Here is a 51,251-nt window from a genome sequence, read left to right on the forward strand (position 1 = left end):
TGGAGTTTTTGAGAAGCGAGTTATGTCCGAAGCTAGAGGCGAGGAAGGTTGTGATTATGGACAATTTAAATATTCATCGGAGTCAGGAGGTTGAGGAATTGATTAGGGGGACAGGAGCGCGAATTCTATACCTGTGCGCCGGAAGTGAATCCCATTGAGATGATGGGGTCGGTGTTGAAGCATTTTATTCGGCAGTTTTCCAGGATTGGGAAGTATAGCGTGGAGCAGATAGTGCAGACTTGTTTACTCCTGATCAATCCATCCTGCTTCCGGAGTTGGTTTGCTAAGTGTTGCTACTGTACCCCTTGATTCTTTAACAGGCTGTATTACCCAGCAGATAGTAGATAAAGACTTTGGGGTTCAGATGGGATCAATTGGTAGGGATCCGCTTGGTTAAGCTCCCGAGAGAGGTGAGCAAAAGACTGGAGACTTTCAAGGCGCTCCGCGAGCTCGCTGAGGGTGTCTAGATATTCAGCTAAAGCCACTTGGGAAAGGTACCAAGACTTGTCCAGCTCTTGGAAGTAGGTCATCTGAAACTCGACAGAAAGATTCTTTTCCCTAAGGAAGCGCTGCTCCGGTGTAAGCGCTCGATCAAATGGGGAAAGACGAGCAATGCGCTGGATGCGTTCGCTAGAGATGCGGCCAGCAAAGCCGGGAGCTTTGTACGTATAGGCGGTCCGGAGCTGAGGTCGATCCGCTGGCAAGAGAGCTGCACACCACCTTTCGCTTAGTTCCCGGAAACGAGGAACCTCAAAGTCCAGGGCATCGACGGCATCTTGCAGGTACCCATGCTTAAGCAGAAGCTGGGATTCCGCCGCTAGGGAAACTGCCCAACCCTTGAGGGCAATATCGCCAAGCAGTAGGCAGTGGGCCTGGCGCTCAACAGGGATCTGATGGGCTTGGTCGGAGAAAAAAATGCGGGCTTCCGCCAGCGCCTTAAGGGCATCGCGAGGAGAAGCCTCCGGGAATCGGTGCAAACTAACCAGCTCCGCCTGCAGCTTGGCAAGACTTTGGATGAAAAGGGCACGCTGCAAATTGGAGATAGCCAATAGGATTTCGGCTCTACTCTGAACGGCCAAAGCTTGCAAATAGGCCAGTTGGTCGGAAAGTGTATCTAGCTTTTGCTGAATGTCTTGGATCCCTTCCCTAACAATCTTTTCTAGGCGGGCAATAGAGTCTTGCAACTGATTCAGGCGGAAATGCATGTAGGTAAAGCCAATAGCGCTAACCCCCAGGTTTAAAACACTAGCGCCAGCAGCTACCTGAGAAAGCCCCAAAATCTTGGTGGCAGTCTGCTGCAAAACCTCAAGCTTTCGATGAGTGGCTTGGTGACCAAGGGCATTAATCACGGATTCAGGAGATACCGGCGCATTCATCAGCAAGCTGGTCAGGCCAGGAGCTTCGGCCAAATGCTTGACGATGCGACCCGTGGCAGCTTCTCGAACAACGCCACCGTAGCGAACCAGGGATCCATCCAAAAGCCCGCTGACAATCGAAGGAGAAGCAAAAAGGAGAGTTGGAATGAGCATGACTTACGCTCCCAAAGCTCCGGTCACACAAGGTAGAAATCCTTGTTGGCAAAGGAGTTTAAATGCAATGGGGGGGAGATCCAGACAATCTTTGCTTTACTGGCTAGAGCCAGAAACGCATCCCTTCGCTCAAGAGGACTCGCATCTTTGCGAAGTCCAGGAAGCTCCTCGTCAGCTTCGAGAGCCACTAGATAAAAAGCACTTTCATCATTGAGATTTTTAGCCGGAAACTTCTCGACTTCCTCTTTCAGAACCTCAAACTCTTTCTGTGTGCCTCTCCAGATATACTTTGAGTTTTTATACAGAAGCTCACACGCATTCTTCTCTGTTATTTTTTGTCCGGGAGAAAGGTGAGAAAAGTATTCGCGAAACTGGCTAGCCCTCGAGGCTAGCACGACCCAACTTTCGCGTTCGGAAGGCTTGGGTTCGGGCAAATTTTCTGCAAGCCTAAGTTCTGCAAGCCCAAGTCCAGCAGCTGCTCCAACAGCAGCCCCTATTGGTCCTCCAATAGCACCACCAACGATAGCTCCAAGTCCTACAGCAGCTAATTTAGCAAGAAGCTCTCCCTGCTCTTTGTCGTTCTCACTCATCATTCCCACTCCCTAAGCAAGACAAAGATTGAACAAAACTTTCAATTGCATTCTTCCTATTCTCCAGATCTTCGGCTATAGCTACTGCTTGGTTAAAGTTCTCTTCAATCCGCCTTCTTTGCTCATCTAGCTCGCTCATAGAAAGGTCAAGTGCTTTTCTAACCAATTTTTGAGTAGCCTCTCTTAGTTCTTCCATGTAACCTATGATCCATTCTTTTAGAACTTGCCACAATTTTTGCTTACCAGCATCTGCTCCTCTTGACCACTCCTCAGCCATCCTATCAAAGCTAGGCACAGTTAGCTGTTGATAGAACTCCGTCCCAACTTTAGCTATCTTGTACTCCTTGCCTCCAAAGCAAGATCTAGGCTCCTCGACTATTGTAGTTTTGTCCTTCTTTGTAGTCTCTATCTTTGCTCTTTTATTAAAGAGAAAGACATCTTGCGTAAGGCGCAAGGGCTCGCTTCTCAGCCTAACGCCAGTTTGAATCAATTCCTGGATCCCTAGCTTATCTTCCTCAGAGACTGTGAGGATTTCTTCAACGGCTCCAATAAGGTTTGCAATAAGCTGAGAGATCAATGAGTTCGCAAATTTCTCAAAAGTTTGAGCCTTCGCCTGTAACAGAAACTCGGCCCTATGTTCGAGAGCGTCCCTAACCGATTGGTAGAGAGCTAAAACAGCGCGCTCAGCTCTTTCTATCTTCTCATGAGGCTTTTCGGTTTTCTCCTCAACAGGTACTCTCAGAATCAGGCTGTCTCCCTGACACTCACAATCCCTCAACGTTCTGAGTGTCATGTCGCAAGATCTAGCAACGAGGTTGGCAATGTGAGCAGGGATCACTTCTTTCAGAGAATCTTCTAGCGGATAAACACCAATTTCTTGCTTGAGTGTATCTCGAACTGGAGCAATGATTTTATTAATCAAATCTTTAACTTGCTCATCCACAAAGTCAATAAAATCGGGAAACCCCTGCCAGCCCTTCTTTCTGGCTTCCTCCTCAATCTTTGACAGGGACTCAGGAGTGCCACTAGCACTGGCAACTTGGTTGAGTAAGTCTGTAATGTCATCGATAAACGATTGGGCAACTTGATTGATTGCTTCCTTGCATTGCTCTTGTTTCTCTTGAATATATTTTCTTTGCCTATCTACTTCCTCTAGCGTCTGAATTTGTCTTGTATTGATTATGACATCTAGGGCACTGCTAATCTCTCTAGCTGAGTTGATCACTTGTAGCACTGCCGGGAGAATAACAACTCTTGCAGTGTCTGCTTGAATCCTTTCTCGCAATGCCCTCCATAGCAAGTTGCCGCCGCTCCACTCTCGGATGTAGCCAAGCAAGAGCCTAGTGTCATTGTCAGATATTGCCTGCCCTTCCTCGACTTTGTTTTCAAGGTCTGCTATCCAAGACTTCAGCTCCCTATCACCTCTTGTAGAAGCCTTGATGAGATTAGCACAGTCTTCAAAAAGAGCGCTGAGCATCCATTGTCTAGTACTGGGATCCACATCCGATCCTTCGGAAGAGTTGGCTCCCCAGGCACATTGGGCATAGAAGAACGCCTTAGCAGAGAGCGGAATGATAAAAGGCAGCTCTGGAAGATCCAGAATCTCCTTAATTTCCTCTCTCAGCTCCTCGACCTTTTGCTCTAGAGGGTTGTCGGTTTGATTTCGCATGTCAACCCTATTGAGCAAGAAAATCATCAAGCTAGTTTGACCTCGGAGAAACTCCACAACATCTTTTAGCTCTCTCAAGAGGGCTTCTCGTCTTTGCCAATCTGTCTGAGAGTAATCCAGTGCAACAAGGCTAAAACACTTGCTGACATGCTCTTGGATGATCCTGAGGCTTGTTCTATCTTGGATTGAGTTCAGGCCAGGCAAGTCATAAATCTCAACCTGTAAGCCCTCAGGCAGGTTTAACAGAGAAGAAGCCCTGACAGGAAGGAGCGGACACTCAACGTCTATCTGAGGGATGCCCACGTCGGCTTCATCCTCCTTCTTCCTCTTCTTTCGCCGCTCTTGGTGGTAGGCCTCCATTGTCAGCTTGAGCCTGCTGTAGATCTCTTCGTCCCTCAGGTCTTCCCACGTGCTGCATTCCCAGGTGGCTCCTTCTGTATTGTGGATAACTAACTTGCTCCGCTCGCCGTGCCTAATCCGCAGGATCCCGGCGCTCATCTCCTGCGCCTCGATAGGCGCGATTTTCCGACCAATGAGAGCGTTGACAATGGTGGACTTACCTGAAGAGGTGGTGCCAATGGTGGCAATCCGGAAGGAGGGCTTCCGTAGGCGGGCAACGGCCTCTTCGTAGACAACCCGAAAGTCCTCCAGCTTCTCCAGCAGCACGGAGTTGCTGACTACGTCGTGGTATTCGTTAACGATCCCAGCGGTGAGGTTGCCGAGGTCAAATAGTGAGTCTCTCGCGGTCTGCAAAGCTACCGAGGGATCCATAGAATCAAGCCGGTGATGCGCTCCATCAGATAGGGTTGAAGATGACATGCCAACAGTTCTCAAGCCGCTTCGCTGGCATTATATCCATCTTGCTGATACCGTCGTTCGTTTCCTTCGCATTGTTTTCAGCGTTCTTCTTGCCAGCAATGCTCATTCAGTAGCATAAAAAACAGTTCTAAAAGGCACAGAGCTGCCGGCACTTCTGGGATCAGCGAGAGCTGGTTTGGCAGATGGAGTCGCAAGCCTATCTCCTCCCGGCTAGAGCCAGCAAGCAGTTGAGAGGATTGCCAGATTGCTTAAGATGAGACTGCTGAGTCCGAACTCCTTCTCCCTGTAAATGATGGATGGATCCTTGCAATCTTTCTTCGCCTCTGCCACCCAGGTGGGGCTGGGGGTGGCGGGTCTGCTGGCTCTGCTTACCCTGCTGGCCTGGATCCGCAACTGGCCTTGGAAGTTTTCGCTGGTGGGCTACACGGCCTTCACCCTGGTTTTGACGGCGGGCTGTTTTGCCCTCAGTTTAGGGCCGATCTTTCGCTCCCGCATCCCCGGCGCTGCCCCCTACACCACGGTCTATGACCAAGGGGCAGAGCGGGCGGTCATCGCCGTCAGCCCGGACATTACCCCAGAGCATCTGATCCTCACGCTGAAGCAGGCGGCCAGCGATTTGGCGTCCTCCGGTCGCTTCTCCACCGGCTCGCCGGTATTTACCCTGCAGGCCCGCACCGTCATCCACCCTGAGCCGGGAGTCTCCGAGCCCCTACTTTTGGGCACGCTGCAACAGCCGCTGGGGAAACGCCTGCGCACCCCGGAAGAACAGCAGCAGCAGCAGCAGATCCGGCTGGAGGAAGAGGCCTTTGCCCGGCTGCGCAAGCTGGTCCAAGTTCAAGCTGCGGCTTCCCCCGCTGAGGGTGGGTTAGAAGAGCTCCCTTTGTCCCAGTCCTGAGCGCTAAGCCAGCGACGCAGATCCCGTCCTACCTGTTCAGGGATCTCCCACGGGAAGAGGTGGGCCACATCGGGATAGACAATGCAGGTGCACTGGGGTAGAAGGCGGGCGGTGGCCAAGCTGCTAGCGGCGGTGATGTGGCGATCCCGCTCACCGGCCAGGAGCAACACAGGTAGGCGCAGCTGCTGCAGTTCCCCCTCGCGGTTGTAGCCCTGCTGCAGGGCGGTGCGCAAAGCGCGGCGGGCTTGGGGAGAGGTGTGCAGATAAGCAGGCAAAGCCACCTGGGCCAAGTAGCGATAGGCGGTTGAGGTGTGTTGCTGGATGAGGTAGCGGTAGAGAGAGCGGCGGCCAAAGGTGTCGATGTTCCAACTCCAGCCGGGCCAAAGCCAGTTGAGCAGCGAAGCAATGCCGGTGTTAAGCTGATCCCAAACGGTGATGGGGGGATGGTTGCTACGAGGACAGGCGGCGCTGGCTACCAAAACCAAGCCCTTGACCTGCTGCGGCAGGCGCAAGGCCAACTCCAGGGCCAGGATCCCACCCAACGACCAGCCCAACACCAGACACTCCTGCCAGCCCAGGCAATCCAGCAGCTCCTGCAAGTCCTCTAGGTGAGTTGCCATCTCAAAGGGATCCCCTACCTGCGAACGCCCATAGCCACGCAGATCCGGCGCCACACAGGGGTGCATCCCCGCCACCGCCTCAGCAAAAACTTCCATGCAGTCAGCATTGCCCGGATGGCCGTGGAGCAGTAGGATGGGCAGGGAAGGGATCCCTTTGCCCCAGGCACGGTAGTAGAGCTGCAGGCCCATAGCTTAGGCGCTAGCCGCCTTTTTTGGCACGGACTGCAGCTTCACCCCGTTGGGAAGGCAAATTAAGTTTTGATCCAGCACCTGCACAAACCCTTTCGAGCGCAGGGATCCCAGCAAGCGAGTAACCGTTACACGGGTCGCCCCAATGGCGTCCCCAATCTGGGCGTGGGTGAGTGTCCAAGGGAGGTACATCCCCTGTTCACAGGGCTGCCCGTACTCTTCAATCAACAGCGTTAGGAAGCCCTTCAGGCGGTCAATGGCACGCCGTTGGCCCAGGTTGCCTAACCAAAGCAACTTGCGTTGCAGTTGCTGACGGAAGCTTTCTTGAACTTTCTGGTGCAGATAGGGCCACTGCTCCAGATCCTGCCAGTAAAACCACATTACCGTGGTGCGATCGACATGGGTGCAAGCTTTTAGCTCAAAGCGCTCCGGGTTGCTCAGCTCAAAGGGCACGCCGGGTGTGATAAACCCGACAAAAACCTCCCGCCGCTCCGGCGTTTGGCTAACTAGGCGCACCACGCCTTCTTGGGGGATGTAGACCAGGCCCGGACGGGTGGGGATGCGCACGTCCTTGGGAAAAGTGCGACAGCGGTAGTGCTCTTCGGCCCACTGGCAGAGTTCCCGCCATTCCTGAGCCTCCGCTGCCGATGTGATGGAAACTAGGGACATGGGATAGGCTTCCTGTCAATTGAGTAACTAGATGAACTTTGCCGCCTCTTCCGCTCCATCGAGCCATCAAAAGAGTTTGAAAGAAAAGGCCAGACCCTAGCGGAAGGATAAACCAGGAGGAAGGGAACTTCGGCAGTGGCTTTACCTTAGCTTCATAATGACACTTAAGATTCATAGAACAACACCGTGGTTATACGGATGTTGTTCACAGGGCTACGCTCAATAATAACATGCGGAAGCCGCACTCTTCGTTTTTTCCTGGCTCCTGGCCGGCTGTAGGCTTGGCAGCAGATAGCATGATGAGGGCAGCCGGGTTGCTTGGAGGCGGTGAGGAGGGGCACCGATGAACATTCTCGTGAGCAACGATGACGGCATCCAAGCGGCGGGAGTGCGGTGTTTAGCGGCAGCGCTGGCTCAGATAGGCGGGCACCAGGTGACGGTAGTCTGCCCGGATCGGGAGCGCTCGGCCACTGGCCACGCCTTGACGCTGCACAAACCGCTGCGGGTGGATCCGGTGCGGGAGGGGTTTCCGCCAGAGGTGCAAGCCTGGGCCTGTTCCGGCACGCCTTCGGACTGTGTCAAGCTGGGTTTGGATGGGCTACTAGACCGCCCCCCCGATTGGGTGATTTCCGGCATCAATCAGGGAGCCAATTTGGGCACCGATGTGCTCTACTCCGGCACCGTCTCAGCGGCCATGGAAGGGCTATTGGAAGGGATCCCCAGCCTAGCGGTGAGCCTGGCCAGCTTTACCCACCAGGATTTTCAGCCGGCGGCCCAGGTGGTGCTGATGCTGCTGGAGAAGCTGAGCCTGAAGCCTTTAGAGAAGCCGATGCTGTTGAACGTCAACGTGCCCCCGCTAGAGCTGGCTGAAATACGCGGCATGGTCTTGGCCCGCCTGGCCTGGCGCAAGTACACGGATCTCTACGAGAAACGAGTAGATCCCCGTGGCAAGGCCTACTACTGGCTGGCAGGAGAGGTGGTGGAAGAGGAGGTGGATCCCTGCTCCGATGTGCGGGCGGTTGCCGAGGGCTATGTGTCGATTACGCCCTTGCAGCCGGATTTAACGGCCTACGCCGCTTTCGAGAGCTTGCAGCGCTGGGGCCTCTCAGCCTTTGGCTTTTGAAGGTTTTGGCAAGGATAGGGAGTCCCGGCTGGCTTGCTCCAACCTGGTAGAGCTAGGGAGAAGAGGTCGCCAAGGCCAGCAGCCGCTCTGCAACAGCTTGGGAAACGGGCATCACCGATAGGCGTGTACCTCGCCGCACCACCTCCAACTCTGCAGGGGTAAAAGTGGCCCGCAACTCGGCCAAAGGGATCAAGCGCTCAAAGGCGGCGACGAATTCCACCCGCACCGTGTGCCAGCGGGGCGCTGCAGGAGTTGACTTGGGATCGTAGTAGGGGCTGGTGGGATCAAATTGGCTGGGATCCACCACCTGGGTTTCTCGGATCTCCATCAGGCCGGCAATACCGGGGGGGTTGGCGTTGGAGTGGTAGAAAAAGGCGCGATCCCCCACCTGCATGGCTTTTAGGTAGTTGCGGGCTTGGTAGTTGCGCACGCCGTCCCAAAGGGTTTGGCCCTCCCGCTGCAGATCCCAGATGCTGTAGACGCTGGGCTCCGATTTCATCAACCAGTAGTTCATAGAACGCTAAGCTCGGGCAGCAGGCAAGCGACGGGCAACAAACTCGACAAAGTTTTGCAATATCTTCAAGCCTACAGGGCCAGACTTTTCGGGGTGAAATTGGGTGGCAAACAAGGCGCCGCGGGCAAGGGCGGCCACACAGGTTTGGCTGCCGTGTTGGGTAGTGGCGGCCACCCAGCTGGGATCCTCGGGCACGGCGTGATAGGAGTGGACAAAGTAAACCCAGCTTTGGTCAGGGATCCCTGCCCAAAGAGGAGACAGGGGCTGGGTGAGGTGCAACTGGTTCCAGCCCATGTGGGGGATGCGCAGGCCTGGCTCCGGTTGAAAGCGTCGCACTTGTCCGGGTACAAGGCCCAGCCCTGGCTCCACCCCCTCTTCGCTCCCCTCAAACAAAACCTGCAGTCCAAGGCAGATGCCCAGAAAGGGCTGCTGCCGCTCGATTGCTTCTTGGATAGCCTCCACAAAGCCCCGCGCCCGCAACTGCTGCATGGCTGGGTCAAAGGCCCCATCTCCCGGCAGAACGAGGCCATCAAAAGCCGCCAGCCCAGCCGGCTCTGTGACCAGCTGCACTTCGGCTCCAGCCCGCTCTAGCCCTTTGCAAGCCGAATGCAGGTTGCCGGCCTCGTAGTCAATCACCGCCAGGCGCACAGCGTTCATGGGATCCCTTAGAAGCCTACCAGTATAGTGGTTTTAGCAAGGTAGGGAGCTATGGTGGTTGCAGCCTCCGCAGAAGACTTTGCCCTCTCCACTCAGCTTGGCTGGCCAGAGGCCGCCTATCTGCACATCCCCTTCTGCCGGCAGCGCTGCCATTACTGCGATTTTGCCACCGGCCTAGGCACGCGCGAGCTAATAGAAACCTATGTGCAGGTGCTCTGCCAAGAGATCGGGGGGGCCTACCGCTACCGCCATTTGGCTGGGGATCCCCAACCCTTGACCAGCATTTTCTTTGGCGGCGGCACCCCTTCCCTGCTGACGGTGGAGCAATTGGGCCGGATCTTGGCTCAACTCAGGGAGAGGATCCCCTTACATCCTGACTGCGAGATTTCGCTCGAGGCCAACCCCGGCACCCTGACGCGGGAGCAGTTGGCGGGCTACCGGGATCTGGGGGTTAGCCGCATTAGCCTGGGGGTACAGGCCTTTCAAGCGGAGCTGCTGGCCGCCTGCGGTCGCCTGCATGGAGTGGAAGAAGTTTACGAAGCTGTGGCCGACTTGCAGGCAGTGGGCTTTGCGAATTTCAACCTGGACTTGATCTTTGGACTGCCCTACCAGACGTTGGCGCACTGGCAGCAATCGCTGCAGGCTGTTCTTGAGATCAACCCCACCCATGTCTCCATCTATGATTTAACGATTGAGCCGGGAACCCGCTTTGGCCGGATGTACCGACCGGGGGATGCCCCTTTGCCCCCTGAGGAAATCACAGTTGCAATGTACTTGATGGCGCGGGAGCTGCTCACCCAAGCCGGCTACATCCACTACGAGATCTCCAATTTTGCCCGCCCTGGGTATGCCTGTCGCCACAACCGGGTGTACTGGGAAAATCGCCCTTACTTTGGCTTTGGCATGGGATCGGTCGGCTACGAAGGGGGGCGGCGCATTCAACAGCCGAAAACTCTCCATAAGTATTTTGAACAGGTCAAAGCCCAAGTTCACCCTCTCCCGCCACCGGCCTCTGCAGAAGAAATCTGGATGGACACGGTGATGTTGGGGCTGCGTTTGCAGGAAGGGCTGGATTTGGCAACTTTACGGCAGCGCTTTGGCCCTGCGAGGGTGGAGCAGGCTTTGCGGCGTCTAGATCCCTATTTTGAAAAAGGTTGGGCCAGTTGCGAAGGAGGGCGACTGCGACTGATCCCGCCCGAGGGCTGGCTGTTTTCCAACGAAGTCATTGCAGAGCTTTTTCCTTAGTTTGGCGGGCAAATAGTGCAAACAACTAGGCATGCATCCGCTCCCTTTCTTACTGACCGGGGGGATGTTGTTGCAAAGCCTGCTTTAGGTAGCGCCCCGTGTGGGATCCGGGCTGCTCGGCCACTTCCTCAGGGGTGCCGACGGCAACAATCTGGCCGCCCTGGTCGCCCCCTTCCGGCCCCAGGTCAATAATCCAGTCGGCACAGCGGAGGATGTCCAGGTTGTGCTCGATCACCAGCACGGTGTTGCCCGCATCCACCAACCGCTGCAGAACATTCAAGAGCTTGTGAACGTCGTAGAAGGACAGGCCGGTGGAGGGTTCATCGAGCAGGTAGAGGGTTTTGCCGGTGGAGCGGCGGGCCAGTTCTGCCGCCAGCTTCACCCGCTGCGCTTCCCCCCCGGAAAGCGTCGGAGCGGGCTGCCCCAGCTTGATGTAATCAAGGCCCACATCGGCCAAGGTCTGTAGAATCTTGGCGGCAGGGGGTAGGGCGGCAAAAAACTCCAGCGCCTCCCCCACCGTCATGTCTAGAACTTCGGCGATGTTTTTGCCCTTGTACCTGACCTGGAGGGTCTCGCGGCTGTAGCGGCTGCCCCCACACACTTCGCAGGTAACATACACATCCGGCAGGAAGTTCATTTCAATCACGTTCACCCCCTGCCCTTTGCAGGCTTCACAGCGCCCCCCCTTGACGTTGAAGGAAAAGTGGCCAGAGTGATAGCCCCTGGCCTTGGCCTCTAGAGTCTGGGCAAAGGCCTGGCGGATGGGATCAAAGAGGCCCGTGTAGGTGGCGGGGTTGGAGCGGGGGGTGCGGCCAATGGGGGATTGGTCGATGACAATGACCTTGTCGATGTGTTCAATGCCGTGTAGCTCCCCCATTTCCGTTGGCTTAGGCACCTTCTGGCCGAGGTAGTGTTGCAGGGCAGGGTAGAGCAACTCGTTGACCAGGGTGGACTTGCCGGAGCCGGAGACGCCGGTGACGCAGACCAGCTTGCCCAGGGGGATCTCCACATCGATGTGCTTGAGGTTGTTTTTGTGGGCATCGGTGAGCTTGAGGGAGACGGCTTTGCCAGGTCGCCGCTGAGCTGGGGTTGGGATCCGCCGCCGCCCCGATAGATAGGCGCCGGTGAGGGAGCGCTCGCAGGCTAGGATGTCGGCTAGAGATCCTTGGGCCACCACTTCTCCGCCGTGGATGCCAGCGCCAGGGCCAATGTCCACGATGTGGTCGGCGGCGCGAATGGTCTCTTCATCGTGTTCCACCACAATTAAGGTGTTGCCCAGATCCCGTAGGCGGAATAGGGTTTGCAAGAGGCGTTGGTTATCCCGCTGGTGCAGGCCAATGGAGGGTTCGTCCAGCACGTAGAGCACCCCCGTCAGGCCGGAGCCAATCTGGCTGGCCAGTCGGATCCGCTGCGCCTCGCCCCCCGAAAGGGTCATGGCCGGTCGGGCCAGGGTGAGGTAGTCAAGGCCCACGTCAATTAAAAACTGCAGGCGGGTTTTGATCTCCCGCAGCACTAGCTCGGCAATCTGCGCTTGGCGGGGGGTAAGCTGGAGCTGCTCCAGGCGCTGCAGGCAGTCGCGGATGGAGATCTCGGTGAGATCTGTGATGCGGTAGCCACCGACGCGCACGGCCAGGGCCTCTGGCCGCAGCCGGGATCCGCCACAGGCAGCACAGGGGCGGTAGGTGAGGTAGGTCTCCAGCTTTTGCCGGTAGGTTTCGGCGGTGGTCTCTTGGTAGTGCCGCTGCAACTGCGGGATTACCCCTTCAAAGCGGCGGTAGTAGCCCCGGCTCCCCTGGGGGGATTCCGCCTCAACGTAGATCTCCTGGTCGCTGCCGTAGAGGAGGAGCTGCTGCTGCTCGGGGGTAAGGTCGCACCAGCGGCTGCTGAGCTCAAAGCCAAAGGCCTTAGCAGCCCCCGCCAGTAGGGCCAGATAGTAGGGGTTCTCCCGCTCCGCCCAGGGGGCAATGGCCGCATAGAGGGGGAGCTTGGGATCCGGCACGATCCGGTCGGGGTCGAAGATGGGTTCAAAGCCCAGGCCGTGACAGACGGGACAGGCGCCGATGGGGGAGTTAAAGGAAAATAGCCGCGGCGACAGCTCGCCCAGCACGGAGCCGTGTTCGGGGCAGGCAAATTGTTCCGAAAAGATCAGCTCCGTTGGCTTGCCGTTGAGGTACTGCCCCGCCACCTCGGCTACTTTTTGCAGCAGGTGTTCCCGTTCGTCTTCACGGGGCAAGAGCTCCACCACCGCCAGTCCCCCCGACTGGCGCAGACAGGTGGTCAGGGAATCGGCCAGCCGCTCTGCCATGTTGGGGCCCTTAACCAGCCGATCCACCACCACCTCAATGGTGTGGGCCTTGGTTTTGGCCAACTCAATTTCCTCGCTGAGATCCCGCACCTGGCCGTCGATGCGCACCCGCACAAACCCCTGCTGGCTCAGGCTTTGCAAGAGCGCTGCGTGGGTGCCCTTTTTTCCCCTCACCACGGGCGCAAGCAACTGAAAGCGCGTCCGCTCCGGCAGGGCCAGGATCTGGTCCACCATTTGATCCACCGTCTGGGGGGCAATCACCCGGTCACAATGGGGGCAGTGGGGGATCCCGGCCCGCCCGTAGAGAAGCCGCAGGTAGTCGTAGATTTCGGTAACGGTGCCAACCGTGGAGCGGGGGTTGTGGCTGGTGGACTTTTGGTCGATGGCAATGGCCGGGCTCAAGCCCTCGATGCGATCCACATCCGGCTTATCCAGTTGCCCCAGAAATTGCCGCGCATAGGCGCTAAGGGACTCCACGTAGCGCCGCTGCCCCTCGGCAAAGATGGTGTCGAAGGCCAGAGAAGATTTTCCAGACCCGGAGACGCCGGTAAACACCACCAGGCGATTGCGCGGGATCCGCAGCTCGAGGTTTTTGAGGTTGTGCTGCCGCGCCCCCACCACATGGATTTCGTTTTGGCCGGACATCTCATCCCCTCTGTGTGCAGCGTGGGTGGAGACTCTGCCCAAAATTGGCGAGTCGAAAAACAACAAAAGTTAATGAACATTAACGATTCTAGTGCTGCAGCAGAAGTCTGTCTTCTCCCCATCGCAAGGGGTGCCGGCAATAGGGGGCAGGAGAAGAGGAAAGACTTGGCTATCTTGGAAGGGCCACTTGAGGGATCCCGAAGCAACCTAGCCCATGACCTGGCCACTGCTTGCCGTCCAAAAGCTCTTCATCTACCTGCTGGTGGGGATCGCCTTTGCCGCCCTTTGTCTGGGAGATCAGGCCCTGTCGCCGGCGGTTATCGCCCTCTGCTTGGCGGCGGGGGCTGCCAGTTGGCTTTGGGAGCCGCCCCGCATTAGCTTTGCCCGCTATGCGCCCCTGTGGATGCCCCTGACGGTGAGCGTGCTGGTCAGCCTGGCGGCCCTGGTGCTTGCGGGCGTGCTGCCGCTTTCGGATGGGGCCATAGGCCTGGTGCTCTACCTTACGGGGGCCAAGTTGTTTCAGCGGGAGCGGGCAGCCGACCACATTCAGTTGACGGTGTTGTCTTTGCTTTTGATGGCCATCGCCACCCTCTTTAACGAGGACATCAGCTTTGGGTTTTTATTCCTGCTGTATGTGGGGGTGGGGCTGGTTAACCTCACCCTCTATCACCTGCGCCTGCAGGCGGAGCAGCACCCCCAGGCGGCCAGCCAAGTCCGCGGGATCGACCTCAACTTTCTGGGGTTGCTTGGATCCCTGGCTTTGCTGGCAACCCTTCTCGCGGTGGTTTTGTTTTTCCTCTTTCCGCGCCTTAGCTTGGGGCTCCTAGGCCGGCAGGCCCGCTCGCCGGTGATGACCACTGGCTTTGCCGAGGAAGTCAGCCTGGGGGAGTTCGGCACCCTCAAGACCGACAGCACTGTTGTTATGCGGGTGGAGTTCCCGGCGGGGGTGCCCCCTCAGGTGGAGTCCCTCTACTGGCGGGGGATCAGCTTTGATCGCTACGACGGGCGGGCTTGGTCGCGGACGCTGGACCGCGCGATCCCGATTTTCCCCAATGCAGCAGGGGTCTTTGCCCTCTCGGCTTCCCCCTTGATCCCCACCGCTAGCGAGCTCCAGTTCTTTCCCCTGGAGCAGCTTATCTACCTAGAGCCGCTGGCCACCAACACCGTCTTTGGGGTGGCGCCGCTGCTGGAGGTGGAGTGGTTGGATCGGGGGGGGGCGATGACCCCTCAGCAGGCATGGCAACGGCAAACTCGCCGCCTCCTCCTGCACGAGAGCGGGGATGTCAGCCATTCCCTGCCCCCCCGGCTGCCCTATCTCTACCGCGCCGTGAGCTGGATCCCCCGCGATCTGGAGCCCCGCCTGCGCCAGCTCGGCCAGGCGGAGTTGCTGAGGGCTCTTGACCCAGCCCAGCAGGCAGCCTACCTGCAGTTGCCGGCAGATCTAGATCCGCGCATTCCCGCCTTGGCAGAGGAGATCACGGCTGGGATCCCCGATGTCTTTGGCAAGGTAGCGGCTCTGCAGAACTATCTGCTGGAGAACTACGCCTACACCACGGATCTGCCGGATCCCGGGGCTGAGCCGCCTTTGGAGGCCTTTTTGTTTACCCACCGCCGCGGCCACTGCGAATACTTTGCCACCGCCCTGACGGTGCTGGCCCGCAGCCTTGGCATCCCGGCCCGCGTGGTCAATGGCTTTTTGGGCGGGCGCTGGGTGGCGCAGGAAAAGTACCTGGCGGTGCGCAACGCCGATGCCCATTCTTGGACGGAGATCCCCTTTGGCCCCTATGGATGGATCCGCTTCGACGCCACGCCGCCAGAGGCCAATGTCAGCCAGCGGCAAAGCTGGTGGGATCCCCTGCAGGATTTTTACGACAGCCTGCGCTTCCGTTGGTTTAAGTACGTCATCCAGTACGACCTATCCACCCAGCGGCAGATCTGGCGGCAGATTCAGGAGCTGGCCAGCCGCGTGACCGCTCCCCAAAAGCAGGAGGATGTCGTTGCCGCCCTCCGCCGCAGCTTGGTGGGCTGGGGGCAAAGCCTGCAGCAAAACAGCCTGCCGCTGGTGGGGGTGATGGTCATCACTGGCTTCACGGCCTACTGGGGCCGCCGCCGCCGCTACCAGGCTTTGCACTGGCGCGATGGGGGATGGATCCTCTTGGCCACACTTGGCAATGGGGTGGTGATGGGATCCCTGTGGCAGCCGCCCCCAGAATGGCCCACCTGGATGATCGGGATCCTGCTGCCAAGTCTGGCCTTTGCCGGCATGCGCTGGATCCCGACGGCCCTGCCCAAATCGCAGCGGCGCCGCCAGGCAATCTCCAGACTTTACCTCCAACTGCGGGAGCTGGCGACGGCAGTGGGGATCCCAGCCCACCTGGGGCCAGAAGCCTGCCTAGAACACTTGCGCCAGTCCAACTTGCCCCAAGCCGAGCTCGCCATCCAGTTCTTGCAGCGCTACCTGGAGGTGCGCTTTGGCGGGATCCCGCTGGCAGCCGGGGAACTGCAGCGTTGGCAACGACAACTCCGACAGCTTAGGCAGGCCTGGCAGGCCAAAAGTTCGACGCTTACTTCTAAAAGAGCCGCTTGACCTGAAGCCGGCTGGGCCCTGGAGCTCTACGAGCAGCCTTGACGTTATGAGGTGGTTAAGAGATAGTTAACTCTAGGTATAGACATAAGCGGTAGGCCATTGTTGCAAGTGGGCTCTGCCGCTGGTTTTGCCTGTGACCTTGCTAAGGAATCCAAGGCTGTGTTACTTTCCTTGACGTTCAGCCTTGAACAAGCAAGGGCAGGTTTACTATGCGTAACCATTCTCTGAGGGCAGCTCTGGCCGCAACGCTGTGCCTACTGTCCTCTTCCCTTTTTTCTAGCCTGGCCCAGGCGGCGCCGAAGCCGACCGGCAACGGGGCGATCTTTTTCCACCCCGATGGCACTTCGGCCTCCCACTGGGACATCACGCGCATTCTCCACTACGGCCCGGATGGCTTCTTGAACTGGGATCGTCTGCCTGTCATCACCACCTATCGTGGCCATCACCTTGACCTATTGGGTGGAACCTCCAACGCCGGGGCGGTGACGCATGCCACAGGCACTCGTGTGCATGGCGCATCTTTTGGCTTGGATCCGGACGGCAAGGAGTATCCCTCGGCCAACGGCACCCTGAACACGATCATGGAAGATGCTGTGGCGGCGGGTTTGGGTACGGCCCTGGTGCAGTCGGGATCCATCATCGAGCCGGGGACGGCTGCTTTTGTTGCTGAAGCTCCCAAGCGCAGCGACTACGAAGAGATCGCCCTGGAAGTGGTGGAGTCGGGGGTAGACATCATCCTGGGGGCCGGTGAGGAATGGCTGTTGCCGGAAGGTGTCCAGGGGCGCTTTGGCCAAGGGAAGCGCAAGGATGGCCGCAACCTCATCGAGGAAGCCAAGAAAAAAGGGTATGCCGTCGTCTACACCCGCGATGAGCTGCTGAAGCTGCCGGCGGATGCCGCCAAGGTTTTGGGGGTGTTCAACGTAGAGGACACCTTCTACGACAAACCTGAAGAAGAGCTGCGCAAAGAAAACTTGCCCAACTACATCGCCAGCGCGCCCACCATTGCCGAGATGACGCAGTTTGCCCTGGAGCGGATCTCCCGCAATCCCAAGGGCTTCTTCGCCGTCATTGAGGAAGAGGGCACCGACAACATGTGCAACAACCTCAATGCTTCCGGCTGCCTGGAGGCCATGAAGCGGGCTGACGATGCCATTGGGGTAATTCTCGACTTCATCGAGAAGAATCCCAAAACCTTCATGATCACCACCAGCGACAGCAACGCCGGCGGGATGCAGTTGGTGGATGTGGAGTCTGCCGATGAGCCGCTGCCCCCCACTGACCCCGAAGAAAGCGGCGCCCCCATCGATGGCGTCGAGGGCACGGGTACGAAGCCATTTGTTTCAGCACCCGACAAGAACGGCAACCGCCGCCCCTTTGCGGTGGCGTGGGCCACTGGAGACGACGCCGGCAGTGGAGTTATCGCCCGCGCGGCGGGCCTGAACGCCCAAGAGCTGGTGCCCACCACCGGGATCCTGAACACCGACATCTACCGCATTCTCTACACAGTTCTCTTCGGGGAGCGCATCCCCAGCGAGCTGAAGCCGTAGTCTCAGGCAACCCGGCATTGGCTCCGAACTTCTGAAGACCGAGGGGATCCAGGCGATCCCCTTTTCATTTCCATAAGTCATTAACGCAACGCTGTCGCGAACGCGCTGCTCTAACTCCCCTCTCCCTCAGGGAGAGGGGTTGGGGGTGAGGGAGTCCCTGAGGGAGAGGGGTTGGGGGTGAGGGAAGTCCTTGCCACGTCTTGTCCAGAGCTAGGAAAGAGTGGATAGTCTGCCCTGGGCCGGCTGAGAGTGCCTCTGCTGCACCGCCTGGTAGCGCCGCTTGAACTCCTGCTGCTGCACCTTGTGATCCACGATGGGATCCGGGTAGCCGCAGCGCCGCCGCTCCTGCAGGGCCCAGGATCCCTTGGGATCCTCCCCCACCCACAGCAAAGCCGGGGTATCTAGCCCCGCTAGCTCCGGCAGGTAGCGACGGATGTACTCCCCCTCCGGGTCGTAGCGGGCTGCCTGGGTGGCCGGGTTGAAGATGCGCAGTGGCCTGGGATCCGTACCCACACCGGCGCTCCACTGCCAGCCGCCGTTGTTGGCGGCCAGATCCCCGTCGACCAGCTTCTGCATAAAGTAGCGCTCTCCCCAGCGCCAGTCGATGAGCAGATCTTTGGTTAGAAAGCTGGCCACGATCATGCGGCAGCGGTTGTGCATCCAGCCGGTCTCGTTGAGCTGGCGCATGGCCGCATCTACGATGGGGTAGCCCGTCTCTCCGGCGCACCAGGCCTGAAACCAGTCCTGCCGGTTGTCCCACTCCAGCGCATCAAAAGCTCGCCGGTAGGCGCCGCTCTCCACGTAGGGCCAGTGGGCTAAGACATGCTTGTAAAACTCGCGCCAGCACAGCTCCTGCCGCCAAGTTTGCAGGCTGCTCTCGGCCTCTTCACTGCGCACCTCTGCTTCCACCTCCCGCGTAGCCTGCCACACCTGGCGAATGCCGATGGTTCCCCAGCACAGGTGGGGGCTGAGGAGAGAGGTGCCCTGTTCAGCCGGGAAATTGCGGGCCCGCTCATAGTCGAAAATGCGCAGGCCCTGACAAAAATCCTCCAGCAGCGCTTGGGCTGCCCTCTCGCCTGATGTCGGGATCCGCTGGTTGCAGACAAAGCCCAGATCCGCCAAGGTGGGCAGAGGTTGAGCTTTCAGGTTTGGCAGCCGCTGGAGCTCCTTGGGAATGGGGAAGGGATCCGGCTTGGGCAAGCTGGACCAGCGGCGCCAGAAAGGGGTAAAAACCGAGTAGGGCTCCCCCGCCTGGGTCAATACTTCCCCCGGCCCGTGCAGCAGCATATCTTGGTAAGAAAAAGACAGGATCCCGGCTGCCGTCAAGCTGGCCCGCACCTGACTCTCCTGCTGCCGGGCCAAGGGATCCAGATCCTCGTTCCAAAACACGGCCTGCGCCCCCAGCTCGGTGGCCAACTGCCGCAGCTCCACCGCCGGATCCCCCCGCCGCCAGAGGAGCGGGATCCCCATCTGGGCGTAGCGCTCCTGCAGCTCCTGTAACGCCTGAAGGAGAAACGCCACCCTGGCTGGGGCCATATCCGCCCGCTGCAAAACCTGCGGGTCGAAAACGAAAACCGGCACCACCTGGGAGCTGCGCTGCGCCGCCGCATGGAGGGCTGTGTTGTCCGCCAGCCGCAGATCGCGGCGATGCCAAATCAAAACCGGGGAAGTCATAGGCTACTGAGGAACGGGATCCCATCTTGGCCGGTTCCCACCACCCCTTTCAACTCATTCCCCCCTCCTGGACAGCCAGGAGCTAGACTATGAAGAACCTTAAAGGGCTCTGTCAAAGCTCTGGACGGTCGAGCAGCCGGCTGGGACAATAGCGGCAGCGTTCATCTGGCTTTTGTTGGCCATCGCTGTACCCCATTGCATACGCTGTATCCCCCAACATCACCACCAATTGAGTTAGCTTCAGGGAGAGCAAGGGGTCAAGCGGCTCTGTGACATTCAGCATAAACTGCTCAATGGAGCGCCGCAGGGCCTCTGGCGTCTTGATCATCACGTCTCCATCCATCCATCGATGGCTTTAGGTATTCATACTCAAGGCAAGGTGGACATGGATTCAAGATAAAGGTAGAAGAGAGAGATGCTCGTAGCATCGGCTACTGTTCTGGGGATCGAGCCGACGCGGACTCTGCTCCACACCGGCCAGAGCCGGTTTGCGGATGAGCGGTAACCTAGGTATCCAAAAATGGCGACAGCGCGACGGGTGGCACGGGTAGCCGAGCTGATCAAACGGGAGGTCAGCCAAATCCTGCTCTCGGAGATCAAAGATGACCGCGTGGGGGCGGGCATGGTCAGCATTGTGGATGTCGAGGTTTCCAATGACTTGCAAAATGCCCGCATCTTCGTCAGCATCTATGGCGATGAAGCGGCCCAGCAGCAGACCATGGAGGGGCTGGCCTCTGCCACTTCCTTCGTGCGGCGGGAAATCGGTCAGCGCCTCGGCCTGCGACGGGTGCCGACGGTGGTGTTTTTGCAGGATCGCTCTTTGGAGCGGGGATCCCGGGTTCTGGCCCTGCTTAACCAACTGAAACGGGACGCCGAAACTAAGCAGGAGGGATCCTCATCTAAGAACCAGGAAACGGTTGAAGAGGGCAGTGAGGGCGAAGCAGAGGAGTTGGGTAACCAATAGCTACACCGTTTTGTTAGCAGGCACTACCCGTCTCTCAGCTCTACAGGCCACAAACGGGCGGAAGCTTTGGTTTCCTGCCTAAACGGGCAACCCCTGCTGCCCCCCGACTCTGGCCATCTGCTTTTGCACTGCAAAGACTCTGCTCTAGTCCCCTTGCCTATGGCAGCACCCCAACGGCTCCAGAAACTTTTGGCTCAGCAGGGCTTGGCCTCCCGCCGCCAGGTGGAAGCTTGGATCCTAGCCGGACGCATTCGAGTCAATGGGAAGGTGGTCACCGAGCTGGGCTTTAAAGCCGATCCGGAACGGGATCGCGTCGAGGTGGATGGACGGGTGATCCTCTTCAGGGATCCGGCCCGCCACGTTTTGCTTCTGCACAAGCCCCTGGGAGTCTTGTCCACCTGTAGGGATCCCCTAGGACGCAAGACGGTGCTGGATTTGCTTCCCCCACCCTGGAACCGGCAGATCCGTCTTTACCCGGTGGGCCGATTGGACGCCGACAGCAGTGGGGCCCTGCTTCTGACTAACGACGGCGACCTGACGCTGAAGCTGACCCACCCGCGCTACCATCTGCCCAAGGCCTATCTTGTGCAGGTGCAGGGGCGCCCTAGCCAAGCCACTCTGCAACGGTGGCGGGAGGGCGTCGACTTGGATGGGTCTACCACTTTGCCGGCAGAGGTGGAGTTTTGTGATCCGCCCCCTTTTGGAAGAACCTCCCACTCCTCTTGGCTGAGGGTAGTCCTATTTGAAGGCCGCAACCGGCAAATTCGGCGGGTGGCCGAGCAGCTGGGCCATCCTGTGCTCAGCTTACACCGGGAGGCGATTGGCCCGCTGCGTCTAGGCAACCTAAAGCCAGGTCAGTTTCGCCTGTTGCAGCCGCAGGAGGTTCAGGCTTTGCTAGCCCCGTTTGCGGTCACTAACGGCTCAGCTCTGTCCAGAAGCGCCTCTTTTCACTCCTCCTCTCCCTCTTCATAATCTTTAGCGGGGGGAACTTTGTGCCCATCCTCTCTTTTGCAGGTAGCCAAACGATGCAAGAGTCGGAACGCTCTAAGGACTCTGTCCCGCCAACGGGATTGGAAGCCCTGGGATCCCTGTTGCGGCAAACACGGGAGGCACGGGGGCTGACGTTGACAGATGTAGCCAACGATACCTTCATCCGCTCCCAATATCTGCAGGCCCTGGAGGAAGCCGACTTGAGCCGGTTGCCGGAGCCGGTCTATGTGCAAGGCTTCCTCAAGCGCTATGCCAACTATCTGGGGCTGGATGGCGAGGCTTTATCTCGGCAAGCTTTGCCACTCCTATCTGCCAAAACGCCCCATGCGCTCCCTCCTCTTACTGCTGTTGGCGAACAGCTGGGCTTTGCCCTGCGCCCCTTTCACCTTTGGGCCGCCTATGTGGTGCTGGTCGTGCTGGCGGTGGGAGGGCTGTCGGCTCTTTTGGACGGCACCGGCAACCCCTTTGGGCATTGGCTGGCCAGCAGGTCAAGCGGCGAGGGATCCCAGTCGCAGCCGCAAGCAGCTAACTCCCCTGGGCGCAGCCCAGAACCGACCCTTCGCCAGATGTTTCCCACGCTGGATCAGTGGACGCGCATCCAGGGGGTTTTCCCTGACGTGTTGGAGGCCCATACGGAGGGGACGCGGCGCAAGCCGGTGCGCCTTGATATTCGCGTGGTAGAGCGTCCCTCCTGGCTACGAGTCATCGCCGATGGAAAAACCGTTTTTGAGGCCACCCTGCAGCCGGGGGCAGAGCTGAACTGGGAAGCCGAGCGATCAATTGTGCTGCGTACCGGCAATGCCGGCGGGGTGTTGGTGACCTTCAACGACCGCCATCTGGGGGTGATGGGAAGGTTTGGAGAGGTGAAAGAGCTGATGTTTGAGCCGGGGCTAGATATTCAATCCTTCCAATCCTTGCAATAGGGATCCGGCTCCGCCGGAGGGGCTAAAGGCCTTGATTGGGTTGAGGTAGGGCAGAAGCGATTTGCCACCCTTGGGATCCCAACTGCTGCAGCAGACGCCGGACTTTGTCCAGATCTTTGTCGCCCGGTTGGTGCTCGACGCCGCTGGAGAGATCAATGCCGCTAGGCTGGAGGTAGCTGAGGGCCTGCAGAACATTGTCTGGGGTGAGGCCACCGGCCAGCAGCCAGGGCAGGGGCAGGGAGCGGTGGGCCAACTCTGGCCAGTTGAGGGTTTGCCCAGTGCCACCTGCCCGCTGTGGGTGATAGGCGTCCAGAAGCAGAGCCTCCACACAGTCGCCGTAGAGGTGGGCTGCCTCCAGATCTGCCGGCTGGCGAATGCGCAGGGCCTTGATGCGGCGAATGCCGGGGAGCCATTCTCCCAGTTGCCGGCACTCTTCTGGCGATTCCTGGCCGTGGAGCTGAACAGCCGTGAGGCCGCCCACTTCCACCCAGGTGGCAATCGTACGGGGATCCTGATCCACAAAGACCCCCACCTTTTCCACATGTCCGGGCAGGGATCCCAGCCAGCGCGCTGCCGAGAGAGGCAAATAGCGCGGCGTGTTGGGCACTGCGATAAACCCAAGAGCGCTCACCCCCAGCGCAGCGATAGCCTCCGCTTGATCCTGGCGAGTGATGCCGCAGATTTTGACAAACAACCGGCCCATTGGGACGACAATCCCCTACTTTTGGTCGGGGCGCATTTGCAGACGATCCGGCTGTGCTGGATGAAGCGTGTTGATCCGGCGCACCATTTGCCACAGCCGCCCAAAGTTGCGTTGGTTAAAATGCATCACCAGCCTTGGCAAATGGGCAATCTCTTCCTCTGCTTCTTCCGGCAAAGCCTCAGTTTGCTCGATTCGGCCCGAGTCGAGAATGTCGGCAAACTCTTCGTTTAAGATATCCAGAGCCTGGGGCGAGAGCTTGGCATTCAAGCGCAAAACCAGCAGTTCCCGCACATAGCGATTGCTGTGAAAGATGCGATAAAAATCGACGATCTGCTGGCAGGCATCCCCTACATCGTCAGTTAAGGTGTATAAGAAGAGATCTTCTGGGCTGATCAGGCCGCGGCTGAGTAGATGCTCCCGCACATATTCATCCCATTCTTTCCAGTAGCAACCGCCCTTCTTGTCCACCAGCACCAAGGGCATGAGCTTGGTTTTACCGGTTTGCATCAAGGTCAGACATTCAAAAGCCTCATCCTGCGTACCAAAGCCACCGGGGAAAAGCACCAGCGCATCGGTTTCTTTGACAAAAAAGAGCTTGCGTGAAAAGAAATACTTAAAGTTAATGACCCGATCGCTGGCAGCAATCACAGGATTGGCCATCTGCTCGAAGGGAAGCTGGATATTCAGCCCAAACGAGTTTTCCAGCCCTGCCCCCCGATTGCCGGCTTCCATGATTCCACTGCCGCCCCCCGTCAGCACCATGAACCCTCGCTGGCTGATGCAGTGGGCGAACAACTGTGCCTGTCGGTATTCCGGGCTGTCCGGCCCTACCCGTGCCGACCCAAAAACTGTTACCTTGCGCTGATGGACATAGTTCTGGAAGGCCGCAAACCCCTGCTCTAGATCCTCAAGCGTGGCCGCCAGGATCTTGGCGTCCAGGCGGCTGAGATTCAGAGATCCCATCCGCTGCAGTGACTGCAAAATGCGCAGCCAAGCCGTCCGGTTGGGGTGATACTCCAACTGCTTCAGACGAGTCTCAGCGTTGGAGAAAATCTCCTGGAGAAGAGAAGAAAGGGAATCAGCCAAGCCAGGATCCAGAGTTCTCTGTTATTACTTTACTGCAATAGACTATCGACGGTAAACGAACCCCGGCACTCATCTTCGTTGAGTCAACGCAAAATGGCTTACACCACGCTGCGCGAGCCGATAGAGTGCGGGCTTCACGCTTCACAGACTTGTTGGTACAGAGGTCTCAGAGTGCCACTGCCATGGGATCCACGGTGGGAAACTCTCCAGAGATTTAACTTGTTCTCCTCACTTGTAGCACAAGCAGCTGTTACCCCGACACTAATTGGCTCTTGAGTTAACACAATTCACCAATCAATACAGTGCGGGGCTTGCCGCCGATTAAGCTAAATGCTACTTAGGCTTTACTCCCGAATCCAGACGTAGCGCTCTGAAGCACTGACAGTCGCTCCTCCTGCCCGGATCTTAGCCCTCAGCAGGCGTGTCAAAGTGCTTCTCCAGAATTGTGGTTAGAGTTGCCTTAGGCACAGCGCCGACCACCACATCTACCTTCTGGCCTCCCTTGAAGAGCATCAAGGTGGGAATGCTGCGAATGCCATACTGGCTGGCAGTTTGGGGATTCTCGTCCGTATTGATTTTCACGACCTTAACCTTGCCGGCATACTGCTCGGCTATCTCCTGAACCACAGGAGCTACCATCCGGCATGGGCCACACCAGGGCGCCCAAAAATCCACCAAGACTGGGATATCGCTACGCAGCACCTCTGCCTCAAAGGTAGCATCAGCAACATCTATTGCTGCAGACATGCTTGGAGAACTCCTGAAACAGTACGTACCCGTCACTCAGAGCGATCCTATCATAACTTTCTGGGCTTCTGTTCTAGGCCGCAGCAGGCACCTACAATTTTTGCCAGAGGGTTGGGCTGAACAGGCGAGCTTTTCCCAACCTGAGCGGGGTATTCTGGAGTGGAAGAGGGAGAAAGCGTGCAGGCGCCGATGGCATTTGAGCTCGGGCCAGAAGGAGGCAATCAGGCTGCAGCCGAGAAGCGGACTGCCGTCCAGGAAGTAGCTGTGGATTTTATTCGCCACGGCATAGCCGAAGAAGCACAAGCGGGAGTGGAGGACGCTTTCCGCGCCTTGACCGACGAGGGACGCAAGCGCTGCCGCAAAATTGCCCGCCAACTCAAGGATATGGGTTGGAAGTGGGATCTCCTGCTCACCAGCCCCCTTGTGAGGGCGCGGCAGACGGCGGAGATTTTTTTTCACGAGAACTTGGCCGAAGCTCTAGAAGTGTTTGAGCCGCTGGCCCCGGACGGCAGCTTCACCGACCTGGTGCGCTGGCAGGCGGAGCGGGATCCCTTCACGTCTCTGGCCTTGGTCGGCCACCAGCCGGATCTGAGCCTGTGGATACAGGCAGCTATTGGCCTACTGCCGACCAATCCCCAGGCTATTACCCTCAAAAAGGCAGGCTTGGCCCAGGTGCGCTTTGCAGAAGGCCGTATCGACTATTGCCAGGGATCCCTGACGTTGTTGCTTTCTCCCAAAGTGATATTGCGCTGACTCTGCCCTACCTGATGTAGCCGTGCGAACGTGGCAGCTAGCGTTAACTTTTGTTAAGGTGGTGCAAACCCCAGCCGTAGGGAGCATTTCACGATGGCCAAGATCTTCACCCCTGAATTCAACCAGTTTGAGACCATCAACGCCACTCAGGCGTGGTCTTTGTTTTTTACCATTAGCACTTCTGACCGGCTCCTGGGCGAAGACCCGACTGTTGGCCGCTACATTACGCTAGCCCTGTTCAGTGCCATCCTCAGCGGGATCCTGAATGTGCTGCTGGCGTCCTAGTGGGCGGACAGCCTGTGGTTTTCTGAGACCTTGGTCTTTTGCGTTGTTAAGAGCCCGCTGGCAGTGACGGCTTGGCCTGAGGCAAGGGGGATCCTGCTCTCAGGTTTTTTGCTTTTGAATGGGAAAGGATCCCTTGTTTTTTCTCTGGGTTCTTCTCATGAGCGCTTCTGAGATGGGTTCCGTAGAAACCGGACGTCTGGCGGCGGCCTTGCCCGCCGAGCTGCCGTTGCTGCTGGCGCCGGCGGGGGACTGGGAGTGTGCCAAGGCGGCGGTGGAAAACGGAGCCGATGCCATCTATTTCGGGCTGGAACGGTTTAATGCCCGCATGCGCGCCCGCAACTTCACCGAGGCGGATTTGCCGGAGCTGATGGCCTGGCTGCACCAGCGCGGGGTGCGGGGCTACGTAACTTTAAATACCTTGGTCTTTCCTGAGGAGCTGGAGGAGGCGGAACGGTACATCCGCGCCATGACGGCAGCAGGGGTGGACGCTGTCATTGTGCAGGATGTCGGCATTGCCCGGCTGGTTCGGCATCTTTCTCCCGATTTCCCCCTCCACGCCTCGACGCAGATGACCATTACCAGTGGCGTGGGAGCCGAGTTTGCCGCCGAGCTGGGCTGTGAGGTGGTGGTGCTGTCGCGGGAGTGTTCCCTTAAGGAAATAGCCAAGATCCGCGCCCATCTGGAAGAGAAGGGATCCCCAATTGCTCTGGAGGTGTTTGTCCATGGGGCCCTCTGCGTGGCCTATTCCGGGCAATGTCTAACCAGCGAGGCGCTGGGGGGACGTTCGGCCAACCGCGGAGAATGTGCCCAGGCCTGCCGCCTGCCTTACGAGCTGGTGGTAGACGGGATCCGGCGTGATCTCGGGGAGAAGCGGTATCTGCTCAGCCCCCAGGATTTGGCCGGGCTGGAGGTGCTGCCGGAGCTGGTCAAGTTGGGGATCCACTGCCTAAAAATTGAGGGCCGCCTGAAATCGCCGGAATATGTAGCCAATGTAACGCGCATCTATCGGCGGGCCTTGGACGCCTTGGGGGCAGGGCAGGCGTGGCAGCCCTCAACTCAGGAGTGGTATGAGCTGGAGATGAGCTTTTCCCGCGGGCTGTATACCGGCTGGCTGCGGGGCATCAACAACCAAGAGCTGGTGCATGCCCGTTTTGGCAAAAAGCGGGGGGTTTACTTAGGGCAGGTGCTGGGGATTCAAGGGGAGCGGGTGGGGGTACGCCTAGAAGCCCCCATCAAGGCGGGGGATGGTGTGGTGTTTGACCAGGGGGAGCCGGAGCTGCCGGAGCAGGGGGGGCGAGTCTACCGTGTGCAAGAGCAGCAGGGGTTGGCCTGGCTTTGCTTTGCTCCGGGGGCAATTGACTGCAAACGCCTACGGGTGGGGGATCGCCTCTGGAAAACCAGTGACCCAGAGCTGGAGAAACGCCTGCGCCAGAGCTACGCCGGGGATCAGCCCCGCTTCCGACGCCCCGTTCACCTGGAAGTCCACGGCCAGGCCGGCCTGCCCCTGACGCTGATTTTGCGGGATGAAGAGGGCCACACAGTGCGGGTGGACTCCCCTGTGCCCTTGCAGCCTGCCCACCACCAACCCCTCACCGACGAGAAGCTGCAACAGCAACTGGGCCGCCTAGGGGGCACGCCCTTTCGCCTGGGATCCCTGCACAATGCCCTGGAGGGAGAAGTGATGCTGCCGCTGAGCGTCCTCAACCAGATGCGGCGCCAGGCAGTGGAGCAGTTGCAGGCGCTGCGGGCCCGGCCCCGCCGCTGGCACTTTAACCCTAACGCCCACTGGCAAGACCTGCTGCCCCCCCCAGAGCAAGCCGAGCCGGGATCGCCCCAGCTTGTGGTCTTGGTGCGGGAGCCGGAGCAGTTGCCGGCAGTGATTGCCTGTGGCATCCGCCAGATCTACCTGGAGTTGGAGGATCCCCGCCGCTACCGGGAAGTTATCCGCGCTACCAAAGCTGCCCACCCCGAGGTGGAGCTGTGGGTGGCCCCGCCCCGCATTACCAAGCCGGGAGAAAGCTGGATCCTCAAACAGGTGTTGGCAGCAGGAGCCGATGGCTATCTGGTGCGCAACTACGACCACCTGCGCTTTTTTGCCAACCAGCGCTGCATCGGCGATTTTTCCTTGAACGTGGCTAACCCCATCACCGCCCACTATTTCAAAAGCCGCTACCCCTTGGAGCGCCTGACGGCCTCCTATGACCTCAACCACGAGCAACTGGGATCCCTGCTGCAAGCTGGCCCCGCCCACTGGTACGAGGTTACCATCCACCAGCACATGCCCCTGTTTCACATGGAGCACTGCGTCTTCTGCGCCTTTTTGTCGAGCGGCACGGATTACACCAATTGTGGCCGCCCCTGCGAAAAACACGAGGTAAAGCTAAGGGACAGGGCTAATGTTGAGCACATTTTGAAAGCTGACGCTGGCTGCCGCAACACCCTCTACAATGGCAAAGCCCAAACTGGGGCCGAATATGTGCCGCGGCTACTGGCACTGGGGCTGCGCTATCTGCGCATCGAGTTCCTCCAGGAGTCTCCTGCGGAGATCCAACAAACTCTGCGTTGTTACCAGCAACTCCTTCAGGGCCAGATGAGCGGCTCTCAACTGTGGCGCCAGCTGAAGCTCCACAGCCAGCTAGGGGTAACGCGCGGTTCTCTGGAAAGTTGACAAGGGACGGCGCGGCCAAGCGCAATCCAAAAAGTGACGGGATCCCGGTCCATGCTCTTTTCGCCTCAGCAGATACTCCCCTCCGCCCTCTACCCCCTCCTGCACCAGGGCCTGAAAACTCTTTTCCCGGAGGCTCTCTGGGAGCTGCCGGCGGATCCCTCTAGACAGCAAGTGGCCCTTACCTTTGACGACGGCCCCCACCCGCAGCACACGCCAGCTCTGTTGCAGGTTTTACAGGAGTTTCAGGTGCCGGCCACCTTCTTTGTGTTGGGGGAACGGGTGCAGCGCTGGCCCCACCTGGCCCGGCAAATCCGCCAACAGGGCCACGGGATTGGTCTGCACGGCTGGCAGCATCACTCCTTTACCCAGCTCAGCCGCAGCGAATTGCACAACAGCTTGCGGCGCAGCCAAGCCGCCCTGGTGGCTGCCTGCGGCGGGATCCCAGAAGAATATCGGGCTGTGCGTCCCCCTAACGGACTGTTTTGGCCGCAAACGCTGGTGGATCTGCGCCGCTGGGGATTTTTTCCGGTGATGTGGAGCGTGGTGCCCGAAGATTGGCTGGAACCACCAGTTGCCCTGGTAGTAGAGCGGGTGCTGGCCCAGGTGCGGCCTGGCTCTCTAATTGTGCTCCACGATGGCGCCCAGGGAGGATCTCAAGTAGCCAAGGTGACGCGCCACTTGATCCCGGCCTTGAGAGAGGAGGGGTTTGACTTTGTCAGCCTGCCGGATCCTGGAGACCTTCCCAGTTGCGGAAAAGATTGAATACAGTAGGAGTCAGCTATCGAGCAGGGGGCAAGCTATGGGCGTGCGCAAGATCATCTACGGCATTTTTGGGCAGCGGGCCGGCAGCGTTATCGTCGGTACTTGGAACTGGCTGTGGGGGATCCCTGTGGACAAGGGTGGCACAGGGGCGGTGAAGGTAGCAGAAGAATCGCTACGGGCCATGCAAGAGACCGTGCAGCGTCTGACCGAAGCCGTCGCCACCCAAGTAGCTGCCTACCAGCGGGCCGAGCAAAAGTACATGCAAAAGGTGCGGGAGTACCAAGCGCTGGAGAATAAGGCTCGCCTGGCCATGCAGCGAGGGGATCAAGAGGCCGCCCGCCTGGCCATGGCGGAAGCGCTGCGCATTGAGGCGGTTCTCGGCCCGCTCAAAGAGAACGTGGAAACAGCGGAGCGCTACGTTACCGCTGCCAAGCAAAAGCTGGCCCGGGAAAAAGAGCGGCTGGCGGCCTACAAGAGCGAGCTGAGCAACCTCAAAGACATCAACGAGGTAAACCAAGCTCTTGAGCAGATGACTCGCGTCAACAACGCCTACAACATCGACTCGGCCAAGTCCCAATTCGAGGCGGCCAAAAATGCCATCCAAGCTCGCCAGCTCAAGACCCGCGCCATGAGCGAGCTCTCCGAGGATCGCAGCGAGCAACTTGCCGCCCAACTGGATGAAATGGCCATGGACGACGAAGTCTCTCGCCGGCTGGCCATGCTCACTGGCCAGGGGGGCAGCTCCGCCAATCTCCCCTTGCCGGATCTGGATTTCGAGAAGCGGCTTCCCCAATAGTGGGGATCCCTTCTGGCTATTGCCCCGCCTTGTCGGGTCTTTTCCTTCGCTGGGGTGTCGTTCCCGGGGGAGAGGGTCAACTTAGTCCTCGGCGAAATCGGCTTCCACCACCCCGCCGGTCTCGGGGCTGGCAGCCACTGCCTGCGCCGGCACAGCTTGTGCCACCTGTGGCACTTGCACGATCTGGGGCGTGAAGACAAACAAGTTGTACACCGTGTTGCGGCGGATGTTGTCCATCATCTCCAGGAACAGCTCATAGCCCTCGTTCTTGTACTCGATGAGGGGATCCCGTTGGCCATAGCCGCGCAGGCCCACCGCTTCCCGCAGCGCCTCCATCTGCTGTAGGTGCTCCCGCCAGAGGGTGTCTACCTGTTGCAACAGGAAGAAGCGCTCCGCCTTGCGCATCAAGCCTGGCTCAAACGTATCCAAGAAAGCTTCTTTGGCCTCGTAGGCTAGCTCTGCCTGCTTGATCAGGTGGTTCAAGATCTGTTCGTAGGAGAGATCCCGCAAGTCGTCGGCCTTGAGATTCTCTTTGAGCAGGGGGATGAACTCCTGCATCTTGGCGGTCAGCTTATCGATTTCCCACTCTTCCGGCGGCAGCTCCGGGTTGACGTGAGCCCGCACGATCTCTTCGACAGTCTTGCGCACGTAGTCCAGGATCTTGGGTTTGAGGTTCTCCCCTTCCAGGATGCGCCGCCGCTCCGAGTAGATGGCCCGCCGCTGGTTGTTCATCACCTCGTCGTACTCAAACACCTGTTTGCGCAGGTCGAAGTAATACACTTCCACCTTGCGCTGGGCGTTCTCCAAGCTACTGGAAAGCAGCGGGTGCTCGATGGGCATGTCCTCATCCACCCGGAACATATCCATCAGCTTGGCCACCCGCTCGCCGCCGAAGATCTTGAGCAGGTTATCTTCCAGGCTGAGGAAAAACCGCGAGGAGCCGGGATCCCCTTGCCGTCCGGCGCGGCCCCGCAACTGGTTGTCGATGCGACGGGACTCGTGGCGCTCCGTGCCGATCACGTGCAGGCCGCCCAGCCGCACCACTTCCTCGTGCTCGGCCTCGGTTACCTTTTCGTACTCGGCCTTGATGCTGTTGTAGACCTCCCGCAGTTGCAAAATCAGCGGATCCTGCACTGGCGCCTTCTCCGAGGCCACCGCGATGAGATCTTCCACCACCAGCTCCGGCAGGCGGTTCAACCCATACTTGGCCACCGCCGCCGCCACCACCTCGTCTAGAGCCTGACTAGTGCGGGGTGACAGCTCACAGGGGTAAAAGTTGGGAGAGACCACCGTCCAGGATTTTTTCGGCTTGGGCGAGGTTCCGCCAAACCCTTGCCCACCGCCCCGTCCTACCATGGGAACGGATCCCAGCGGGTTGTCGGCGTCCAGTTGCACCAGCTTGGGCATCAGCCGTTCCCGCAGCTTGAGGCGGGCCATGTACTCCGCATTGCCGCCCAAGATAATGTCCGTGCCGCGCCCGGCCATGTTGGTAGCAATGGTTACAGCACCTTTGCGCCCCGCCTGGGCGATGATCTCCGCTTCCCGCTCCACGTTCTCCGGCTTGGCGTTGAGGAGGTTGTGCGGGATCCCCATTTCCTTGAGCATGGCCGAGAGGCGTTCGGATTTCTCCACGCTGGTGGTTCCCACCAAAACAGGGCGCCCCTGGGCGTGCATGTGGGCAATTTCCTCGGCGACCGCTTTCCACTTGGCGTTTTCGGTCTTGTACACCAAGTCGGGGGCGTCTTTTCGGCGAATGGGCCGGTTGGTGGGGATCACCGTGACTTCTAGGTTGTAGGTTTTGCTGAACTCGGCTTCCTCGGTGCGGGCGGTGCCTGTCATGCCGGAGAGCTTAGGGTATAGCAGGAAGAGGTTTTGGTAGGTGATGGTGGCCAGGGTTTGGCTCTCGTTTTGAATCGGCACCCCCTCCTTGGCCTCCACCGCCTGGTGCAGCCCGTCTGACCAGCGGCGACCAGGGAGCACCCGCCCAGTGAACTCGTCTACGATCACCACCTCTTGGTTGCGGACGATGTAGTGGACATCCCGGATGAAGAGCTCCTTGGCCTTCACCGCATTAAAGACAAAATGCGCCCAGGGATCCTTGGGATCGAACAAGTCGGAGACCCCTAGCAACCGCTCGGCGGCTTCAAAACCTTCGTCGGTGAGGATGACGTTGCGGGCTTTTTCATCCACTTCGTAGTGCTCGTCCCGGATCAGCTCCCGCGCCACCTGGGCCGCCTTGAGGTACTTTTCGGAGGGACGGGCCATCTGGCCGGAGATGATCAGGGGAGTGCGGGCCTCGTCGATGAGGATGGAGTCCACCTCGTCGATGATGCAGTAGTTAAAGGGCCGCTGCATCACCTCTTTGATGTCGGTGGCCATGTTGTCCCGCAGGTAGTCAAAGCCCAACTCGCTGTTGGTGCAGTAGGTAATGTCGCAGTGGTAGCTGCGCCGCTTCTCGTCGCTGGACATGCCCTCTTGCACCAGGCCAACCGTTAGGCCCAGGAAGCGGTGCACCTGCCCCATCCACTCCGAGTCCCGCCGGGCCAAGTAGCCGTTGACAGTAACGATGTGAACCCCTTTCCCGGTTAAGCCGTTTAAGTAGGCAGGCAGGGTGGCAACCAGGGTTTTCCCCTCGCCGGTTTTCATCTCGGCAATCTGCCCTTCGTGCAGCACCATGCCGCCGATGAGCTGCACATCGTAGTGGCGCAAGTTGAGAACCCGCTTGGCCGCTTCCCGCACCACCGCAAACGCCTCGGGCAGGAGATCGTCGAGGGACTCCCCTCTATCCAAGCGCTGGCGAAACTCGGTGGTCTTGGCCCTGAGCTCCGCATCGGAAAGGGAGGCGATCTCAATCTCCAGCGAGTTAATCAGCTTGACGACAGGGAGGTACTGTCGGATCTTGCGATCGTTGGGATCCCCGAAGAGTTTCTGGAGGGCTTGGAGCATGGGCGAGCCTAGGCCAATAGAACGGGTATAGCGCAATTTTATCATTCCCCTCCCATTGTCTTGGGCGGCTAGAGCTTTGGCAGGAGGGAGGTGCTTGCGGCCAAGGGCAAGAAGATGTCAGGCTAGGGAAGCAAAGGGATCCTACGGCTTATGAATTTCTTGGGCATTGGGCTGCCAGAAATGCTCGTTATCTTTGCAGTGGCCCTCTTGGTGTTTGGGCCGCGCAAGCTGCCAGAGGTGGGTCGTGCCTTAGCTAAAACCTTGCGCAGCCTACAGGATGCTGCTAGGGAGTTTGAGGCGCAGTTAAGTCAGGAGGCCCAGGAGCTGGAAAAAGCTGCCCGCGCCTCTGCTCCCCAGACAGCAGTTGCAGCTTCACCCAAAACCAACCCCGTCGCCACCGCCGAGGCAGCTGCAAAACCCGTAGCTGCGGCAGAGCCTGGGGCCCCTGCGGACAACAACCCACCGACAGCAGATGCTGCCTAGCTTCCTCGCTTCGGCCTGGAGATCCCCTGCCTTTTTGGACAGGGGCAGCCATACCTCGCTCCAGGGATGGAGGCTGCTGTCCCGCTTGCTCTTGGTTCAAATCCTAGGGTAGAAGGGCTGACTTTATGCCCACGGCCACTTTGTTGGTCTCTTGTCCCGATCAAAAAGGGCTGGTAGCCAAGCTCTCCAACTTCATCTACAGCTACGACGGCAACATTCTTCACGCCGACCACCACACGGATCTCGAGGCAGGGCTGTTCCTGAGCCGCATCGAGTGGGATTTGGAGGGCTTTCGGCTGGAACGGTCGGAGATCGTCCCCGCTTTCTCCGGCATTGCCCGTGGTATCCAGGCCAACTGGGAGCTGCATTTTTCTGACACCCGCCGGCACATTGCCGTGTGGGCCAGCAAGCAGCCCCACTGTCTGTTGGATCTGATCTGGCGCCAGAGGGCTGGGGAGCTGCCGGCGGAGATCCCTTTGATCATCAGCAACCACCCCGACTTGGAGCCGCTGGCCCGCTCCTTCGGCATCGACTACTATCACATCCCCGTTTCTCCGGAGAACAAGGCCGAGGCAGAGGCCCGCCAGCTTGCCTTGCTCCAGGAGTATCGCATTGACTTGGTGGTGTTGGCCAAATACATGCAGGTCTTAAGTGGGTGGCTGCTCCGCCAGGCGCCGCCGGTGATCAACATTCACCACTCCACCCTGCCTGCTTTTGCCGGTGCCAACCCCTACCAGCGCGCCCACCAGCGGGGCGTCAAGATCATCGGCGCCACTGCCCACTACGCCACCGAGGAGCTGGACGAGGGGCCAATCATCGAGCAGGACGTGGTGCGGGTGAGTCACCGCGACACAGTAGCCGACCTCATTCGCAAGGGCCGCGACATGGAGCGCCTAGTCCTGGCCCGGGCCGTGCGCTATCACCTGGAAAATCGCGTGCTGGTCTACCACAACAAGACGGTGGTGTTCGCTTAGGGGAGCCGTGCCGTTCCAAGGGATCCCTTCCTCAGCAGGGCGGCGCTCCAGAAAGAGAACTGCTCTGCCAAACTGGAAAACAAGAGTAGAGGTGGGATTATGGCCTTCGATTGGTTTCGCCGTCGCTACACCGACTCCAAGGGTGGAGCAGAATCCTCTCCCCAAGACCCTGAGTTGGTGGCCCCCCCAGCGCCAGAGCCGGCAGCCATGTCGCCAGAGGACTACTTGGCCTTTGCCAAGGCTGCCTATGCCAACCTAAAGGCGCGGGCTGCAGCCCAAGCCACTCAAGCAGAGGTTGTCTCCCCAGCCGCCCCAGCGCCAGAATCGCCTGCAAGCGACGGATCCCAGCCCTCTGCTCCAGAGGCGGCAGCAACTGAGGCGGTCTCTCCCACCTCGCCCCCTGTCCAGCCGGCTGCTGCACCTTCCTTTTTTGATCTGGCTCCCCGTGCTGCCGAGCGCCTGCAGGCCCTAGAAGCCACTGCTGTGGAGGAGCCAGAGCCGGTGGCCACAACCGTGGCCGCCCCGCCCCCAGAGCCGGCGGCGGAAGAGCTGGTTTTCGACGAGGGCTTTCGCTGGTCAGCCGAGATCCTGGCGGCCCAAGGGCGCAAACCCGAAGAGATCTCCGTAGAAGAGATCTCCTGGCTGCAAAAGCTGCGGCGAAGTCTAGGCAAAACCCGCCTTAACCTCATCAACCAGCTAAAAGCCTTAGTGGGCCGCGGCCCTCTCGACCAGGATGCCGTCGAGGAAATTGAGGCAATGTTGCTGCAGGCGGATGTGGGGGTTGAGGCCACTGAGCAGATCATTCAGGCCCTGCAAAAACGCCTGCGCGAAGAGGTGGTGCCCCCAGAGGAGGCGGTGAAGTACCTCAAGCAGCAGATGCGGCAGATGCTGACAGTAGGGGATCCCACCTTTGCGCCGCAGCGGGGCACGCTCAACATTTGGCTGATCGTAGGCGTAAATGGGGTGGGCAAGACCACCACCATCGGCAAAATTGCCCATGTGGCCCGTGAGTCTGGCTACCAGTGTCTAATTGCTGCCGCCGATACCTTCCGCGCTGCCGCTGTGGAGCAGCTCAAGATCTGGGCGGAACGCGCCGGGGTGGAGGTGATTGCCAACCCGTCCCCCAATGCCGACCCAGCGGCGGTGGTGTTTGATGCCATCACGGCTGCCAAGGCCAGAGGCACCGAGTTGCTGCTGGTGGATACAGCAGGCCGGCTACAAAACAAGAAAAACCTGATGGAGGAGCTGGCCAAGATCCGCCGCATCATCGACAAGAAAGCTCCCGAAGCCAAGGTGGAAAGCCTCTTAGTTTTGGATGCCACCCAAGGGCAAAACGGCCTGCGCCAGGCCCAGGTGTTTGCCGAAGTGGCCAAGCTAACCGGTGTCATCCTCACCAAGCTGGACAGCACCGCCAAAGGGGGGATTGCCCTGGCCATTACCCAGCAGATGCACTTGCCCATCCGCTTTATTGGTGCCGGCGAGGGGCTAGAGGATCTGCGACCTTTTTCCAGCTATGAGTTTGTGGAAGCTCTTCTAAGCGAGTATTGAACCCCCCTGGCCATGCGTCGCCGTCAACTTCTGCCCTGGAGCGCTGCAGTGGTGGCGGCTGGACTGTTGTGGGCTTGGGGCGGATCCCACTGGCTCCAGGCGGGCATGGAGCTGACGCTGGCCAGGCCAATTCAAGATCCAGGAGCACTGCAGGAATTTGTTGCCACCTTGGCCCAGGTGCTGTCGGGGGTGCTGGGCTTCACCCTCTCGGTGGTGGCCATTGTGGTGCAGTTGAGCGCGGATCGCTTTACCCCCAAGGTTACCGAGCTATTTTTGCGCGAGAAGGTCAACTTCTACCTGTTCTTTTTTCTCATCCTGGCCAATGTGGTCAGTTTGTGGAGCTCGATGGCCCTTGGTTTCTTCGACAATCCAAGACTGCTGATCGGGCTTAATTTGCTGCTGGGCACGGCCTCGTTTTTGCTACTGATCCCCTACTTTCGCTTTGTGTTTCACTTCCTGCAGCCAACTTCGATTGTCCGCCGCATCGAACAGCAGGCACAGCAGGCGATTCTCAGATCTCTGGCTTCCCGGCCTGCCCAGTTCCTACTTGCCAGACGACCTTTGGGCCCCGAGCAGGCCTGCCCCTCTGCGCCAGAGCCTTACTCGACAGCCCAGCAGCGCTGCCTGGCGGCTCTAGATGAGATCAAAACCATCGCCACCAGTGCTCTGCATCAGCAGGAGGGGGTTATCCTTCTAGAGGCCTTGGATAGCCTGAAGGCCCTGTGGCTATTCTATGCCGAGCACAAGGCGCACCTGCCCTGCTCCTGGTTTCTCCTGACCCCCGCGCTGCGGCGGGATCCCGACTTTGCCTCGGTGGATGAGCGGCTATTGAGCCAGATCGAGGCGGAGGGATCCTGGCTGGAGCTGAAGATCCTGCGGCAGTATCAGGCTCTGTTTGCCGAGGGGCTAAATGGCATGCGCCAGGTGAGCACCCTGGTAGCTATCCACACACGGGATCTGGGGATCCGGGCTCTGCAAAGCCAACAGCTTCGGCTTGTGGAGTGGGTAATCAAGTTTTTCAACACCTACCTACGGGCCGTCATCAACGCACGAGATATCCGCAGCGGCTACAACCTGCTCAAGCAGTACCGTCTGCTGGCCGAGGCTGCTTTGCGCCAGCGGCAGCCGGCACTGGTTTTGCAGATAGTCAGCCATTTTCGCTACTACAGCCTGGTGGCCTACAAGGCCGGCCTCTTTTTCCTCTGCGAAACCTTTGGCTTTGACCTGGGCGTTTTGGCCCAACTGAGCTGTGCGCTGCAAGCGGAAACAACAGAGGCCATCCTGCAGGTCTTGTTGCGCCTAGATCAAGACCCGGAAAGCGAGCAGCAGGAAGCCACCCTACGCGGGATCCGCAAAACCCAAGTCCGCTTGGCAGCCTATTTCCTCAGTTGTGGCCGGGAGGATTGGGCGAGGCTGATCTATCAGGACATGCAGCACGAGCCCTTGGCCCGCCTTCAGATTATCCGCCAGGAGCTGCTCTCTACGGCGGCAGAGTTTTGGGAATTTACCGACCGGGGGGAGAACTTCTACTACCTGGAGCCCGCCCTGCAACCCTATGCCGAGCAGTTTTTTGGCTGGTTCCAGGAACTGACCTCACTGGTAGATGGGCTAGAGAGTACCTCTGGATCCCTGGAGCTTCCGTGAGCTATCCGCGCTTATGCCGACCCAGAGAAGGTGGGGGCTTAAGAGTTCTGTTCCGCTGGCGAGTCGGCAAGCCAATCACGGCTGGTTTACCCACAGACCCACAAGTGCCCTCACCTTCGCAGCGTTAAAGTCTGCGTCTTTTTGCTAGCCTCAACCGGCATTACCGACAGAGGACAGGGCTCCTACGGATTTTGGCTGGAAAAAGGCCAGATCTCCTTCGGTAGCGTCTAGTCTGGTTAGAGCTGCCACTTGCTGCCGTCATGCGTCCTTCCGGCAACCCCAACCGTCTAAGCAGTGCTTCTTTTGTCCAGTTTCGCCGCGACCCAAACCTGCTGTCCTTTTGGGGCCTGAGCCTGTGGATCACGGGCCTGGCAGTGCCGCTGTTTGTGCTTTCGGGGGCGGATCCCAGCTTGGCTGGCTGTGACGAGAGCTTTTATGCCCAGATGGCCCGCGAGCTGCTGCGGGGAGGCAACTGGCTGGGGCCAACTTTTCTGGGGGAGCCCTTTTTTGAAAAACCTCCCCTGCTCACCTGGAGTGTGGCCCTTAGCTTTGCCCTCTACGGCGTAAACGAGTGGGCGGCGCGGCTGCCCGGGATCCTAGCGGCTCTGCTTTCTATTCCCCTCATTGGCTGGATTGGGCGGGCCTTTTTGCCAACCCGGGCGGCCCTGCTGGGCATGGCGGTTTTACCCCTCTGCTACCTCTGGGTGCAGCAGGGACGGCTGGTGGGGCAGGACGTGCCTCTAACCTGCCTAGAGCTCTTGGGGATCCTGGCCCTAGTCAACGGCAGCCGCGGCCACCGGCGCTGGTTTTGGTTGGTGGGGATAGCCTTTGGGCTGGGCCTCTTGATGAAGAGTGCCATGATCCTGCTGCCGGCGGTTGCTTTGATCCCCTACCTGTGGCAGCAGCGGCGGCATTGGCTGGGATCCAGCTCTTTTTGGCTGGGGATGTTGCTAGGCTTGGGGATCTTTGGCCTCTGGCTGGTGCCGGCTATGGGGGTGTATGGCGCAAAGGTGCTGGCCACCTTGGTGGGGAAGGTGTGGGAGCTGGGGCGAGAGCCCTTCCATGCCGATGCCACTGGCTGGTACTACTTTTGGCACCTCCCGCTCCACGGCTTCCCTTGGACGGTTTTGGCCTTGGTAGGAGGCTGGCTGCTGCTGCGGCAAAAGCCGGGATCCACCCTGCTGGTTTGGTCTTTCCCCCTGCTGTTGCTTTTGCTCTTGCAGCTCTACCCCACCAAAACGCCCTACTACACGGTACAGCTCTATCCCTGGCTGGCTCTCCTGGCAGGGGTGGCCCTGGATCAAGCTCTGCCGTTTCCGCTCCGCACCGGCTCGGTGGCAACAGCGGGACGAGGTTCTTTGCGGGACAGGCCCCACCTGGCCCAGGTGCTCTCCTGGGGGCTGGCGGCGGTGGGGACCCTGCTTTTGGGTTTGGGAGTGGCCGTCAGGCGGGACGTCGAGGGACTGGAGCTGCTCCAACCCCACGCCTGGTCGTTCGTGGCCATTGGTCTGTTGTATCTGCTCTTGCCGGCAATCTGGAGCTGGCGGCGGGTGCTGCACTATGCTGGTGAACTCTGGGTGGGTACGCTCCTAGCTGCCAGCATCCTCACCATGGTCAGCATTGTTCTGCGGCCTGACTTTGGCAATTTCAATCCCGCCTTCGCTCAGATGGACTGGAAACAGATGCTGGGCTCTGCCGACTCCGATTTTCCCGTGGTAGACATTGGCCGCAGCGGCCTGCCGGATGTCTGTCAAGCCCAGGCCCTTGCCTTCTACACCCCTAACCCCGGGCGATGGGTGGATAACCAGGCCCTACGGGCAGGGGAACATGGGGATTACCTCTGGGTCTCCCCTGTCCAAGCTCAGCAGCTATCGCTCCAGGAGCTGGGGCTACAGCCTTTGGCTGAGGTGGAGGGCTGGCAACTGGCGCGTCGCCTGGATCGAGCTGCCGGGGGGTCTTCTCCCTAGCGAAATCCTCGCCGAGGCTTTGAGGCTGATCTATCTGAGAGCCTGCCCCGGTTGGTGGTGATGTCTTCCCTCTCCTATAAGGAGGGAAGCTAGGAGGGAAGGCTCAACTATCCAAACTCCTGTTCGATGATCCGCCAGCGGGCGGTCATCACCCCTGGTTCGAGGCTGAGGCGGCTGACAACCTGTTCTAGAGCCTGGTCATCGCGGGTTTGAGTAACCAGCTCCGCTTCGACTTTAACGAGGTCGGGCTTGTTCTCCAGATCTTCGCTGTAGAGAGCTCGCAATTTGAGATGGGAAGGGGCTATGCCCTGCAGCAGCAGAGCGCGCAGGTGGGCTTCCGCATGGCTTTTGCAAATAAATGAACACTCATAGACCAGTTCCAGTTCTGTGCCTTTGAGGGGCTGCTGGTTGATGCGGTAGCCCAGGGGGCGCAGCAGAATATTGGAAATCAGCACAGCTCCTGCCCCAATAGCGGCTTGGGGAATATACCCCGCCCCGGCAAAGGCTCCCACGGCAGCCGCACACCAGATGGTGGCAGCGGTGTTCAAGCCGCGCACGCTGGCCCCTTCTTTGAGGATGACGCCCCCGGCCAAAAAGCCGATCCCCGACACCACCTGGGCAGCAATGCGGGTCGGGCTGCTTTCATCAGGAGTGAGAACTGAGAGCATGACAAACAAGGCTGAACCGGTGGCCACCAAGGTGTTGGTGCGCAGGCCGGCCATGCGCTGCCGCCACTGTCGCTCCAACCCGATGAGGGATCCCAAAATAAAAGCAACCGTTAGGCGGAAGGTGAAGTCGATCCAGGTCATAGGTCAGGCTCCAGTTCTCGTGGAGGAGTGAGGGCTAGCCGGCTACATCTGGGATCCCAAGGGCTTTGGCCGCCTGTTCCAGAGCCTGCCAGAGGGTTTCCAGTTGAGCAAAGGCCACTTCTGGGGCCAGCTTACCACCTGTTTCTAAAGCGCAGGTTATGCTGACTCGATGGGCGTAGCGCTGCAGCAGCAACCGGAACTGAGCTGTGGTGGAAGGAGCTTTCAAGGTCATGGCACACCTCCTGAACGAATAATCGGATTCAATCTCAAACCAGCTCCCCCAGGCCGGGGGTAGCCTGGGAGCCGAAGTTGGACTGCAAGGGGAAAAGAGCGGCCTCAGAGCTCGACTTCAACGCCGACCAACCAAGCTACCAGGGTGAAATACACCCAGAGCCCGGTGAAGTCTTTGATGGTGGTGATGAAAGGGTCTGCCCCGGGAGCGTGGTCAAAGCCCAGCTTTAAGAGGATCCAGGGCAGAATCGCTCCCAGAAAAGCTCCCAAAGTCAACACAATGGCCATAGATAGGCCCACTGCGAGACCCAACTGTGGGATCCCATTGGGTGCTCCCTGCCAGAAGTAAGCAATCACCCCAGCCGCAACCCCTAGAATGACACCAATAATGCCGCCAATACTGGCTTCTCGCAGCAAGTAGCCAAGAAACTGCTTCACGTTTATATGGCCCCAGGCGAGACCACGGGCAAAGATGGTGGTGGATTGGGTGCCAACATTGCCGCCCATATCCATGATCACCGGGATGAAGACAGCCGCCGCTGTAACTGCCTGCAACACTTCCTCAAAGGTTTCAATCACTCCCCCCACCAACATGCCGCCGATCAGGGTGATGATCAAAAAAGTGAGGCGCAAACGCACAGAATACCAGCGGGATCCCTTGACCAGCCGCTCGCTCCACACCTTATCGCGGCTGAGCAAGCTAGCCACCCCGGCCTGGGCCAAAGCCGCATCCGTAGCCTCCTCTTCCACCAAGTTGATCACATCCTCAAAGGTGATATCCCCCACCAAGCGCCCTTCGCTGTCTACCACCGGAATGGCCGGCAAGCCGGAATCCTTAAGCAGGCGGGCTGCTTGCAAATCTCGATCGGTAACCCGAGCAACAATATCCGATCCTTCGATCAGCTCCCGAATGGGTAGGTCGGGATCCACTTTCACCAGCCGCACGGTGCGCACCAGACCTTTGTAGAACCGCTGGTCATCGACCGCAAAGATGACATCCAGCTCGTCGTCCCCCAGTTGGGAGTCGCGCACGCTGGCCAAAGCCGCCCCAACGGTGAGGGTATCGCGCACCGCCAAGTAGCGCAGGTTCATCAGCCGACCGGCACTGCGCTCCGGGTAGTTCAGCAGGATATTCACGGCTTCACGGGCTTCTGGGCTGAGGTTGGCGATCAGCCGCTTGGTAACTTTGGCCGGCAGCTCCTCAAATAGACGCACCCGCTCGTCTGGGGGTAGGGCTTCCACCAGCCGGATCACCTCTGGGTCTTCCATGCTGCGGATGAGATCGGCCTGTTCTTCGGGCCGCAGATACTCAAATACCGCCATAGCTTTGTCTTTTTCCAACAGGCGAAAAGCCAAAACCCGCTGCCGTGGAGAAATCTCCATTAACTGCTGCACCAGCTCGGCAATAGGGGCACGATTGGCCGCTCGCTTGGCGGCTTCCAAAGAGGCGGGAGAGAGAAGATCGCGAAGCATGTTTTGCCGCATAACAAACCTCCGAAGGTTGAAGTTAGCCGGATAAAAGACCCGGAGGGCAACGGCCAACTCGTGCTCCAAAGCTCATGGGAGCCCTGAAGCTGAACGCCTCACAAAACCTTAGATCCGACTCGAAGCCCAAAAGCCCAAGTCGATAAAAGGGATCCCCTGGCCCACGAACACCTACAAAAGCCAAAGCCAGGGGAAGTCCCCTTTGAAGCACTCCTGATTTTCCCTTTTCCGATGCTCAGGTCGAGCTCTGCTCAGCCCATCTGTTCGTCGCCGACCGAGAGAGCCACCCAAGCCAGAAGCTATTTGAGAAAGCTCTCCTGCCCCTTCGCGTTGGCGAAACGGGATCCTCTCAAGCGACGACTGAAGCTGTCAGCGGGAAAAAGGAAGACACCAGTAGGATGTAGGTCTCCAAGGATTTGATCCCCGAAGAGCGATCCTTGCCGGCCAGTGCTACAACTGCCAGAAGCGTCCATGGTGTTGAACGTTTTCCTCCAAGAAAGTTGAACCGGAATAACCCGGACAGCCTGAAGAGGATCTCTTCAGCCCTTTTTAGGCTAGTTGCCAAAGGGGGATCCCGTCAACCTTTTTTCCGTTCCTTGCCTATCTCGGTGGCAGCAGCCGCTTCTCAAGGGCTAACGCCCAGACCGGAGTCACTGAGCTTTTTGCCATGGGCAAGGTCGGATTCGAACCGACACGGTTTCCCGCCGCATTTTGAGTGCGGTGCGTCTACCAGTTCCGCCACTCGCCCGGACTGGAACCATTATCCTACTGAACCGGTGGAACCTCGTCAACCATCCCTACGCACCGCGGGCTTGCTGCAGTTGTTGAGCTTTTTGCCGCAGCTTGCGGGTTTGCTCCATCACTTCCTCCAGATCTTCGTGGGAGAGGCGCTCCACGTAGTTGATCTTAATCTCTTCCAGCAAGTCTTGTAACAGGGAGCGGATCTCATCCAGCGCATGTTGCTGGGTGAGTTCGTTGGCCAAGACTTCGCCAAAGCGCCGCAACAGTTGGGCCGCCAACTGGGAGCCGACGGGATCCTCGAAGCTGTGGGTCAAGGTTTTATAGGTGGTGGTGGTCAGCTCGCTGGCCAGGCGCTCCGTCAGTTGGCCGGGCAGGGATCCGAGGCCGGGTAGCCGTTCCAGGGTTTGCAGGGCGGGGAGTTGTTTGAGCAGGCCATCCAGGTTGTAGCGGAGCAATTGCTCCACCTCCGGCTGAACCTGGGGCAGGACGCGGTAGAGGACGGTGCGAAAAACCAGGTTGGCAATGGCTTCCAGCTCGTTGATCTCGTTGAGGTCGATGTAGCTGCGGGAGGGATCGGCTGCCGGCAACAGGGGCAAGGATCCCCGCTGGATGGATGCCTGGATTTGGTTGATCACCCGCACGACGATGACCTCGGTCAGGTCTTCGGCGAAGTTGGTAACAAAGCCTTGGCTCACCTGGGCGCGGATCCGCTCCAGATCCAGCAACTGCGCCTGTCCCAGCCGGATGGTAACGGGGATTACCCGCAGCCAGCGCCAAAAGGGCAACAGCAGCAGCACATCGTACCAGCGCCAGAGCATGGCATCCAGCCAATTGACGCCGGTGTAGCGACGGCTGATGGCCACCGTGCGCAGCACAAATTCCAGCCCAAACACCAAGGCAAAGGGAAAGTCCAGCAGGGGGAAAAAGTCCACCGGGTTGCCGCTCTCGCCGATGGGGCGGGAGTAATTGGTCTCGAAGAGGGGGCGCAGCCGGGCCTGGAAAAATTCGATCCCGTCTTTGGGATCGACGCTGGCCAAGTATTCGGCAGTCCAGAAGCGGGCGAAGGCAGCCTTGGCCGAGTCGGCTTCGGGGATGTGCTCCCGCATCAAGTTGAGGATGCGCACAAACTGGCCGGTTTTGTTGGCGGCCTGAAAGGGGTTGGTCTCGATCATCTCGTCGCTCAGTTGCCGCAGGCGGGCTAGGATCGGTGCCGCTGCTTCCGACTCCACCCCAAAGCGCAGGGTGACCTGGCGCAGCTCATCCACCAGGGCCAAGTAGCGCTGGGTTTCCGGGTTGGGCTCAATGCCTTTAACCGGGTCGTACAGGTCGGTTACCGGGGAGCGGCTGGTCTGTTGGGAGAGGATGGGCAAGGGAATGGGAGGGCCAAAGGCACCGAAGATCTGCACCCGCCCCTGGAGCCAGAAGTCTCGCCAGGGCACGTAGCTGAGGTCGAAGAGCACCAAGCACAGGTTGCCCAAAGCCAGCACGGCCATTCCTTTTTCGTAGAGGAGGAGCCAGCGGCTTCGCCCCTTGCGGACGGAACGTCTGATAATGCGTCGAGCGGCGTTCATGATCTCGTGCAACGGGTTGGGCTAAGCCAGCCCTAGCCTACCACCCCTGGTTTGAGCTTCTCTTGGCCGGGGCAAGCTGTTGCACAACTTGGCCAAACTGCTGCCAGATGGCCTCTGCCTGTGGCCCCACCTGGCGTAGGATCCAGCCCTGACAGATGGGATCCGGCGACCGCAGCAGCCAGTGGTGCGTATCCGTCGGCCACTCCGGCTCTGGCCAATCCCCCAGTAAGTACAGGGATCCCCAGCAGAGATGGGATCCCAGCACCGACGCGGCGGAGATATGCTGGTGGGGAAAGCGCAGGTCTAGGTGCTCCTGCAGCCAGAGTTTGCTCCCGTCTGTGGAGGCGGGGATCCCGGCAGCGACCCAAACCCGCAAGCTGCTGGAAAGGCGCCGAAACTGCCAGCATTCCCCCATGGCCAGCCGCCCGGCTGTCCAGATCTCGGCATAGGCCAAGCGGGCACTGGGATCCAGCTCGATCTGCACCTGTTGGCGGAAGTCTGCTCCTGCGCCCAGAATGGTCGGGTGAGGGATCCAGATCAGTTGGCTGGTGGGAGCCAGCTTGACCTTGGCCTGTTGCCGGCTCAGGCCGGGGTGGAGGCGGGTTGCCCCTTGGGTGCGAATTTCCAGCGCTGCGCCTGCCCCCAGCTCGATGGCGATGTGGTGGCGATCCCCGCCCAGCAGTCCACCATTGGGGTTGCGTAGGTAATAGAGTGGCGGCTCACCCGGGGATCCCAGCCATTGCAGGGGGGCCTGAGAATACTCCCAAATGCGAGTCTGTTGGCCTTGGCGGCTGATCTTCAAGAGGGCCTTGCCGAAGTTCACAGGTGGCTCATAGAGGTAGAATCGGCCTGGATGGAGCGAAAGAGCACCTCCCGCTCCAGCCAGCTCAGGATCTGCTCCAGCCCCTCGCCCGTGCGCAGGTTGGTGAAGACAAAAGGCCTGTCCCCCCGCATGCGGCGGGCATCCCGTTCCATCACCCCCAAGTCTGCCCCTACGTAGGGCGCCAGGTCGATCTTGTTGATCACTAGCAGGTCAGAGCGGGTGATCCCCGGCCCCCCCTTGCGCGGGATCTTGTCCCCTTCGGCCACGTCAATAACATAGATGCAGGCATCCACTAGCTCTGGGCTGAAGGTGGCTGCCAAGTTATCCCCCCCCGATTCCACCAGGATGAGATCCAGGGGACAGAAGCGGCGCTCCAGCTCCTGAATGGCATCGAGGTTGAGGGAGGCGTCTTCCCGAATGGCCGTGTGGGGACAGCCGCCGGTCTCCACGCCGATGATCCGCTCCGCTTCCAGCGCCTTGGCCCGCACCAAAAACTCGGCATCTTCGCGGGTATAAATATCGTTGGTCACCACGGCCAAAGACAGGTGATCCCGCAGCGCCAGACAGAGCTTTTCCACCAGGGCGGTTTTTCCGGATCCCACCGGGCCGCCAATGCCAACCCGTACCGGCTGAGCAGTCTGCACCATTGTGCCCGACCTCTGATACTTGAGGCTCTTTTTGGGCATTTTAGAACCAGGTGCTCGCAAGGGATCCGGGTATGGTTCGACTTTTGGTGGCAACTGCCGTGGTGCTGGTGGGCTTTTTGGTTGTGAACCGCCTCTATCGCAACCCGCTCGGTTCAGAGCCGAGGCCGGAACAGGCCAGCCCTGAGGCCGCCCAGCAAGGAATCCCCCAGGGAGGGCCGCTGCAGATCTACCAGTCGCGGGAACAGCTCCAGCAAACCCTCAATCAAGGGGCTACGGCCACGCAGCAGCAGGTGGAGGCCCTCGAGCAGTCCTTGGGGAATTGAGTTGGGGCTTGCAAACAGGGCTGCTGTCCGGCTTGACGGTGGGGCCGGGAAAGCCCGCACCCAAAGTTGTCAGAAGGCTTGAAGCTCACTCCTCAGTGGGAGCAGGGATCCCTGAGGAAACAGCCAGGGCAGCGGAGTGGAAGGCTTGGGCGGATCCCCCAAACGCGCTAAAGTCGAGAATGCTGCAATTTTATAGATCATCCATGCGGATCCCTCCTGTTCCCCCAGAAAAAGCCGATAAGCAACTGCAGAAGGTTTACGAAAGCCTGGAGAAAACCTACGGCACCGCCCTCAACCCGCTACAGGTGATGGCCCATAAGCCACAACTGATGCGGGCGGTGATGAACCTTTACGGGGCGCTGCACACCGACAACCCCAACCTGCCCGAAGAGCTGAAGGAGCTGGTCAGCATCCGCATTGCCCAGATCAACGGCTGCCGCCACTACTGCCTGCCCTACCACACCCTGCAGGCGCAAAAACACGGAGCTAGCCCGGCCAAAATTGCGGCGGTGGCCCAGGCCCGCACCAGCACCCTCTACACCGAGGCGGAGAAACTGGCCATCGAGTACGCCGAGCGCATGACCGTGCCTAGCATGGTGGTTACCGATAGCTTCTTTGCCCAACTCAAAGCCATCTGGTCGGATGAAGATCTGGTGGAGCTCTCGGCCTGGATCGGCTTTATGAACTTCTGGACCAAGGTCATCGCTGCTTTGGATGTGCCTCTGGATCCTGTTTTTGCGGAGCAACTCCAGGCCTCCTAGGCCCAGTCATCTCGCGTGCTGAAGCTGCGATCGTACACCTGGCCGCGAGCGTGGATCTGGCGGGTGCGGGCAAACAGCTCCTCTTCGCTCAGGCCCCACTGTTCCAGGATCTGATCCAAATCCTGCTGCAGATCCCAGGCGCCAGGGAAACCTTGATAGCGGATGCGCAGACGGGCGACTTCGGCCAGCACCCAATCGGAGGGAGGGTTCTCCCGAGCCTGCGCCATCAGCTCATCAAGCACAGCCCTGTCGGTAGCATATAGCGGATGCTGTTGCTCCCGCCGAGATAAGCCATTCGGGGGTGAACCAGATGCCGCCATCCCTCTCCTTACCTTTCTTTAAAACACTCTAGCCGAACCCATTAGGGGATCCTCAATGACGAAAATTGGGATCCCTGATGGCCCGAGAGATCGAGGAACCGCGGGAAAGCCGTTATACTGCAAATGTTGCAGACCATAAACATTCTTCAGTTGCGGAGGCGGCGGCTATGCCCATGCCCATGATCGAGACCCGTACCGACCGGATGCTGCTCAACTTTGGGCCGCATCATCCCTCTATGCACGGGGTCTTGCGCCTGCTGGTCACCCTCGATGGCGAAAACATCGTTGATTGCGAGCCCGTGATCGGCTACTTGCACCGCGGCATGGAAAAAATTGCCGAAAACCGCACCGTGGTGCAATACCTGCCCTACGTCTCTCGCTGGGACTACGGCGCTGGCATGTTCAACGAGGCCATCACCGTCAACGCCGTCGAGAAACTGGCTGGGATCCCGGTGCCCCGGCGGGCCAGCTACTTGCGCGTGATCATGTTAGAGCTGACCCGCATCACCAATCACCTGCTCTGGTTCGGCCCCTTCTTGGCGGACTTGGGTGCCCAAACCCCCTTCCTCTATGCTATGCGGGAGCGGGAGTGGATCTTGGATTTGTTTGAAGCCGTCACCGGCATGCGCCTCATCAACAACAACTACTTCCGCGTCGGGGGCGTAGCGGTGGATTTGCCCTACGGCTGGACGGAAAAATGCCTCGATTTTTGCGAGTACTTCCTGCCCAAAGTAGATGAGTACGAGCGGCTGGTTACTGACAACCCCATTTTCCGCCGGCGGCTGGAAGGGGTGGGGGTCATCTCCAAGCAGGATGCCATCAACTGGGGGCTATCTGGCCCCATGCTGCGCGCCTGCGGCGTCAACTGGGATCTGCGCAAGGTGGATCACTACGAGTGCTACGACGACTTCGACTGGGAGGTGGCCGTTTACCCAGAGGGGGATTGCCTGGCCCGCTATCGGGTGCGCATGAAGGAGATGCGCGAGTCCTGCAAAATTGTCCAGCAGGCGGTGAAGGCTCTGCCCGGTGGCCCCTTTGAAAATCTGGAAGCCAAACGCATGCTGGAGGGGCCAAAGTCAGAGTGGAACAAAGGTGATTACCAGTTCATCAGCAAAAAACCCTCGGCCAACTTCAAGATCCCCAAAGGAGAGGCCTACGTGCGGGTGGAGAGCGCCAAAGGCGAGCTGGGCATTTACATCGTCGGCGACGACAATGTCTGTCCCTGGCGCTGGAAAATTCGTCCGCCTGGCTTTGTCAACCTGCAGGTGCTGCCTCAGCTCATTCGCGGCATGAAGGTAGCCGATATGATCGCCATTCTGGGCAGCATCGACATCATCATGGGGGAGGTGGATCGCTAAAATACCGCTAGGAAAGCGAGGATAAAGGCGATGGCCTGGGCGATCTTGGTTCTGCCGCTTTTGATTGTTGCAACTATTGCCGCAATCATCGGCCCCAAGCAATGGGCCAAGTACCAAGAAGAAAGGCGTCGCCGCGCCGAGCAGCTATCTGATGCTCGCCTCCAGGCCATCATTCAGCAGGAGCTACGCCGCCGCCACCGTCCCTCTCAGTCGGATCCCAACGGCAAGGCTTAGTTAACGACACGGGATCCAAGGTTTTTTTGACCCACCGTCTTTAGGGAGCTACTCAACCCCATGACAACTGCCGGTATCGATCTACAGCTCGGCTTTGAGACTGCCCTGCAAAACTTGGGCTTGAGCCCAGGCGTCGCTCATGCCCTCTGGATGCCCCTGCCCATGTTGCTGCTGGTCATCGCCGCCACCCTAGGGGTGATGGTGATGACTTGGCTGGAGCGCAAGATCTCGGCAGCAGCCCAACAGCGGATTGGCCCCAACATGGCTGGCCCCCAGGGGGTACTGATCCCGATTGCCGATGGCATCAAGCTCTTGACGAAGGAGGATGTGCTGCCCAGCCTGGCCGACCCGGTTTTGTTCACGCTGGGGCCGATCTTGGTTTTCCTGCCGGTCTTTTTGTGTTACCTGGTGGTTCCCTTCGGCCAAAACCTGTTGATCTCCAACATCGCCATCGGCGTCTTTTTCCTGATCGCCACCTCCAGCGTGCAGCCCATTGGCTTGTTGATGTCCGGCTACGGCTCCAACAACAAGTATTCCCTGCTGGGGGGGCTGCGGGCGGCAGCTCAGTCGATCAGCTACGAGCTGCCCCTAGCTCTGTCGGTGCTGGCGGTAGTGCTGATGAGCAACGGCCTAGACACCGTGGGGATTGTGGAGCAGCAGAGCGGGCTGGGGATCCTCAGTTGGAACGTCTGGCGGCAGCCGATTGGTTTTGTCATTTTCTTGATCTCGGCCCTGGCAGAAACGGAGCGGATCCCGTTCGACTTGCCGGAAGCCGAGGAGGAGCTGGTGGCTGGCTACCAAACGGAGTACTCCGGCATGAAATTTGCCCTGTTTTATCTGGGATCCTACGCCAACCTGCTGCTGGCTTCCCTAATTGCGGCGGTGTTGTACCTGGGTGGCTGGTCGTTTGTGGTGCCGGTGGAGACGATCGCCGCCTGGCTTGGGATCCCGTTGGACAACCCCTTTTTGCAGATCGGCGCGGCGGTCTTAGGGATTCTCATGACGATGGTCAAGGCTTTTATCTTCGTGTTCTTGGCCATCCTCTTGCGCTGGACCTTGCCGCGGGTGCGCATTGACCAACTGTTGGACTTGGGGTGGAAATTTCTGCTGCCTGTCTCGTTTGTGAACTTGCTGTTGACGGCAGCCTTGAAACTTGCCTTCCCCGCCTTTTTCGGGGGTTGAATGAGAGTACAAGAGAGAGGAAAGCGACCATGACTTTTCTAAAGCGAGTTGGCGAATACGTAAGCGATGCTTTCAAAGCGGCCAAGTACATCGGCCAGGGGATGGGGGTGGTTTTCGACCACATGAACCGCCGGCCCGTAACTGTTCAGTACCCCTTTGAGAAATTGATCCCCTCCGAGCGCTTTCGGGGACGCATTCATTTCGAGTTCGATAAGTGCATTGCCTGCGAGATCTGTGTTCGGGTTTGCCCCATCGACCTGCCGGTGGTGGACTGGGTCTATAACACTGAGCTGAAGAAAAAAGAGCTCTATAGCTACAGCATTGATTTTGGAGTGTGTATTTTCTGTGCCAATTGCGTCGAGTTTTGCCCCACCAATTGCCTCTCGGTTACCGAAGATTATGAGCTAGCCACCTACGACCGCCACGAACTGAACTACCATCAGGTGGCGCTGGGCCGTCTGCCTTCCAAGGTCACGGAAGACCCGATGGTAACGCCGCTGCGGGAGTTTGCCTACCTGCCCAAGGGGGTGATCGATCCCCATGAGCTGCCTGCCGGATCCCAGCGAGCTGGCAAGCGACCGGAGGAGATTCTGGCGGAAATGAGAGCTGCCAAAGAGGCGAAAGCGGCCAAGGCTGCCGTGGAATAGGGATCCCCTGCACTCAGCACTGCTGTCCCTCACCCCCGACCCCTCTCCCAGGAGGAGAGGGGATCTGGATTCTGCTTTAAGAAGGTGTTTTGTGGCTACTATGGCTGTTTAAACTTGTGGGGCTCACTTGTCTGCAAGGTAGGGAAAAGTTTTCTGGATCCCTGAGTCAAGAACTTGAATGGGGGCGTCCAGGACGGATGGATGCCAGCTTTAGCCAACCTCAGGGAAAGGAAAAGGTAAACCTGCCTGCCGAGCCAGGAGAGGTAGCCGCTCCGCTGAAGGTTTGTGCGGCGCTTCCGCTTTTGCGAACTGTTACGGTAAAGGGAATGGGATCAGTTCCTTTGGAGCAGCGTTTGAACAATTCCACTGCCACGACGTATGAGCCTGTAGGAGGAGCGGAAGCCCAAAAGACATTTTCAACAGGGCTCGTTGTGACTTCAACACACTCGCGATTGGCATCTGCCTCTAGCGTCCCGCCAGAAGGAATGCTTGGCTTTAAGAAAAACACCGTCTGCTGCGTGGGATCCGTAACAAACAGGTTTAGGTCATCAATAGTCTTCCAGGTCAGGGTGATCTGAAGTGGGGGGGAAGTCTGAGTTGGGG

Annotated in this window: 45 protein-coding genes, 1 tRNA gene and 2 pseudogenes; 26 read left to right on the plus strand and 22 right to left on the minus strand. The window is 59.1% G+C overall.

The genetic code is table 11. The features are described 5' to 3' along the window. Nucleotides 1-309, plus strand: a pseudogene (locus NW845_RS02450) (transposase); the annotation flags it as partial. Between the two features lie 17 nt (nucleotides 310-326). On the opposite strand, the gene NW845_RS02455 reads toward NW845_RS02450, so the two are convergent. The 3 genes from NW845_RS02455 to NW845_RS02465 are packed head-to-tail and all read right to left on the minus strand — an operon-like array spanning nucleotide 327 to nucleotide 4,607. Next, nucleotides 327-1,529 carry a hypothetical protein gene (locus NW845_RS02455; protein WP_414376664.1) on the minus strand — a complete coding sequence of 401 codons (1,203 nt, stop codon included), beginning with the start codon at nucleotides 1,527-1,529 and terminating at the stop codon, nucleotides 327-329. Nucleotides 1,530-1,552: 23 nt separating this feature from the next. Continuing rightward, complete coding sequence (locus NW845_RS02460; RefSeq protein ID WP_414376666.1) at nucleotides 1,553-2,122, minus strand: hypothetical protein; 570 nt, start codon at nucleotides 2,120-2,122, stop codon at nucleotides 1,553-1,555. After that, nucleotides 2,112-4,607: a dynamin family protein gene (locus NW845_RS02465; RefSeq protein WP_414376668.1), complete on the minus strand. Its 2,496-nt coding sequence runs from the start codon at nucleotides 4,605-4,607 to the stop codon at nucleotides 2,112-2,114. The genes NW845_RS02460 and NW845_RS02465 overlap by 11 nt, the downstream gene beginning before the upstream one ends. A 304-nt stretch (nucleotides 4,608-4,911) precedes the next feature. Between NW845_RS02465 and NW845_RS02470 the strand changes: the two genes are divergently transcribed. After that, nucleotides 4,912-5,502, plus strand: a complete 591-nt coding sequence (locus NW845_RS02470; RefSeq protein ID WP_414376670.1) for a Ycf51 family protein — start codon at nucleotides 4,912-4,914, stop codon at nucleotides 5,500-5,502. Here the strand turns inward: NW845_RS02470 and NW845_RS02475 are convergent. Both NW845_RS02475 and NW845_RS02480 read right to left on the minus strand, forming a co-directional pair. Beyond that, complete coding sequence (locus NW845_RS02475) at nucleotides 5,442-6,311, minus strand: alpha/beta fold hydrolase (protein ID WP_414376672.1); 870 nt, start codon at nucleotides 6,309-6,311, stop codon at nucleotides 5,442-5,444. The genes NW845_RS02470 and NW845_RS02475 overlap by 61 nt on opposite strands. Nucleotides 6,312-6,314: 3 nt before the next feature. Next, on the minus strand, nucleotides 6,315-6,980 hold the full coding sequence (locus tag NW845_RS02480) for a Crp/Fnr family transcriptional regulator (protein WP_414366166.1): 666 nt from the start codon (nucleotides 6,978-6,980) through the stop codon (nucleotides 6,315-6,317). A gap of 343 nt (nucleotides 6,981-7,323) precedes the next feature. Here NW845_RS02480 and surE point away from each other — a divergent pair, with 343 nt between their 5' ends. Beyond that, on the plus strand, nucleotides 7,324-8,103 hold the full coding sequence (gene surE, locus NW845_RS02485; RefSeq protein ID WP_414366164.1) for a 5'/3'-nucleotidase SurE: 780 nt from the start codon (nucleotides 7,324-7,326) through the stop codon (nucleotides 8,101-8,103). A gap of 52 nt (nucleotides 8,104-8,155) precedes the next feature. Here the strand turns inward: surE and NW845_RS02490 are convergent, their stop codons facing one another. Together NW845_RS02490 and hisH are read right to left on the minus strand one after the other, a co-directional pair. Next, nucleotides 8,156-8,617: an EVE domain-containing protein gene (locus tag NW845_RS02490; RefSeq protein ID WP_414376674.1), complete on the minus strand. Its 462-nt coding sequence runs from the start codon at nucleotides 8,615-8,617 to the stop codon at nucleotides 8,156-8,158. A 6-nt stretch (nucleotides 8,618-8,623) separates the two neighbouring features. Continuing rightward, entirely contained in the window at nucleotides 8,624-9,274 is a 651-nt protein-coding gene (gene hisH, locus NW845_RS02495; protein WP_414366162.1) for an imidazole glycerol phosphate synthase subunit HisH, read from the minus strand. 51 nt (nucleotides 9,275-9,325) lie between these two features. On the opposite strand from hisH, the gene hemW reads away from it, so the two are divergent. Continuing rightward, complete coding sequence (hemW, locus tag NW845_RS02500) at nucleotides 9,326-10,519, plus strand: radical SAM family heme chaperone HemW (RefSeq protein WP_414372352.1); 1,194 nt, start codon at nucleotides 9,326-9,328, stop codon at nucleotides 10,517-10,519. Nucleotides 10,520-10,568: 49 nt separating this feature from the next. Here hemW and uvrA read toward each other — a convergent pair whose 3' ends face one another. After that, the gene (gene uvrA / locus NW845_RS02505; RefSeq protein ID WP_414376676.1) at nucleotides 10,569-13,469 is read right to left on the minus strand and encodes an excinuclease ABC subunit UvrA; all 2,901 of its coding nucleotides are present in this window, start codon (nucleotides 13,467-13,469) and stop codon (nucleotides 10,569-10,571) included. A gap of 214 nt (nucleotides 13,470-13,683) precedes the next feature. On the opposite strand from uvrA, the gene NW845_RS02510 reads away from it, so the two are divergent. Beyond that, complete coding sequence (locus tag NW845_RS02510) at nucleotides 13,684-16,056, plus strand: DUF3488 and DUF4129 domain-containing transglutaminase family protein (protein ID WP_414376678.1); 2,373 nt, start codon at nucleotides 13,684-13,686, stop codon at nucleotides 16,054-16,056. 209 nt (nucleotides 16,057-16,265) lie between these two features. Continuing rightward, nucleotides 16,266-17,603, plus strand: a complete 1,338-nt coding sequence (locus tag NW845_RS02515) for an alkaline phosphatase (RefSeq protein ID WP_414376680.1) — start codon at nucleotides 16,266-16,268, stop codon at nucleotides 17,601-17,603. 210 nt (nucleotides 17,604-17,813) lie between these two features. Here the strand turns inward: NW845_RS02515 and NW845_RS02520 are convergent, their stop codons facing one another. Further along, the gene (locus NW845_RS02520; RefSeq protein WP_414376682.1) at nucleotides 17,814-19,277 is read right to left on the minus strand and encodes a cryptochrome/photolyase family protein; all 1,464 of its coding nucleotides are present in this window, start codon (nucleotides 19,275-19,277) and stop codon (nucleotides 17,814-17,816) included. A gap of 112 nt (nucleotides 19,278-19,389) precedes the next feature. Further along, the gene (locus tag NW845_RS02525; RefSeq protein WP_414347243.1) at nucleotides 19,390-19,605 is read right to left on the minus strand and encodes a hypothetical protein; all 216 of its coding nucleotides are present in this window, start codon (nucleotides 19,603-19,605) and stop codon (nucleotides 19,390-19,392) included. Between the two features lie 192 nt (nucleotides 19,606-19,797). Between NW845_RS02525 and rbfA the strand changes: the two genes are divergently transcribed. From rbfA to NW845_RS02545, 4 genes and pseudogenes are all read left to right on the plus strand, one after another. Next, entirely contained in the window at nucleotides 19,798-20,241 is a 444-nt protein-coding gene (rbfA, locus tag NW845_RS02530) for a 30S ribosome-binding factor RbfA (protein ID WP_414366319.1), read from the plus strand. 159 nt (nucleotides 20,242-20,400) lie between these two features. After that, complete coding sequence (locus NW845_RS02535; protein WP_414376685.1) at nucleotides 20,401-21,213, plus strand: pseudouridine synthase; 813 nt, start codon at nucleotides 20,401-20,403, stop codon at nucleotides 21,211-21,213. Nucleotides 21,214-21,266: 53 nt separating this feature from the next. Then, nucleotides 21,267-21,503 (plus strand): annotated as a pseudogene (locus NW845_RS02540) (helix-turn-helix domain-containing protein); the annotation flags it as partial. Nucleotides 21,504-21,797: 294 nt separating this feature from the next. Then, on the plus strand, nucleotides 21,798-22,154 hold the full coding sequence (locus tag NW845_RS02545) for a DUF4115 domain-containing protein (RefSeq protein WP_414366333.1): 357 nt from the start codon (nucleotides 21,798-21,800) through the stop codon (nucleotides 22,152-22,154). A gap of 22 nt (nucleotides 22,155-22,176) precedes the next feature. Here NW845_RS02545 and NW845_RS02550 read toward each other — a convergent pair whose 3' ends face one another. From NW845_RS02550 to trxA, 3 genes are all read right to left on the minus strand, one after another. Then, a complete protein-coding gene (locus tag NW845_RS02550) occupies nucleotides 22,177-22,857 on the minus strand; it encodes a phosphoribosylanthranilate isomerase (RefSeq protein WP_414366320.1) in 681 nt (226 codons plus the stop codon). Between the two features lie 15 nt (nucleotides 22,858-22,872). Then, nucleotides 22,873-23,943, minus strand: a complete 1,071-nt coding sequence (locus NW845_RS02555) for a TIGR00730 family Rossman fold protein (RefSeq protein ID WP_414376687.1) — start codon at nucleotides 23,941-23,943, stop codon at nucleotides 22,873-22,875. 405 nt (nucleotides 23,944-24,348) lie between these two features. Continuing rightward, nucleotides 24,349-24,690 (minus strand): thioredoxin, encoded by a 342-nt coding sequence (gene trxA / locus NW845_RS02560; RefSeq protein ID WP_414366323.1) that lies wholly within the window; start codon nucleotides 24,688-24,690, stop codon nucleotides 24,349-24,351. A 189-nt stretch (nucleotides 24,691-24,879) separates the two neighbouring features. Between trxA and sixA the strand changes: the two genes are divergently transcribed. The 5 genes from sixA (at nucleotide 24,880) to NW845_RS02585 (ending at nucleotide 29,954) form a co-directional block, all read left to right on the plus strand. Continuing rightward, nucleotides 24,880-25,443, plus strand: a complete 564-nt coding sequence (sixA, locus tag NW845_RS02565) for a phosphohistidine phosphatase SixA (protein WP_414376689.1) — start codon at nucleotides 24,880-24,882, stop codon at nucleotides 25,441-25,443. 93 nt (nucleotides 25,444-25,536) lie between these two features. Continuing rightward, nucleotides 25,537-25,728: a hypothetical protein gene (locus tag NW845_RS02570; protein WP_414366327.1), complete on the plus strand. Its 192-nt coding sequence runs from the start codon at nucleotides 25,537-25,539 to the stop codon at nucleotides 25,726-25,728. A 157-nt stretch (nucleotides 25,729-25,885) separates the two neighbouring features. Then, nucleotides 25,886-28,396, plus strand: a complete 2,511-nt coding sequence (locus tag NW845_RS02575; RefSeq protein WP_414376691.1) for a DUF3656 domain-containing U32 family peptidase — start codon at nucleotides 25,886-25,888, stop codon at nucleotides 28,394-28,396. Nucleotides 28,397-28,447: 51 nt separating this feature from the next. Next, on the plus strand, nucleotides 28,448-29,158 hold the full coding sequence (locus tag NW845_RS02580; protein ID WP_414376693.1) for a polysaccharide deacetylase family protein: 711 nt from the start codon (nucleotides 28,448-28,450) through the stop codon (nucleotides 29,156-29,158). Between the two features lie 37 nt (nucleotides 29,159-29,195). Then, entirely contained in the window at nucleotides 29,196-29,954 is a 759-nt protein-coding gene (locus NW845_RS02585) for a PspA/IM30 family protein (RefSeq protein WP_414372426.1), read from the plus strand. 81 nt (nucleotides 29,955-30,035) lie between these two features. Here the strand turns inward: NW845_RS02585 and secA are convergent, their stop codons facing one another. Next, nucleotides 30,036-32,900 carry a preprotein translocase subunit SecA gene (gene secA / locus NW845_RS02590; RefSeq protein WP_414365382.1) on the minus strand — a complete coding sequence of 955 codons (2,865 nt, stop codon included), beginning with the start codon at nucleotides 32,898-32,900 and terminating at the stop codon, nucleotides 30,036-30,038. A gap of 150 nt (nucleotides 32,901-33,050) precedes the next feature. On the opposite strand from secA, the gene NW845_RS02595 reads away from it, so the two are divergent. The 5 genes from NW845_RS02595 (at nucleotide 33,051) to NW845_RS02615 (ending at nucleotide 39,516) form a co-directional block, all read left to right on the plus strand. Continuing rightward, a complete protein-coding gene (locus NW845_RS02595) occupies nucleotides 33,051-33,383 on the plus strand; it encodes a TatA/E family twin arginine-targeting protein translocase (RefSeq protein WP_414365376.1) in 333 nt (110 codons plus the stop codon). Between the two features lie 125 nt (nucleotides 33,384-33,508). After that, the gene (gene purU / locus NW845_RS02600; protein ID WP_414365374.1) at nucleotides 33,509-34,357 is read left to right on the plus strand and encodes a formyltetrahydrofolate deformylase; all 849 of its coding nucleotides are present in this window, start codon (nucleotides 33,509-33,511) and stop codon (nucleotides 34,355-34,357) included. 99 nt (nucleotides 34,358-34,456) lie between these two features. Then, on the plus strand, nucleotides 34,457-35,905 hold the full coding sequence (gene ftsY, locus NW845_RS02605; protein ID WP_414376695.1) for a signal recognition particle-docking protein FtsY: 1,449 nt from the start codon (nucleotides 34,457-34,459) through the stop codon (nucleotides 35,903-35,905). A 12-nt stretch (nucleotides 35,906-35,917) separates the two neighbouring features. Then, nucleotides 35,918-37,549, plus strand: a complete 1,632-nt coding sequence (locus NW845_RS02610) for a DUF2254 family protein (protein WP_414376697.1) — start codon at nucleotides 35,918-35,920, stop codon at nucleotides 37,547-37,549. Between the two features lie 260 nt (nucleotides 37,550-37,809). Further along, nucleotides 37,810-39,516 carry an ArnT family glycosyltransferase gene (locus NW845_RS02615; RefSeq protein WP_414376699.1) on the plus strand — a complete coding sequence of 569 codons (1,707 nt, stop codon included), beginning with the start codon at nucleotides 37,810-37,812 and terminating at the stop codon, nucleotides 39,514-39,516. A gap of 107 nt (nucleotides 39,517-39,623) precedes the next feature. Here the strand turns inward: NW845_RS02615 and NW845_RS02620 are convergent, their stop codons facing one another. The 7 genes from NW845_RS02620 to ureG all read right to left on the minus strand — a co-directional run bounded on the left by NW845_RS02620 (nucleotide 39,624) and on the right by ureG (nucleotide 45,823). Then, on the minus strand, nucleotides 39,624-40,325 hold the full coding sequence (locus tag NW845_RS02620) for an MgtC/SapB family protein (RefSeq protein ID WP_414365367.1): 702 nt from the start codon (nucleotides 40,323-40,325) through the stop codon (nucleotides 39,624-39,626). A 34-nt stretch (nucleotides 40,326-40,359) separates the two neighbouring features. Then, nucleotides 40,360-40,557, minus strand: a complete 198-nt coding sequence (locus NW845_RS02625; protein WP_414335072.1) for a hypothetical protein — start codon at nucleotides 40,555-40,557, stop codon at nucleotides 40,360-40,362. Between the two features lie 104 nt (nucleotides 40,558-40,661). Continuing rightward, nucleotides 40,662-42,029, minus strand: a complete 1,368-nt coding sequence (mgtE, locus tag NW845_RS02630; RefSeq protein ID WP_414336797.1) for a magnesium transporter — start codon at nucleotides 42,027-42,029, stop codon at nucleotides 40,662-40,664. A gap of 680 nt (nucleotides 42,030-42,709) precedes the next feature. After that, nucleotides 42,710-42,789 (minus strand) — tRNA-Leu (locus NW845_RS02635). Nucleotides 42,790-42,838: 49 nt separating this feature from the next. Continuing rightward, nucleotides 42,839-44,353 (minus strand): hypothetical protein, encoded by a 1,515-nt coding sequence (locus NW845_RS02640; RefSeq protein WP_414376701.1) that lies wholly within the window; start codon nucleotides 44,351-44,353, stop codon nucleotides 42,839-42,841. A gap of 37 nt (nucleotides 44,354-44,390) precedes the next feature. Continuing rightward, nucleotides 44,391-45,176: an urease accessory protein UreD gene (locus tag NW845_RS02645; RefSeq protein WP_414376703.1), complete on the minus strand. Its 786-nt coding sequence runs from the start codon at nucleotides 45,174-45,176 to the stop codon at nucleotides 44,391-44,393. Next, nucleotides 45,173-45,823: an urease accessory protein UreG gene (gene ureG, locus NW845_RS02650; RefSeq protein WP_414376705.1), complete on the minus strand. Its 651-nt coding sequence runs from the start codon at nucleotides 45,821-45,823 to the stop codon at nucleotides 45,173-45,175. The genes NW845_RS02645 and ureG overlap by 4 nt, the downstream gene beginning before the upstream one ends. A 71-nt stretch (nucleotides 45,824-45,894) precedes the next feature. Here ureG and NW845_RS02655 point away from each other — a divergent pair, with 71 nt between their 5' ends. Both NW845_RS02655 and NW845_RS02660 read left to right on the plus strand, forming a co-directional pair. Continuing rightward, nucleotides 45,895-46,146, plus strand: a complete 252-nt coding sequence (locus NW845_RS02655; RefSeq protein WP_414365362.1) for a hypothetical protein — start codon at nucleotides 45,895-45,897, stop codon at nucleotides 46,144-46,146. Between the two features lie 203 nt (nucleotides 46,147-46,349). Next, nucleotides 46,350-46,907: a carboxymuconolactone decarboxylase family protein gene (locus NW845_RS02660; protein WP_414337178.1), complete on the plus strand. Its 558-nt coding sequence runs from the start codon at nucleotides 46,350-46,352 to the stop codon at nucleotides 46,905-46,907. Here the strand turns inward: NW845_RS02660 and NW845_RS02665 are convergent. Next, nucleotides 46,904-47,227, minus strand: coding sequence for a DUF3288 family protein (locus tag NW845_RS02665; protein ID WP_414335221.1), 324 nt, complete (start codon nucleotides 47,225-47,227; stop codon nucleotides 46,904-46,906). The genes NW845_RS02660 and NW845_RS02665 overlap by 4 nt on opposite strands. A 173-nt stretch (nucleotides 47,228-47,400) precedes the next feature. Between NW845_RS02665 and NW845_RS02670 the strand changes: the two genes are divergently transcribed. The 4 genes from NW845_RS02670 to ndhI are packed head-to-tail and all read left to right on the plus strand — an operon-like array spanning nucleotide 47,401 to nucleotide 50,648. After that, on the plus strand, nucleotides 47,401-48,585 hold the full coding sequence (locus tag NW845_RS02670) for an NAD(P)H-quinone oxidoreductase subunit H (RefSeq protein WP_414365381.1): 1,185 nt from the start codon (nucleotides 47,401-47,403) through the stop codon (nucleotides 48,583-48,585). A 30-nt stretch (nucleotides 48,586-48,615) separates the two neighbouring features. Then, entirely contained in the window at nucleotides 48,616-48,819 is a 204-nt protein-coding gene (locus NW845_RS02675) for a hypothetical protein (protein WP_414365360.1), read from the plus strand. Between the two features lie 60 nt (nucleotides 48,820-48,879). After that, the gene (gene nuoH, locus NW845_RS02680; protein WP_414376707.1) at nucleotides 48,880-50,001 is read left to right on the plus strand and encodes an NADH-quinone oxidoreductase subunit NuoH; all 1,122 of its coding nucleotides are present in this window, start codon (nucleotides 48,880-48,882) and stop codon (nucleotides 49,999-50,001) included. Nucleotides 50,002-50,030: 29 nt separating this feature from the next. Next, nucleotides 50,031-50,648, plus strand: coding sequence for an NAD(P)H-quinone oxidoreductase subunit I (gene ndhI, locus NW845_RS02685; RefSeq protein ID WP_414376709.1), 618 nt, complete (start codon nucleotides 50,031-50,033; stop codon nucleotides 50,646-50,648). Nucleotides 50,649-51,251: the final 603 nt, after the last annotated feature.

Origin of the sequence: Synechococcus sp. H60.2 (assembly GCF_047462315.1) — a bacterium.
Taxonomy (GTDB): Bacteria; Cyanobacteriota; Cyanobacteriia; order Thermostichales; family Thermostichaceae; genus Thermostichus.

Bases quoted from the DNA above. Each gene is read 5' to 3' on its own strand.
- NW845_RS02640 (WP_414376701.1), bottom strand. From the start codon at position 44,353: ATGAACGCCGCTCGACGCATTATCAGACGTTCCGTCCGCAAGGGGCGA.
- rbfA (WP_414366319.1), top strand. From the start codon at position 19,798: ATGGCGACAGCGCGACGGGTGGCACGGGTAGCCGAGCTGATCAAACGG.
- NW845_RS02665 (WP_414335221.1), bottom strand. From the start codon at position 47,227: ATGGCGGCATCTGGTTCACCCCCGAATGGCTTATCTCGGCGGGAGCAA.
- NW845_RS02475 (WP_414376672.1), bottom strand. From the start codon at position 6,311: ATGGGCCTGCAGCTCTACTACCGTGCCTGGGGCAAAGGGATCCCTTCC.
- NW845_RS02575 (WP_414376691.1), top strand. From the start codon at position 25,886: ATGAGCGCTTCTGAGATGGGTTCCGTAGAAACCGGACGTCTGGCGGCG.
- NW845_RS02510 (WP_414376678.1), top strand. From the start codon at position 13,684: ATGACCTGGCCACTGCTTGCCGTCCAAAAGCTCTTCATCTACCTGCTG.
- NW845_RS02480 (WP_414366166.1), bottom strand. From the start codon at position 6,980: ATGTCCCTAGTTTCCATCACATCGGCAGCGGAGGCTCAGGAATGGCGG.
- uvrA (WP_414376676.1), bottom strand. From the start codon at position 13,469: ATGTCCGGCCAAAACGAAATCCATGTGGTGGGGGCGCGGCAGCACAAC.
- NW845_RS02525 (WP_414347243.1), bottom strand. From the start codon at position 19,605: ATGATCAAGACGCCAGAGGCCCTGCGGCGCTCCATTGAGCAGTTTATG.
- NW845_RS02460 (WP_414376666.1), bottom strand. From the start codon at position 2,122: ATGATGAGTGAGAACGACAAAGAGCAGGGAGAGCTTCTTGCTAAATTA.
- purU (WP_414365374.1), top strand. From the start codon at position 33,509: ATGCCCACGGCCACTTTGTTGGTCTCTTGTCCCGATCAAAAAGGGCTG.
- NW845_RS02655 (WP_414365362.1), top strand. From the start codon at position 45,895: ATGGTTCGACTTTTGGTGGCAACTGCCGTGGTGCTGGTGGGCTTTTTG.
- ftsY (WP_414376695.1), top strand. From the start codon at position 34,457: ATGGCCTTCGATTGGTTTCGCCGTCGCTACACCGACTCCAAGGGTGGA.
- NW845_RS02520 (WP_414376682.1), bottom strand. From the start codon at position 19,277: ATGACTTCCCCGGTTTTGATTTGGCATCGCCGCGATCTGCGGCTGGCG.
- NW845_RS02550 (WP_414366320.1), bottom strand. From the start codon at position 22,857: ATGGGCCGGTTGTTTGTCAAAATCTGCGGCATCACTCGCCAGGATCAA.
- NW845_RS02675 (WP_414365360.1), top strand. From the start codon at position 48,616: ATGGCCTGGGCGATCTTGGTTCTGCCGCTTTTGATTGTTGCAACTATT.
- NW845_RS02595 (WP_414365376.1), top strand. From the start codon at position 33,051: ATGAATTTCTTGGGCATTGGGCTGCCAGAAATGCTCGTTATCTTTGCA.
- NW845_RS02585 (WP_414372426.1), top strand. From the start codon at position 29,196: ATGGGCGTGCGCAAGATCATCTACGGCATTTTTGGGCAGCGGGCCGGC.
- NW845_RS02610 (WP_414376697.1), top strand. From the start codon at position 35,918: ATGCGTCGCCGTCAACTTCTGCCCTGGAGCGCTGCAGTGGTGGCGGCT.
- hisH (WP_414366162.1), bottom strand. From the start codon at position 9,274: ATGAACGCTGTGCGCCTGGCGGTGATTGACTACGAGGCCGGCAACCTG.
- NW845_RS02580 (WP_414376693.1), top strand. From the start codon at position 28,448: ATGCTCTTTTCGCCTCAGCAGATACTCCCCTCCGCCCTCTACCCCCTC.
- trxA (WP_414366323.1), bottom strand. From the start codon at position 24,690: ATGTCTGCAGCAATAGATGTTGCTGATGCTACCTTTGAGGCAGAGGTG.
- NW845_RS02465 (WP_414376668.1), bottom strand. From the start codon at position 4,607: ATGTCATCTTCAACCCTATCTGATGGAGCGCATCACCGGCTTGATTCT.
- NW845_RS02515 (WP_414376680.1), top strand. From the start codon at position 16,266: ATGCGTAACCATTCTCTGAGGGCAGCTCTGGCCGCAACGCTGTGCCTA.
- secA (WP_414365382.1), bottom strand. From the start codon at position 32,900: ATGCTCCAAGCCCTCCAGAAACTCTTCGGGGATCCCAACGATCGCAAG.
- hemW (WP_414372352.1), top strand. From the start codon at position 9,326: ATGGTGGTTGCAGCCTCCGCAGAAGACTTTGCCCTCTCCACTCAGCTT.
- surE (WP_414366164.1), top strand. From the start codon at position 7,324: ATGAACATTCTCGTGAGCAACGATGACGGCATCCAAGCGGCGGGAGTG.
- NW845_RS02570 (WP_414366327.1), top strand. From the start codon at position 25,537: ATGGCCAAGATCTTCACCCCTGAATTCAACCAGTTTGAGACCATCAAC.
- NW845_RS02620 (WP_414365367.1), bottom strand. From the start codon at position 40,325: ATGACCTGGATCGACTTCACCTTCCGCCTAACGGTTGCTTTTATTTTG.
- mgtE (WP_414336797.1), bottom strand. From the start codon at position 42,029: ATGCTTCGCGATCTTCTCTCTCCCGCCTCTTTGGAAGCCGCCAAGCGA.
- sixA (WP_414376689.1), top strand. From the start codon at position 24,880: ATGGCATTTGAGCTCGGGCCAGAAGGAGGCAATCAGGCTGCAGCCGAG.
- NW845_RS02545 (WP_414366333.1), top strand. From the start codon at position 21,798: ATGTTTCCCACGCTGGATCAGTGGACGCGCATCCAGGGGGTTTTCCCT.
- NW845_RS02490 (WP_414376674.1), bottom strand. From the start codon at position 8,617: ATGAACTACTGGTTGATGAAATCGGAGCCCAGCGTCTACAGCATCTGG.
- NW845_RS02670 (WP_414365381.1), top strand. From the start codon at position 47,401: ATGCCCATGATCGAGACCCGTACCGACCGGATGCTGCTCAACTTTGGG.
- NW845_RS02660 (WP_414337178.1), top strand. From the start codon at position 46,350: ATGCGGATCCCTCCTGTTCCCCCAGAAAAAGCCGATAAGCAACTGCAG.
- NW845_RS02615 (WP_414376699.1), top strand. From the start codon at position 37,810: ATGCGTCCTTCCGGCAACCCCAACCGTCTAAGCAGTGCTTCTTTTGTC.
- ndhI (WP_414376709.1), top strand. From the start codon at position 50,031: ATGACTTTTCTAAAGCGAGTTGGCGAATACGTAAGCGATGCTTTCAAA.
- NW845_RS02455 (WP_414376664.1), bottom strand. From the start codon at position 1,529: ATGCTCATTCCAACTCTCCTTTTTGCTTCTCCTTCGATTGTCAGCGGG.
- NW845_RS02625 (WP_414335072.1), bottom strand. From the start codon at position 40,557: ATGACCTTGAAAGCTCCTTCCACCACAGCTCAGTTCCGGTTGCTGCTG.
- nuoH (WP_414376707.1), top strand. From the start codon at position 48,880: ATGACAACTGCCGGTATCGATCTACAGCTCGGCTTTGAGACTGCCCTG.
- NW845_RS02535 (WP_414376685.1), top strand. From the start codon at position 20,401: ATGGCAGCACCCCAACGGCTCCAGAAACTTTTGGCTCAGCAGGGCTTG.
- ureG (WP_414376705.1), bottom strand. From the start codon at position 45,823: ATGGTGCAGACTGCTCAGCCGGTACGGGTTGGCATTGGCGGCCCGGTG.